This window comes from Cognatundibacterium rivi, assembly GCF_018139565.1.
GTDB lineage: Bacteria > Pseudomonadota > Gammaproteobacteria > Burkholderiales > Burkholderiaceae_D > Undibacterium > Undibacterium rivi.
This window is the reverse complement of record NZ_JAGSPK010000002.1, coordinates 631,503-688,381: the sequence shown is the minus strand read 5'-3', so window position 1 is coordinate 688,381 and position 56,879 is coordinate 631,503. Positions and strand designations below refer to the sequence as shown.

Annotated in this window: 57 protein-coding genes, 2 tRNA genes and 1 other RNA gene (2 of these 60 cut by a window edge); 48 read left to right on the top strand and 12 right to left on the bottom strand. The window is 49.2% G+C overall.

The window, feature by feature from the left end:
* The 8 genes from ubiD to KDM87_RS17875 all read left to right on the top strand — a co-directional run.
* Window positions 1-317 carry the 3' end of a 4-hydroxy-3-polyprenylbenzoate decarboxylase gene (gene ubiD / locus KDM87_RS07530; protein WP_212678703.1) on the top strand. The gene continues 1,168 nt to the left of window position 1, outside the view, so only the last 317 of its 1,485 coding nucleotides appear in the window; its start codon lies beyond the left edge, outside the window; it ends in the stop codon at window positions 315-317.
* A gap of 529 nt (window positions 318-846) precedes the next feature.
* Window positions 847-945, top strand: an RNA gene (gene ffs / locus KDM87_RS07525) — signal recognition particle sRNA small type.
* Between the two features lie 170 nt (window positions 946-1,115).
* Window positions 1,116-1,910, top strand: coding sequence for an ion channel (locus tag KDM87_RS07520; protein ID WP_212678483.1), 795 nt, complete (start codon window positions 1,116-1,118; stop codon window positions 1,908-1,910).
* A 71-nt stretch (window positions 1,911-1,981) separates the two neighbouring features.
* Window positions 1,982-4,234 (top strand): DNA polymerase III subunit gamma/tau, encoded by a 2,253-nt coding sequence (locus KDM87_RS07515; RefSeq protein ID WP_212678482.1) that lies wholly within the window; start codon window positions 1,982-1,984, stop codon window positions 4,232-4,234.
* Between the two features lie 62 nt (window positions 4,235-4,296).
* Window positions 4,297-4,623: a YbaB/EbfC family nucleoid-associated protein gene (locus KDM87_RS07510; protein ID WP_186883567.1), complete on the top strand. Its 327-nt coding sequence runs from the start codon at window positions 4,297-4,299 to the stop codon at window positions 4,621-4,623.
* A 2-nt stretch (window positions 4,624-4,625) separates the two neighbouring features.
* Entirely contained in the window at window positions 4,626-5,222 is a 597-nt protein-coding gene (gene recR, locus KDM87_RS07505; protein ID WP_212678481.1) for a recombination mediator RecR, read from the top strand.
* 79 nt (window positions 5,223-5,301) lie between these two features.
* Window positions 5,302-6,543, top strand: a complete 1,242-nt coding sequence (locus KDM87_RS07500; RefSeq protein ID WP_212678480.1) for a CaiB/BaiF CoA transferase family protein — start codon at window positions 5,302-5,304, stop codon at window positions 6,541-6,543.
* Window positions 6,544-6,555: 12 nt separating this feature from the next.
* Entirely contained in the window at window positions 6,556-6,681 is a 126-nt protein-coding gene (locus tag KDM87_RS17875; protein WP_268977578.1) for a hypothetical protein, read from the top strand.
* A 129-nt stretch (window positions 6,682-6,810) separates the two neighbouring features.
* Here KDM87_RS17875 and KDM87_RS07495 read toward each other — a convergent pair whose 3' ends face one another.
* On the bottom strand, window positions 6,811-7,410 hold the full coding sequence (locus tag KDM87_RS07495) for a MarC family protein (protein WP_212678479.1): 600 nt from the start codon (window positions 7,408-7,410) through the stop codon (window positions 6,811-6,813).
* Between the two features lie 363 nt (window positions 7,411-7,773).
* Between KDM87_RS07495 and KDM87_RS07490 the strand changes: the two genes are divergently transcribed.
* From KDM87_RS07490 to KDM87_RS07415, 16 genes are all read left to right on the top strand, one after another.
* Window positions 7,774-7,962: a DUF1289 domain-containing protein gene (locus KDM87_RS07490; protein WP_186883563.1), complete on the top strand. Its 189-nt coding sequence runs from the start codon at window positions 7,774-7,776 to the stop codon at window positions 7,960-7,962.
* An 81-nt stretch (window positions 7,963-8,043) separates the two neighbouring features.
* On the top strand, window positions 8,044-10,329 hold the full coding sequence (locus tag KDM87_RS07485; RefSeq protein WP_212678478.1) for a xanthine dehydrogenase family protein molybdopterin-binding subunit: 2,286 nt from the start codon (window positions 8,044-8,046) through the stop codon (window positions 10,327-10,329).
* A gap of 257 nt (window positions 10,330-10,586) precedes the next feature.
* The gene (gspG, locus tag KDM87_RS07480) at window positions 10,587-11,057 is read left to right on the top strand and encodes a type II secretion system major pseudopilin GspG (RefSeq protein WP_186883561.1); all 471 of its coding nucleotides are present in this window, start codon (window positions 10,587-10,589) and stop codon (window positions 11,055-11,057) included.
* A gap of 21 nt (window positions 11,058-11,078) precedes the next feature.
* On the top strand, window positions 11,079-11,543 hold the full coding sequence (locus KDM87_RS07475) for a GspH/FimT family pseudopilin (RefSeq protein WP_212678477.1): 465 nt from the start codon (window positions 11,079-11,081) through the stop codon (window positions 11,541-11,543).
* A 1-nt stretch (window position 11,544) separates the two neighbouring features.
* A complete protein-coding gene (gspI, locus tag KDM87_RS07470) occupies window positions 11,545-11,925 on the top strand; it encodes a type II secretion system minor pseudopilin GspI (RefSeq protein ID WP_212678476.1) in 381 nt (126 codons plus the stop codon).
* Window positions 11,915-12,574 carry a PulJ/GspJ family protein gene (locus KDM87_RS07465; protein WP_212678475.1) on the top strand — a complete coding sequence of 220 codons (660 nt, stop codon included), beginning with the start codon at window positions 11,915-11,917 and terminating at the stop codon, window positions 12,572-12,574. The genes gspI and KDM87_RS07465 overlap by 11 nt, the downstream gene beginning before the upstream one ends.
* The gene (gspK, locus tag KDM87_RS07460; RefSeq protein WP_212678474.1) at window positions 12,574-13,596 is read left to right on the top strand and encodes a type II secretion system minor pseudopilin GspK; all 1,023 of its coding nucleotides are present in this window, start codon (window positions 12,574-12,576) and stop codon (window positions 13,594-13,596) included. The genes KDM87_RS07465 and gspK overlap by 1 nt, the downstream gene beginning before the upstream one ends.
* 5 nt (window positions 13,597-13,601) lie before the next feature.
* The gene (gene gspL / locus KDM87_RS07455) at window positions 13,602-14,855 is read left to right on the top strand and encodes a type II secretion system protein GspL (protein ID WP_212678473.1); all 1,254 of its coding nucleotides are present in this window, start codon (window positions 13,602-13,604) and stop codon (window positions 14,853-14,855) included.
* Window positions 14,855-15,355 carry a type II secretion system protein GspM gene (gspM, locus tag KDM87_RS07450; protein WP_212678472.1) on the top strand — a complete coding sequence of 167 codons (501 nt, stop codon included), beginning with the start codon at window positions 14,855-14,857 and terminating at the stop codon, window positions 15,353-15,355. The genes gspL and gspM overlap by 1 nt, the downstream gene beginning before the upstream one ends.
* A 33-nt stretch (window positions 15,356-15,388) precedes the next feature.
* Window positions 15,389-16,147 (top strand): type II secretion system protein N, encoded by a 759-nt coding sequence (gene gspN, locus KDM87_RS07445; protein ID WP_329604908.1) that lies wholly within the window; start codon window positions 15,389-15,391, stop codon window positions 16,145-16,147.
* Between the two features lie 38 nt (window positions 16,148-16,185).
* Window positions 16,186-18,321 (top strand): type II secretion system secretin GspD, encoded by a 2,136-nt coding sequence (gene gspD / locus KDM87_RS07440; RefSeq protein WP_212678470.1) that lies wholly within the window; start codon window positions 16,186-16,188, stop codon window positions 18,319-18,321.
* Between the two features lie 3 nt (window positions 18,322-18,324).
* Entirely contained in the window at window positions 18,325-19,755 is a 1,431-nt protein-coding gene (gspE, locus tag KDM87_RS07435) for a type II secretion system ATPase GspE (protein ID WP_408058705.1), read from the top strand.
* Window positions 19,756-19,760: 5 nt separating this feature from the next.
* Window positions 19,761-20,981 (top strand): type II secretion system inner membrane protein GspF, encoded by a 1,221-nt coding sequence (gene gspF / locus KDM87_RS07430; RefSeq protein WP_212678469.1) that lies wholly within the window; start codon window positions 19,761-19,763, stop codon window positions 20,979-20,981.
* Between the two features lie 11 nt (window positions 20,982-20,992).
* A complete protein-coding gene (locus tag KDM87_RS07425; RefSeq protein ID WP_212678468.1) occupies window positions 20,993-21,592 on the top strand; it encodes a type II secretion system protein N in 600 nt (199 codons plus the stop codon).
* Window positions 21,589-22,404: a uracil-DNA glycosylase family protein gene (locus KDM87_RS07420; RefSeq protein WP_212678467.1), complete on the top strand. Its 816-nt coding sequence runs from the start codon at window positions 21,589-21,591 to the stop codon at window positions 22,402-22,404. The genes KDM87_RS07425 and KDM87_RS07420 overlap by 4 nt, the downstream gene beginning before the upstream one ends.
* A 103-nt stretch (window positions 22,405-22,507) precedes the next feature.
* Complete coding sequence (locus tag KDM87_RS07415) at window positions 22,508-23,740, top strand: HD-GYP domain-containing protein (RefSeq protein ID WP_212678466.1); 1,233 nt, start codon at window positions 22,508-22,510, stop codon at window positions 23,738-23,740.
* Between the two features lie 81 nt (window positions 23,741-23,821).
* On the opposite strand, the gene KDM87_RS07410 is transcribed toward KDM87_RS07415, so the two are convergent.
* The gene (locus KDM87_RS07410; protein ID WP_212678465.1) at window positions 23,822-24,802 is read right to left on the bottom strand and encodes an NADPH:quinone oxidoreductase family protein; all 981 of its coding nucleotides are present in this window, start codon (window positions 24,800-24,802) and stop codon (window positions 23,822-23,824) included.
* Between the two features lie 107 nt (window positions 24,803-24,909).
* On the opposite strand from KDM87_RS07410, the gene surE reads away from it, so the two are divergent.
* From surE to KDM87_RS07305, 21 genes are all read left to right on the top strand, one after another.
* A complete protein-coding gene (gene surE, locus KDM87_RS07405) occupies window positions 24,910-25,647 on the top strand; it encodes a 5'/3'-nucleotidase SurE (RefSeq protein WP_212678464.1) in 738 nt (245 codons plus the stop codon).
* Complete coding sequence (locus KDM87_RS07400) at window positions 25,644-26,486, top strand: protein-L-isoaspartate(D-aspartate) O-methyltransferase (RefSeq protein WP_212678463.1); 843 nt, start codon at window positions 25,644-25,646, stop codon at window positions 26,484-26,486. The genes surE and KDM87_RS07400 overlap by 4 nt, the downstream gene beginning before the upstream one ends.
* A 45-nt stretch (window positions 26,487-26,531) precedes the next feature.
* Window positions 26,532-27,458, top strand: coding sequence for a peptidoglycan DD-metalloendopeptidase family protein (locus KDM87_RS07395; protein ID WP_212678462.1), 927 nt, complete (start codon window positions 26,532-26,534; stop codon window positions 27,456-27,458).
* A 125-nt stretch (window positions 27,459-27,583) separates the two neighbouring features.
* Window positions 27,584-28,633: an RNA polymerase sigma factor RpoS gene (gene rpoS, locus KDM87_RS07390; RefSeq protein ID WP_212678461.1), complete on the top strand. Its 1,050-nt coding sequence runs from the start codon at window positions 27,584-27,586 to the stop codon at window positions 28,631-28,633.
* 129 nt (window positions 28,634-28,762) lie between these two features.
* Window positions 28,763-30,100, top strand: coding sequence for a 23S rRNA (uracil(1939)-C(5))-methyltransferase RlmD (gene rlmD / locus KDM87_RS07385; RefSeq protein WP_212678460.1), 1,338 nt, complete (start codon window positions 28,763-28,765; stop codon window positions 30,098-30,100).
* Window positions 30,101-30,237: 137 nt separating this feature from the next.
* The gene (ndk, locus tag KDM87_RS07380) at window positions 30,238-30,663 is read left to right on the top strand and encodes a nucleoside-diphosphate kinase (RefSeq protein ID WP_176803749.1); all 426 of its coding nucleotides are present in this window, start codon (window positions 30,238-30,240) and stop codon (window positions 30,661-30,663) included.
* An 83-nt stretch (window positions 30,664-30,746) separates the two neighbouring features.
* Window positions 30,747-31,904 (top strand): dual-specificity RNA methyltransferase RlmN, encoded by a 1,158-nt coding sequence (rlmN, locus tag KDM87_RS07375; RefSeq protein WP_212678459.1) that lies wholly within the window; start codon window positions 30,747-30,749, stop codon window positions 31,902-31,904.
* The gene (pilW, locus tag KDM87_RS07370; protein ID WP_329604907.1) at window positions 31,901-32,707 is read left to right on the top strand and encodes a type IV pilus biogenesis/stability protein PilW; all 807 of its coding nucleotides are present in this window, start codon (window positions 31,901-31,903) and stop codon (window positions 32,705-32,707) included. Before rlmN ends, pilW begins: the two co-directional genes overlap by 4 nt.
* The gene (locus tag KDM87_RS07365; RefSeq protein WP_230407670.1) at window positions 32,700-33,701 is read left to right on the top strand and encodes a helix-turn-helix domain-containing protein; all 1,002 of its coding nucleotides are present in this window, start codon (window positions 32,700-32,702) and stop codon (window positions 33,699-33,701) included. Before pilW ends, KDM87_RS07365 begins: the two co-directional genes overlap by 8 nt.
* A gap of 2 nt (window positions 33,702-33,703) precedes the next feature.
* A complete protein-coding gene (gene ispG, locus KDM87_RS07360) occupies window positions 33,704-34,972 on the top strand; it encodes a flavodoxin-dependent (E)-4-hydroxy-3-methylbut-2-enyl-diphosphate synthase (RefSeq protein WP_212678457.1) in 1,269 nt (422 codons plus the stop codon).
* A 16-nt stretch (window positions 34,973-34,988) separates the two neighbouring features.
* The gene (gene hisS / locus KDM87_RS07355; RefSeq protein ID WP_212678456.1) at window positions 34,989-36,350 is read left to right on the top strand and encodes a histidine--tRNA ligase; all 1,362 of its coding nucleotides are present in this window, start codon (window positions 34,989-34,991) and stop codon (window positions 36,348-36,350) included.
* A 12-nt stretch (window positions 36,351-36,362) separates the two neighbouring features.
* Window positions 36,363-37,013: a YfgM family protein gene (locus tag KDM87_RS07350; protein ID WP_212678455.1), complete on the top strand. Its 651-nt coding sequence runs from the start codon at window positions 36,363-36,365 to the stop codon at window positions 37,011-37,013.
* Between the two features lie 11 nt (window positions 37,014-37,024).
* A complete protein-coding gene (bamB, locus tag KDM87_RS07345) occupies window positions 37,025-38,170 on the top strand; it encodes an outer membrane protein assembly factor BamB (RefSeq protein ID WP_212678454.1) in 1,146 nt (381 codons plus the stop codon).
* 6 nt (window positions 38,171-38,176) lie between these two features.
* Window positions 38,177-39,517, top strand: coding sequence for a ribosome biogenesis GTPase Der (der, locus tag KDM87_RS07340; RefSeq protein WP_212678453.1), 1,341 nt, complete (start codon window positions 38,177-38,179; stop codon window positions 39,515-39,517).
* 143 nt (window positions 39,518-39,660) lie between these two features.
* Window positions 39,661-39,897 (top strand): RNA chaperone Hfq, encoded by a 237-nt coding sequence (gene hfq, locus KDM87_RS07335; RefSeq protein ID WP_186883535.1) that lies wholly within the window; start codon window positions 39,661-39,663, stop codon window positions 39,895-39,897.
* A 38-nt stretch (window positions 39,898-39,935) separates the two neighbouring features.
* Window positions 39,936-41,066 carry a GTPase HflX gene (gene hflX / locus KDM87_RS07330; RefSeq protein ID WP_212678700.1) on the top strand — a complete coding sequence of 377 codons (1,131 nt, stop codon included), beginning with the start codon at window positions 39,936-39,938 and terminating at the stop codon, window positions 41,064-41,066.
* Window positions 41,067-41,096: 30 nt separating this feature from the next.
* Window positions 41,097-42,353 (top strand): FtsH protease activity modulator HflK, encoded by a 1,257-nt coding sequence (gene hflK / locus KDM87_RS07325; protein WP_212678452.1) that lies wholly within the window; start codon window positions 41,097-41,099, stop codon window positions 42,351-42,353.
* Window positions 42,353-43,255: a protease modulator HflC gene (hflC, locus tag KDM87_RS07320; protein WP_212678451.1), complete on the top strand. Its 903-nt coding sequence runs from the start codon at window positions 42,353-42,355 to the stop codon at window positions 43,253-43,255. The genes hflK and hflC overlap by 1 nt, the downstream gene beginning before the upstream one ends.
* A gap of 115 nt (window positions 43,256-43,370) precedes the next feature.
* Window positions 43,371-44,522 (top strand): ATP phosphoribosyltransferase regulatory subunit, encoded by a 1,152-nt coding sequence (locus tag KDM87_RS07315; RefSeq protein WP_212678450.1) that lies wholly within the window; start codon window positions 43,371-43,373, stop codon window positions 44,520-44,522.
* Window positions 44,523-44,525: 3 nt separating this feature from the next.
* Window positions 44,526-45,839, top strand: a complete 1,314-nt coding sequence (locus KDM87_RS07310; RefSeq protein ID WP_212678449.1) for an adenylosuccinate synthase — start codon at window positions 44,526-44,528, stop codon at window positions 45,837-45,839.
* Window positions 45,840-45,852: 13 nt separating this feature from the next.
* The gene (locus tag KDM87_RS07305) at window positions 45,853-46,395 is read left to right on the top strand and encodes a phosphoribosyltransferase (RefSeq protein ID WP_212678448.1); all 543 of its coding nucleotides are present in this window, start codon (window positions 45,853-45,855) and stop codon (window positions 46,393-46,395) included.
* A 126-nt stretch (window positions 46,396-46,521) separates the two neighbouring features.
* Here KDM87_RS07305 and KDM87_RS07300 read toward each other — a convergent pair.
* Window positions 46,522-46,606, bottom strand: a tRNA-Leu gene (locus KDM87_RS07300).
* A gap of 156 nt (window positions 46,607-46,762) precedes the next feature.
* A tRNA-Leu gene (locus KDM87_RS07295) sits at window positions 46,763-46,847 on the bottom strand.
* Window positions 46,848-47,003: 156 nt separating this feature from the next.
* Between KDM87_RS07295 and rnr the strand changes: the two genes are divergently transcribed.
* The 3 genes from rnr (at window position 47,004) to cysE (ending at window position 51,081) form a co-directional block, all read left to right on the top strand.
* Window positions 47,004-49,481: a ribonuclease R gene (gene rnr, locus KDM87_RS07290; protein WP_212678447.1), complete on the top strand. Its 2,478-nt coding sequence runs from the start codon at window positions 47,004-47,006 to the stop codon at window positions 49,479-49,481.
* A 20-nt stretch (window positions 49,482-49,501) separates the two neighbouring features.
* A complete protein-coding gene (gene rlmB, locus KDM87_RS07285) occupies window positions 49,502-50,245 on the top strand; it encodes a 23S rRNA (guanosine(2251)-2'-O)-methyltransferase RlmB (protein ID WP_212678446.1) in 744 nt (247 codons plus the stop codon).
* Between the two features lie 95 nt (window positions 50,246-50,340).
* Window positions 50,341-51,081: a serine O-acetyltransferase gene (gene cysE / locus KDM87_RS07280; RefSeq protein WP_212678445.1), complete on the top strand. Its 741-nt coding sequence runs from the start codon at window positions 50,341-50,343 to the stop codon at window positions 51,079-51,081.
* Between the two features lies 1 nt (window position 51,082).
* On the opposite strand, the gene KDM87_RS07275 is transcribed toward cysE, so the two are convergent.
* The 8 genes in view from KDM87_RS07275 to fliL are tightly spaced (at most 16 nt apart) and all read right to left on the bottom strand, a layout consistent with a single transcriptional unit that may run on beyond the window.
* Complete coding sequence (locus KDM87_RS07275) at window positions 51,083-52,612, bottom strand: NAD(P)H-hydrate dehydratase (RefSeq protein WP_212678444.1); 1,530 nt, start codon at window positions 52,610-52,612, stop codon at window positions 51,083-51,085.
* 16 nt (window positions 52,613-52,628) lie between these two features.
* A complete protein-coding gene (gene fliR / locus KDM87_RS07270) occupies window positions 52,629-53,450 on the bottom strand; it encodes a flagellar biosynthetic protein FliR (RefSeq protein WP_212678443.1) in 822 nt (273 codons plus the stop codon).
* A 10-nt stretch (window positions 53,451-53,460) separates the two neighbouring features.
* A complete protein-coding gene (fliQ, locus tag KDM87_RS07265) occupies window positions 53,461-53,730 on the bottom strand; it encodes a flagellar biosynthesis protein FliQ (protein ID WP_186883524.1) in 270 nt (89 codons plus the stop codon).
* A gap of 8 nt (window positions 53,731-53,738) precedes the next feature.
* Complete coding sequence (gene fliP / locus KDM87_RS07260) at window positions 53,739-54,506, bottom strand: flagellar type III secretion system pore protein FliP (protein WP_212678442.1); 768 nt, start codon at window positions 54,504-54,506, stop codon at window positions 53,739-53,741.
* 7 nt (window positions 54,507-54,513) lie between these two features.
* Window positions 54,514-54,948: a flagellar biosynthetic protein FliO gene (gene fliO / locus KDM87_RS07255; RefSeq protein ID WP_212678441.1), complete on the bottom strand. Its 435-nt coding sequence runs from the start codon at window positions 54,946-54,948 to the stop codon at window positions 54,514-54,516.
* Window positions 54,948-55,385: a flagellar motor switch protein FliN gene (fliN, locus tag KDM87_RS07250; protein WP_186883521.1), complete on the bottom strand. Its 438-nt coding sequence runs from the start codon at window positions 55,383-55,385 to the stop codon at window positions 54,948-54,950. The genes fliO and fliN overlap by 1 nt, the downstream gene beginning before the upstream one ends.
* Window positions 55,378-56,382, bottom strand: a complete 1,005-nt coding sequence (fliM, locus tag KDM87_RS07245) for a flagellar motor switch protein FliM (protein ID WP_186883520.1) — start codon at window positions 56,380-56,382, stop codon at window positions 55,378-55,380. Before fliM ends, fliN begins: the two co-directional genes overlap by 8 nt.
* Before the next feature lie 4 nt (window positions 56,383-56,386).
* Window positions 56,387-56,879 carry the 3' portion of a flagellar basal body-associated protein FliL gene (gene fliL / locus KDM87_RS07240; RefSeq protein WP_212678440.1) on the bottom strand. Its footprint extends 11 nt past the window's final position, so 493 of the gene's 504 nt are visible here — the last part of the coding sequence; its start codon lies beyond the right edge, outside the window; the stop codon is at window positions 56,387-56,389.

The following is a 56,879-nucleotide window of genomic DNA, read 5'->3' as shown; positions in this document are numbered from 1 at the left end:
GGAGCTTTCTGCGTCAGTTTATGTATACCAAGTTCATCGTGGTGGTGGATGAGGACGTGAATATTCGTGACTGGAAAGAGGTGATCTGGGCCATTACCACGCGGGTTGATCCGGTGCGCGATACCACGCTGGTCGATAACACACCTATCGATTATCTGGACTTTGCCTCACCAGTCAGTGGGCTGGGCGGGAAAATGGGGATAGATGCGACCAATAAATGGCCAGGCGAAACTGATCGCGAATGGGGAACGACCATCACGATGGCACCAGAAGTCAAACAAAAAGTGGATCAGATCTGGCAACAACTGGGACTGTAGATAAAATCCGGCGCAGGCGATTCGCAAGTCGTTTTATTAGATGGTGTAAACGGATGACTGAGTATTCATGCGCCTGCTGGCTGCATTCTGGCTGATGATGCGCGTGAAACTTAGGTCTTGCCAATCCGGTCTTTGAATGCAGCGCTGCGCCGCCGGAGCTTAGTGTTTTATCTCGTAAAAACGCCGCAACGATCAACAGCTTACTGTTTGATGGTTGCGGCGTTTTCTTGTTGCAGGTGATTAAACGGCGCACTACTTATTTGCCGCCATACTGAAACTCTATTTGTATCAGGTTTTTGCCGTATCAGGCGGCGTTCGCGTAATCTGGTTTGTCATCTTTATCGTCGACGCCGATGTTGAGTATGAATGATGTAATTACATTTATATACTTGTCGCAGCGGTATGGCGAAGCGCGTTAAATCGAGTATGAAATACTGGAATTCGTGGTGTGAATGTGAGTCTTGTACTTATAGAGCATCTCATTTGAAAAATGATGCGGATTAATCCCGCTTCGGCTATAATGCTCGCTGGCGGGCCCCTGCGCATTGCGGCATGGCCAATCTGGTCAGGTCGGGAACGAAGCAGCCACAGTCATTTACCGCAAGTGCCGCAGATCAGGCTCGCCAACCTTCCTCAGTTTTTCCTCCATCTGTTCCCCCCTCTTTTATCTTCACTTTTCGCCAGTACTGTTGCGTTCCGCATCGTTCATTTTGGAATCGTTTTAATTTTAATTGCGCACCAGAATGAAAGCTGAAATCATGGTCGTCTCTGTCTCTCTTTCTGAAATGTGTATTTGAAATGAGTCGTACTCTTTATCCGATGACGCAAAGGTTTATTGCGTGGTTTTCTCGTCCCATTTTGCTGGGCGGATTGTTATTGTCTATTCCTGCCTTTTATTTGTTGCTGGCGGGTGAGACTGATGTGTACCGGAAAATTGGGCACGGGACATACATTTTTTCCGCGCTCATTATCGCTATCGATGTTTATCTGCAGTGGACAAAAAACCGTCATCGTCGCCGTCGTCGCCACGGCAAGCTGATCATGGACGCCATCATTATTGTTGGTTGTGTGCTGAGTGGCTGGCCGACCAGTGGCGAGTGGGGTGTGATTGAGTGGTTGCTGCGACTCTCTCTGTGCACCGTGATTCTGCTGAGAATGGCAACGCTGCTCTTACAGAAATTAAAACCCAGCCATCTGATGCAGGTGATTGGATTGGCTTTGTTAATGCTGAGCACCGCTGGCGCTGGTTTTTACTGGCTGGAGCCCAACGTAAACAGTTATGCCAATGGTGTCTGGCTTGCGTTTACAACGGTAGCAACTGTTGGTTACGGAGATATAGTGCCATCGACCCCTGCATCAAAAATTTTTGCGGTGTTTATTGTGCTGCTCGGTTACGCGATGTTTTCTATCGTCACAGCAAATATCGCAGCGCTGTTTGTGGGGGAAGAGGAAAAACTGTTCGAGCGGGAGTTTCATGCGGATATCCGGGTGCTGACGCGCGAAGTTCAGGCCTTACGTGAGGAGCTGCGTCAGCGGGATAAGATCATGTTGCATTTGCAGGAGCAATTGGATAGACATGAAGGGCGGGAATGATGGCGATCAGTTATTTAAATTTCCTTTGCCGCAGGCACTATGACGTGCAACGAATAGGGTAAAATCGCGGGATGTCCTATCAAGTTCTCGCCCGAAAATATCGTCCCAAAAGCTTTGACACGCTGGTGGGGCAAGAGCACGTGGTCCGTGCTTTAACGCATGCGCTGGAGCAGCAGCGGCTGCATCACGCCTATCTGTTTACCGGAACACGTGGTGTTGGTAAAACCACTTTATCCCGTATTCTTGCAAAATCTTTTAACTGCGAAACCGGCATTACCGCCAATCCTTGCGGTGTCTGTGATGCCTGTGTCGCCATTGATGCCGGCCGCTTTGTTGATTATATAGAGATGGACGCCGCATCTAACCGTGGTGTCGATGAAATGGCATCGCTGTTGGAGCAGGCAATTTATGCGCCGTCGAATGCACGATTTAAAGTGTATATGATCGACGAGGTGCACATGCTGACCAATCACGCGTTTAACGCCATGTTGAAAACGCTGGAAGAGCCGCCTGAACACGTCAAATTTATTCTGGCAACGACAGATCCGCAAAAAATTCCGGTCACGGTCTTGTCGCGCTGCCTGCAATTTAATCTCAAACAAATGCCGCCAGGCCATATTGTCGACCATCTGGAAAATATTCTCGGGCAGGAACACATCGAATTCGAACAGCCTGCGCTGCGTTTGCTGGCGCAAGGCGCACATGGTTCCATGCGGGATGCTTTATCTCTGACAGATCAGGCGATTGCCTATGCTGCTGGTAAAGTGAGTCTTGACGCGGTACAAGGAATGCTCGGTGCGCTGGATCAATCGTATCTGATCCGTTTATTGGATGCGCTGGCTGAAAATAACGGCAAAGCCTTGTTGGATGTGGCAGATGAAATGGCCGCACGCAGCTTGTCGTATAAATCCGCGTTACAGGATCTGGGAACCTTGCTGCACCAGCTCGCTATTGCGCAAATGGTGCCCGCTGCGGTTGCCGATGATTTGCCTGAACGTGAACAGGTGTTGCGTCTGGCGAATGTATTTAACAAAGAAGAAGTACAACTGTTTTACCAGATCGCTGTGCACGGCAGAAATGAACTGGCGCTGGCACCTGATGAATATGCCGGTTTCAGCATGACGCTGTTGCGTATGCTGGCTTTCCGTCCGGTGGATGGTGGTGTACTGACGCAGTCCGGCGGTACCGGTATATCGCCAGCTCCTCGTCCGGGTAATGGGATGCCTTCTGCGCCGGTAAGGGGAACTGTTCCTGCAACACCGGCGGCACCTGCAGCGTCTGTTAAAACGGCGGCGGTAAATGCTGCCTCCGCTCAGCAGAATGTAACGAATCTAATTACACCAGCAGCAGCAAACCTTTCTGCCGCAAGTGTAGCTGCGCCAACGGTGACTGGCGGCGTTCCGGCTGCAAAGCCGATGAGCCCTGCAATGGCAGCCCTGGCAGCTGCGCGCGCGGCTAGCGCAAAAGCCGGATCAACGACAAAACCCGCCGCAGCAAAGCAAGAGCATGATGCTACTGCATTGGTCACGTCTTCAGTTCCTGTTCCTCCTGTTCCTCCTGTTGCTTCTGCATTTCCTGCGCCAGTTTCTGCTGAGGCGATTACCCCCGTTGTAGCTCAGCCAGTTGCGCCCACCGCCGAATCTGCACCGGTGCGGACGCCGACGACTGCCAGAGCCGCGCAGGAAATGGAGCCGGTCGGCATGGATGATATGCCACCACCTTGGGATGATGATGTCTGGCAGGCGTCCACATCTGCCCCTGAGTCTGCGACCAGTCCGATTCCGGCGCGAAATTTTCAACAAGCCAGCGCCGTTGAGTCTGCACCATCAGTCGCCGTTTCAGAAGCGCCAGCTGTCGTGGTTCCTGCAGTGACGACTGTGGCAAACGTTGAACCGGCATCGATGGATCGCACCTTATGGTCAGGTCCGGTTCCCGAACTGGCATGGGATGGCAACTGGCCAGTTCTGGCGGCGAGCCTGCCTGTGCGCGGTGTGGCGCAACAACTGGCGCAGCAAAGTGAATTGATTCATTGCAGGCAAGATGGCAATGCGTTCGTGTTTGAACTGCGCGTTCCATTGTCGACCTTGTTGTCCGCAGGCAGTGTTGATAAGTTATCTGCCGCCTTATCTGAACGTTTCAGTAAAAACGTCAGGGTGGAAAGCAAAATCGGCGCAGTGGAGCTGACTGCCAATGCAAAAGCGGTTGCTGATCGAGAAGTCCGGCAACAACAGGCTGAGCAGGCAATACAAAACGACTCTTTCGTGCAAACCCTGATGCGCGAATTCGGCGCAACAATTGTGACTGGCAGCGTGCGGCCTGTCTGATCTGGTTTGTTCATTCTTTTTTCCTAATTCATTTATTTCCTTACTTTTCAGGAGCAACTCTTATGATGAAAAATCAACTCGCTGGCTTGATGAAACAAGCGCAGGCTATGCAAGACAATATGAAAAAAGCCCAGGATCAACTCGCTCTGATCGAAGTTGAAGGTCAGGCCGGTGCCGGTATGGTGAAGGTGGTCATGACATGTAAAAACGATGTGAAGCGCGTGACTATTGACCCATCCCTGTTCGGCGACGATAAAGATATGCTGGAAGATCTGGTCGCTGCTGCGTTCAATGATGCTGTGCGTAAGGCAGAAGCGACATCGGCTGAAAAAATGTCAGGTCTGACAGCTGGGATGCCTTTGCCTCCTGGCTTCAAAATGCCATTCTGAGCGTGAAAAAAAACGGTAGCCTGGAACATCTGGCGGAGGCCCTGCGCCGCTTGCCAGGCATAGGGCCGAAGTCGGCGCAGCGCATGGCATATCATCTGCTGCAACATGACCGTGAAGCCGCATCCGGGCTCGGTCATGCCTTGCTGAACGCTGTTGATCGTATTCATCACTGCGCTTCCTGTAATACGTTTACCGAGATCGACATCTGCGAAACCTGTCAGGACGCCGAGCGCGACGACAGTATGTTGTGCGTCGTCGAGACGCCATCCGATCAGATGATGATAGAACAGACCCTGACATTCAAGGGAATGTACTTCGTGCTGATGGGGCGTTTGTCGCCACTGGATGGCATTGGTCCGAAAGACATCTATCTGGAAAAATTAATCGCACGCGCGACTAATGGCATAGTGAAAGAAGTGGTGCTGGCGACCAATTTCACCAACGAAGGTGAGGCAACCGCGCACTACATCAGCGAAACCCTGAAAGCACGCGGTCTGAAAGTCAGCCGTCTGGCGCGTGGAGTTCCTGTCGGTGGCGAACTTGAGTATGTTGATGCCGGCACAATTGCCCGCGCCATGCTCGACCGGCGCATTACCTGATGTGAACGCAATGCTTGTAATGCTGATGCAAGTTTTCTCCGGACACTGAAACTGACTTCCTTTTACATTCTTTTACCTCATGACGCAGAATCGTAAGGGTCCTCTGGCAGGTATCAAAGTTCTTGAACTGGGCACCCTGATCGCGGGGCCTTTTTGTGCGCGTATGTTGGCCGAATTCGGGGCTGATGTGATTAAGGTTGAATCGCCGGATGGTGGTGATCCTCTGCGTCAGTGGCGTGTGTTAAAAGACGGCACTTCACTCTGGTGGAGCGTACAGGCACGGAATAAAAAAAGTATCACCCTGAATATGAAAAGCCAGGAGGGGCAGGATATTGCTCGTCGGCTTGCGCTGGATGCCGACATCATTATCGAAAATTATCGTCCCGGCGTGTTGGAAAAGTGGCAGCTGGGCTATGAACAATTGAAGGCGCTGAATCCGGCGACGATCATGGTGCGTTTGTCTGGTTATGGTCAGACCGGTCCGATGAAAGATCAGCCGGGTTTTGGTGCGATCGGTGAGTCTATGGGCGGTTTGCGCTATGTCTCGGGCCACGCTGACCGGCCTCCGGTGCGGGTCGGCATTTCTATCGGCGATTCAGTCGCAGCGCTACATGGCGTGATCGGCGCGATGATGGCTTTGCGCCACCGCGACGTCACAGGTGGTCGCTGGAATGGAAAAACCGGTGAGCACAGTGTCGCAGGACAAGGGCAGATGGTGGATGTCGCCTTGTATGAGTCGGTCTTCAATCTGATGGAATCGCTGGTGCCGGAATTTGATGTAGCCGGTGTTGTTCGCGAACGCACTGGCGGTGCATTACCCGGCATCGTGCCATCGAATACCTATACCACTGGTGATGGCGAAAATATTGTGATTGCCGGTAATGGCGACGCGATTTTTCATCGACTGATGAAGGCGATACAGCGCGACGATCTGGCACATGATCCGGCGTTGGTACGGAATGATGGCCGTGTGCCGCGCACTGCCGAAATTGATGCGGCGATACAGGATTGGTGCGCGACACAAGATATCGATAGCGCCTTGCAAATACTGAAGGCAGCGGATGTGCCAGTCGGCAAAATATACTCGGTGCGCGATATGATGAATGATCCGCAATTTCAGGCGCGCCAGATGTTTGAGCAACACCATTTCGCAGATGGCGAGGGAATTAAATTACCCGCGATTTCACCTAAATTATCAGAAACGCCGGGACAAACCGCGTGGCTGGGTTCTGAGCTTGGCGAACATAATCGCGAGGTATTGTCTGCGCTCGGTTACTCTGAGGCAGACATCGCAGAATTACAAAATAAAAAAATTATTTAAACGGAGACCACAATGAATCGTCAGTTCTGGAAGCAGTTCCTGATTGCCCTGGTATTATTTTTGTTGGGCTATTTCACTTTCAACAGCAAGTTGTTTGCAGCAGAGTTGCTGCCATTCGTGAGCGCTGTCGCAGGGTAAAAGCTTGCCGGAATCCGCGATGGTCTGAGTCAAATCAGCCGGAGACGTCAGCCTGAATTACGATGTTCAGAAATTCAGGCTGATCTGATGCAGTGCTTTGAATCTTCGGTCAGTCTCTTATTCAGTTACCTATAGCGTTTTGATATATTCACGGAACCCAGTCAGCAACATTTCTATCGACATTGCGGCAAGTATCAAGCCCATCAGTCGTTCAAATGCCGTCATGACATGCGCGCCCAACACGCGTTGCATGCGTTCTGCGCTCAGTAAAACGATCAGCCAGACTACCGCCACGGCAGTCAGCGCGCCCAGATGCACCAGCATTTCCTGATTATTGTCAGATGAAAACAGCAGCACCGTCGCTAGCGCGGAAGGTCCAGCCAGCGCCGGAATGGCGAGCGGCACAATGAATGGTTCGTGCTTATCCTCGGTATCGCCGAAAATCCCGCCTTCCTGCGGGAACACCATGCGCAGCGCGATCAGAAACAGAATGACGCCGCCACCGATACGGATGGAAATTTCTGATAATTGCAATGCGGTCAGAAAATTTTTGCCGAAAAACATAAACAACAGCAGCAAAATAAAAGCGATGCCGCACTCGCGTACGATCACGCGCCAGCGTCGTTCCGGTGAAACGTGGGAGAGCGCGCTGACGAAAATCGGCACGTTGCCGAATGGGTCGGTAACGATGACCAGAAGGATCAGGGTTTGAAAAAAATCTTGTGCCATGAATTACATTTTCTATTGAATAGTGAAACCAGAATATTCTGATGGTTGCGACCTGTGTCGCTGCGGTAGTGATGACAGGAACGGGGCTGCGGATGGTCAGTGTTGATCAGCTTGCCGCGACTTTTATGCTGCATCGTAAGCCGAATAGGCTCAATTTTCCTGTGCTTTGACTGTGGCTGTCAATCAAAGCAGCTGCTAGCGGGCAGTTTTGCCGGAAATAGAACTTTCGCACCAGAGCGATACAACATAATTAGCGTTACTATTACTCCCCGGATGGGCGCATGCCTGTCTTTTATTTTTTTGAATGTGCCTGTTTCGTCTTACTGATATAGACAAGCAGAGCTGTGCTGGATGGTATGAATCATGAGTGAAACAAAAGAACGCCCGGATACGCCTTGTGTGGCGGTCTGTTCCACGACTTTCGATGAAATTTGTCGCGGTTGCGGTCGCACTGTTACCGAAGTGGCGGACTGGGTGTTTATGAATGCAGAGCAAAAAGAAGTCGTCTGGCAACGTATTTTGTCGCAAGGATATCCGCGAAGGAATAGTTGAGACGGCAACCGAGGCATATTGATTAATCCTTGAGCACGCTTAATTTTAAAAATAAAAAATACTGAAAACGGAGACCCGGTAATGTCAGACATCAAGAAAACAGGGCGTCGCCGCTTTATTCTGGGCGCGGCGGGTGCGGCTGGGGCGTTGCTGGTCGGCTGGGGACTGATGCCGCCACGCCAGCGTTTGAATGCTGCGCATTCTTTGCCTGTAGTGAATGATGAAGTAGCGCTCAATGGCTGGATAAAAATTGCCAAAGATGGCAGTGTCACTGTTGCCATGCATCGCAGCGAAATGGGGCAGGGCATACATACGGCGCTGCAAATGCTGGTCGCGGAAGAGCTCGATGTCGCGATGGCGCAAGTCAAAACCATGCCAGCACCCATCGATAAAATTTACGGCAATCTTTCTATGCTGGCCGATGGTCTGCCTTTTCATCCTGATGATCACGGCTTGATCAAACAATTCGCGCAATGGATGACTTTGAAAACCGCGCGCGAACTGGGTTTGCAGGTGACGGGTGGTTCTTCCAGCGTCAAGGATGCGTGGTTACCTCTGCGTGAGGCCGGAGCGGCTGCACGTGCGATGTTGATTGCAGCGGCAGCGAAAGAATGGAATGTCCCAGCAGATCAATGCACGACCGCCAATGGTGTGGTGAAACACGCGTCCGGTAAGCAAAAAACTTACGGTGAGCTGGCGGGCAGTGCGGCTGAAACCAAGCCCGGGCAGATACATCTGAAAGCGCCTGCCGAATTTAAACTGATCGGTCATCCTGAACCGCGTACCGATGCTAAAGTCAAAGTGGATGGCAGCGCGCAGTTCGGGATCGATGCGCATCCGGCTGGCATGCTGTTTGCGGCATTGAAATTAAGCCCGGTGATCGGCGGCAAGCTTAAGCGCGTCGATCCGCAGCCGGTGCTTGCGATGCCTGGCGTCACGCATGTGGTGGATTTTTCTGAGGCCGTTGGTGAGGCAGGTGTCGCAGGTGTTGCTGTCGTCGCCAAAAACTATTGGACGGCGAAAACGGCCTTAGCCGCATTGCCGGTCGAGTGGGATGCCGGTGCGCATGCCCGGTTATCAACGGAATCCGTCTTCAAAGACCTGGCTGAAAAACTCGATAGCGAATCTGGCTTCACCTATTACAAACAAGGTGACCCTGAGGCGATGTTGGCGCAGTTTAAGGATGCGACCGCAGGTACTTCCGTTAAAACCATCAAGGCCGAATATCGCGCACCATTTCTTGCGCATGCCACGATGGAGCCGATGAATTGCACGGCGCAACTGAAAGACGGCAAGCTGGATTTATGGGTATCCACGCAGGTGCCAAGCATCGCCGTCGCGGTGGCGGCTAAAGTTGCAGGCATCGCTGCTGAACAGGTGCAGTTGCATATGTGCTTTCTGGGTGGCGGTTTTGGTCGCCGTTTAGAAGTGGATATGGTGGTGCAGGCGGTAGCGATTGCAAAGCAGACGCAGGGTTTGCCGGTGAAGCTGATCTGGAGCCGTGAAGAAGATATGGCGCATGACATGTATCGCCCCGCAGCGCTGGCGCGGTTTACGGCGGCACTTGATGCCAAGGGTAAGTTGCTGGCCTACGAGAACAAATCGGCGTCTGCGTCCATCATGCATCAGGTGCTGAAACGGACGTTTGGTTTGCCGGGGGCGGGGCCGGATAAGACGACGGCCGAAGGTGAGTTTGACATGCCGTATCAAATTGCACATCAGAAAATCGCCCATGTGATTGTGCCCACGCTGGTGCCGGTTGGCTTCTGGCGTTCGGTCGGGCACTCGCATAATGCCTTTTTTAAAGAGAGTTTTATCGATGAGCTGGCGCATGCTGCGGGCGCTGATCCGGTCGATTTCCGGCGCGATTTGCTGGCGAACCGCAAGCGTCATCTGACGGTGCTTGATGCGGCGATGAACAAGGCAGGAAAACCGGCAGCAGGGCGCGCGCATGGCGTCGCTTTGCATCAGTCGTTCGGCAGTGTTGTGGCGGAAGTTGCCGAAGTGTCGGTGCAGGATGGCCAGATTCGCGTACACCGGGTGGTTTGTGCGGTCGATTGCGGCATTGCTGTTAATCCCAATATCATTGCGCAGCAGATGGAATCGGCGGTTATTTTCGGTCTGAGTGCGGCGTTGTATGGCGAAGTGACGATCAAGGACGGCAAGGTAGTGCAGAGTAATTTTCACGATTACCCGGTGTTGCGCATCAACGAAGCGCCGCAGATTGAGGTCGTGATCATTCCGAGCGCAGAGCCGCCTGAGGGCATCGGTGAGCCGGGCGTGCCACCAATCGCGCCTGCAGTGGCGAATGCGGTATTCAAGCTGACAGGCCAGCGATTGCGCAGTTTGCCGCTGAAACTGGCCTGAAGGGCTTAAATATACTGGGGGGAGTATTTAAAAACCCCCTTTGTTTATAAGGACATGAAGGTGTTTTTTAGAAAAACAGGGGGGAGTATAGTAAAAGTTCACTTTTTTTGTTATTTTTAAGTAACAAATAATCATGTTGTCATGTTCCCGCTTTATACTGCTTCGCTTCGGCTTCCTTGCTTGTGCAGAGACACTCTCAGAGCGGATTTGCAGAATAAACCGAATTACCAGAATTAACCGAATTAATAGACAGGCTTATGTTTACTTCTCAATCGATTTCAGTTTTGCCAGCGGCATCTCGTCAATCCCGTCGTTCGCGTGGTTTTACGCTGATCGAAATTATGGTCGTCGTTGTGATTATGGGTATTCTTGCAGCGTTGGTCGTGCCTAAGCTGATGGGGCGTACCGATGATGCGCGTATCTCGGCGGCGAAGCAGGATATTTCCACCCTGATGTCGGCGCTCAAGTTATATCGCCTCGACAATCAACGTTATCCGACGACAGAACAAGGTTTGCAGGCCTTGATTACCAAGCCGACTTCCGGTCCTGCCGCGAACGGTTGGAAAACCGGCGGTTACATTGATAAATTGCCTAAAGACCCATGGGGCAGTCCGTATCAATATCTGTCACCTGGCATTAAAGGTGAAGTCGATGTATTTTCGCTTGGTGCAGATGGTCAGCCGGGTGGCGTTGAAAAAGACGCCGATATCGGCTCCTGGGATTTATAAACTCTGCATCGTTTCCCATTCATGACACTGCGAAGCAGGCAGCGCGGCTTTACACTACTCGAATTGCTGGTAGTGATGGTGATCGCCGGTCTGATGCTGGGCGCGGTCGCGTTTAATGCGATGCCGAGTCCGCGTCAGCGCGTCGAGCAAGATGCGAATCGTATTGCCTTGCTGTTGCAGCTCGCGCGGGATGAAGCCATTCTGCGCAATTTGCCGGTTGCATTTGAAGCGGATCAGTTTGGCTACCGTTTTCAGGTGCGTGAAGACAGGGTCTGGTTGCCGCTGCGCGACGACATGTTGCGTGATCGCGCATTTGAAGTTTCCCCGGTAGAACTGAGTATGGAGCCGCCGAGCAATCAGGCGGCAGCGGTACGGGTTGTGTTTGGCCGCGAGCCTGTCGATAAGCCTTTCATTATCACTTTACGTGTGCCGGATGGCAGCGTACGTATCCGTGCCGATGGCGTCGGACATTTTTCCGTGGAATGAGATGCGCCTGAAATTATCCCGTCACGCTGGTTTTACCCTGCTTGAAGTGCTGGTGGCGCTGGTCATCGTCGGTACTGCGCTGGGCGCGAGCCTGCGTGCGGTTGGCAGCCTGACGCAAAACAGCAATGACCTGCGTATCTCGCTGATGGCGACATGGTCGGCAGAAAACCGCTTGTCGCAAATCCGTCTAGCGCGCGAATGGCCTTCACTGGGTGAACGTACGTTTGAATGTCCGCAGGCTGATTTAAAACTGACTTGCGAAGAGCATGTGATTGCGACGCCGAATCCTTCATTCCGGCGCGTCGAAGTCTTCGTTTATGAAACAGATAAACCTTCGCGCCGCATTATCAAGCTGACTCAGGTGGTGCCGAATGCCTTGTAATCACCGGCCCGCCGCAACACGTGGTTTTACCCTGATTGAATTACTGGTCGCGATTACGATACTTGCGATTGTCGCTGTGCTTGGCTGGCGTGGTCTGGATGGTATCGTGCGCGCGCGTGTTGCGCTGAATGCAGAAATGACGCAGACACGCGGTATTCAACTGGCCTTTGCCCAGATCGAAAATGATTGCGCACATCTGATGGATGCCAACTTGCTGCAAGGACGCAGTGTATTGCGTGCCGCCGGCAGCAAACTGATGCTGATCCGCTCGGTACTTGAAGATAATCAGCCGCTGCGTTTTCAGGTGATTGTGTACAGCGTGATTGATGGCAAACTGGGACGGCGTGAGCTGATGCCGACCCGCGAAATTGCGGCATTGGACAACGATTGGCAAAGTGCTGCGGGTGATACTGATGTGACGCCGGTCATACAGTTGCAGACCGATGTGACTTCACTGGCGATGCGCACCTGGACGCAAGGTGAAACTGGCTGGCGTGTCGACGGCACTGATATACAAAACGCCGCGACCGATGCCGCAGCAAAGAATCCCGCAATCAAGAGTGCGAAACTGGCTGGACTGGAAGTGTCCATGCAAGTACAGGGACGTGAAGCGCCGATGACAAAAGTATTTTTGCTGGGGGCAAGCTGATGCAGATCGCCTTTTATCATCCCCGGCAACGTGGCGTCGCTGTTGTGACTGCGCTGTTGCTGACGACGCTGGCGATCACGATTGTTGCCAGCCTGTTCTGGCAGCAACAGGTGCAGGTGCGTTCGATAGAGAATCAGCGCATGCAGTTGCAAAAAAAATGGATATTACGTGGTGCGATCGACTGGGCGAGACTGATCCTGCGCGAAGATAAAAAGCAGAGCAATGTCGATCATCTGGGGGAACCATGGGCGGTCAGACTCGAAGACACGCGCCTGGATCAGTATGTTGAAAATGGACGCGCAGACACGGATGCCAGCGATGCCAGTTTGTCCGGTCAGGTCATCGATGCGCAGTCTTTATATAACCTGAACAATCTGGCGACAGACGGCATCGTTGATGGCCGCGAAACTGCCGTCTTTGCGCGCCTGTTGACGAATCTGCGTTTCTCTGGTGATCTGGCGCAGCGTACTGCCGATGCGATTGCGCAAAGCCAGCCGAAAGCGGTGGTGCCGAAAGGTGCACCGGACAGCGCCCCTGCCAGTGCACCTGCCAATTCTGGCGGCAATGTAAAAAACACATCGGAAGATGCGCAAGCTGCAGTACAATTCCTGCGGTTTACGCAGGTCGATGATTTGTTGTCAGTGCCAGGCTTTACGCCAGAGATGGTGAATAAATTGCGTTCGTATGTGATTGCTTTGCCTCGTAAATCCGGCATCACGACGATTAATTTGAACACGGCTCCTGCCGAGGTGTTGGCGGCACGCATCGAGGGCATGAGTTTATCGGATGCGGCGATGATGGTTGCCAGTCGCGAGCGGGCTTATATCAGCGGCTTTGCCGATTTTGAGACGCGTTTCCCTGATAAGGCAAAAATGACTTCTAAAAAAGAGGTCGATACCTCAACCAATTATTTTGTGGTGAACGGTAAGGTTAAAATGAACCGCTCGCTGATGGATGTCAGCGCATTGATAGAGCGGGCAGAGGACGCATCGACGACGGTGCTTTGGGTAAGAGACAACTAAATTACATGGCAAGTACACTCACTATTTCTTTACCCTCACGGGTGGCTGCGCAAAGCAGCCCGGACTGGTCTTCGCAGACATTTCCGTTTGCCTTATTTTCGGCAGAAGGCAACATATTGCAGCAAGGTCTGCAAACGCTGACCGAGTTACGCGCCTTGTCGGTCGGTGCCCGCCAGCTGCATTTACTTGTTGCCGCCAGTGATGTCAGTTTGCTCACGATCAAAGTACCACCGATGTCGGCAGCGAAATTCAAAACTGCGTTACCGAATCTGCTCGAAGAACAACTGACTTCCGATCCTGCCGATGTGGCACTGGTGGCGACGCCGGTGGTGAATGGTGAAGCGACCGTTGCCGTGGCAGACCGGGTCTGGCTGGAGACGATGGCAGCGAAGGTCAAAGACTGGCCGGTAAAGAAAATCGCCGCGTTTCCGTCGCAGCTGGCTCTGATGCTGCCGGAGCAGGAAAATCACGCTGCTGCGTTGATTGAAAACCGGGATGGCGTGCTGGCGCTGACGATCAGACAGTCTGCGTTGCAAGGGATGGGGCTCAATCTGGCTGAGGCAGAGCGTGACAGTGCGATTGCCATGCTGAATTTGCTGGCACCGGAAACCAATGTCGATTTGTATGTGGGCGCCAATGAAGTCGAACAATATCAGGCACTGTTGCAGACGCTGGCACTGAGCGAGCGTTTTCAGGTGCGGGCGATCAGCTGGCAAAACAGGGTTGGTGGCATCAGCCTGAAAACGCCGGATCTGATGTCAGACGTCGGCGCGGTTCATAAACCATCTATCGACTGGGCTTTGTGGCGCTGGCCTTTACGTTTGCTGGCAGTGATGGTGATATTCAATATCGCTGCATTAAACGTGGAATGGTTCAGCCTGAAACGCGAAGCCAGAAATTTAAGCGCAGCTTTGATGCAGACGTATAAAAACAGCTTTCCTAAAGAGACGACGATTCCTGATCCTTTAGCGCAAATGCGGCAGAAAGTGGATTTAGCGAAACGTCTGTCCGGTCAGTTTGCACCGAATGATTTTGCTGTGATGGCGGCGCAGTTCACGCAGGTGTGGGAACGCGTGATGGTGGGCAAGCCAGCCGATGTGGTGTCCGTCGAATATAAAGAGCGGGGACTGAATGTTAAAGTGAAATCGCCGGGACAGATTCCGCTGGATCAACTGCGCGGCGCATTGGCTGAGCAGTCTATGCGCATGGAAGCGACACCCGATGGGATATTGCATATCACCATGGGAGGAAAAAACTGATGAAGAAGCAATTGACGCAAGAGTTTGCTCTTTTTTGGGAGCAACGCGACGCGCGCGAACGCCGCATGCTGAGCATTGCCGCAGTGGTGATTTTGCTGGCGCTGGTCTATCAGATTTTTCTTGACCCTGCGTTGACAGGGCGGACGAAATTACTCAAGCAGATCCCGGTTTTGCGTCAGCAGGTCGCCGAGATAACGGCGCTGAGCGCGCAGCAATCCAAACTGGCAGCGGGTTTGTCGCAGATGACAGAACCGGTCAGCCGTGAGAGCGTGGAGGCCTCGCTGGCAGCACGCGGCATCAAGGCGCAAACACTTAGCGTGACGGAGGATATCGTGCGCTTACAAATTCAGACGGTCGCCTATGCGAATGTGATGGAATGGCTGATAGAAGCACAAAAATCGTCGCGTTTGACGGTTGAGGAAGCGCGATTTACCGCCTTGCCGGAACCGGCGCAGGTGAATGTGAGCCTGACATTAAAGCAGCAACGTGGTGGGCTTTGAATGAAGTCGGTAAAGTCAGCAGCGGGGTCTTGGGTGTGGATTTTGACAGGCATTGTCAGCATCACGCTCTCCGTTTTGTTTTTCTTACCTGCCAGCTGGCTCGGCGCTTTACTGGAAAAGCAAACGCAAGGGCGACTCAGTCTCGGTGATGTGCAAGGTTCGTTCTGGCGTGGATCGGCGTTTGTCGGTGTTGCTTCCGGTGCCAGTGGTCCGGTGACGCCTTTGTTTGCGGGGCGCTTTGCCTGGAAAATTTCGCCGCTGATTTTGCTGGCACAAGTCGAAGCGGAGTTGGCGAATCCTGAATCGCTGTCGGCCATCGTGAAGATACAGGGGAATTTTTCGGAGTTGCAGGTGAGTCCGGCGAGTTTGCTGTTGCCGACCGAACGTTTAGAAGGGCTGGGGGCCCCGCTGAATACGATAGGACCGACCGGCAAATTGCGGATGTCGTGGAATAATTTACGCTTTGCCCGGGATGCCGGCAAACTCAATGCTGACGGGCAGTTACAAGTGGAATTGTCGGAAATGGCATCACGGTTGTCGCCAGTGAAACCGCTAGGCAGTTACAACATGGCGTTTGACTTACATGGCGCAAATGCCGACCTGCATCTGAATACCTTAAAAGGACCGATGATGCTGGCTGGCAGCGGTACATTAAATGGCGGTCGTTTCCAGTTCTCAGGCAAAGCCTGGGCAGAGGAAGGGCAGCAGGCAAGATTGGCAAATTTACTGAATTTGCTGGGGCAGCGCCGTAAGGACGGCGATCAGGATGTCATCGCTTTAGAGTTTAAATAGTTCAAATGAAAAAATATCCATTAAAAAACAAGGCAGCTATGATCAGCAATTCCTTACGCAAACCAATGCGTCACTTGTCTGTCATGACGGGGGTGGCAGTATTGAGTGCCGGTTGTCTCATCAGTTCTTCCGTATTGGCGCAAACGCCAGCTTCAAATACGGCAGATTTAAATTTTGTCGGTGCCGATATTGAATCTGTTGTTAAAGCGATCGGACACTACACAGGTTCCACTTTCATCATCGATCCCCGGGTGAAAGGTCAGGTCACATTAGTATCGGAAAAACCGCTGACGAAAGAACAGGCGTTCAAGTTGCTGACATCGACATTGCGTTTGCAAGGATATGCGGTTGTGTATGCGGATGGCTATTACAAAGTGGTGCCGGAATCCGATGCCAAGCTGCAACCTGGCCCAACGCAGTCTGTGCAGAATGAAAAAGGTGAATCGGTCAGAGGCGATCAGGTTGCAACCCAGATTTACCGTCTGAATTACGAGTCAGCTACTAATGTTGTGACGATTTTGCGGCCATTGATTTCGCCGAATAATACGATTAATGCAAATCCGGGCAACAACTCTGTTGTGATCACCGATTACGCTGATAACTTAAAACGCCTGAATAAAATCATTGCGTCTTTAGATGTTCCCGCGACGGTGGATATGGACGTGATTCCTATCAAACATGCGATGGCGAGCGATATCGCCGCCTTGGTGAGCAAGCTCAGTGATAACGGCGCTGCTGCGGAAGGCGGACGTGCTGTCTTGCTGGCTGATCCGCGCACCAATTCCGTTTTGTTGCGAGCACCTTCGGCTGCACGTGCAAATCTGGTCAAGGAGTTGATTGCTAAACTGGATCAGCCAACGGCTTTGCCTGGTAATGTGCATGTGGTGTATCTGAAAAATGCAGAGGCGGTGAAGCTGGCGCAGACTTTACGCTCCATTATTTCTGGCGATACCAGCGCCTTGCCCGCGAGCACGGGTTTGTCGAATACAGGCAGCTCTGCGAATGGAACGAACAGCCCACTGACATCTAATTCGACGACAAGCACCGGTAACACCGGTGTCACCGGTGGTTTGCCACAATCGTCCAGCAGCAGTTCAGCATCAGGTAACTCTAGTGGCGCAGCGGGGTTCATTCAGGCTGATGCGGCAACCAATACATTGATCATTACGGCAAGTGAAGCGGTATATAAAAACTTGCGTTCCGTGATTGATCAGTTAGATGCGCGACGTGCGCAGGTGTATGTCGAGGCGTTGATTGTTGAAATCAGTGCAGATAAAGCGAATGAATTCGGCGTGCAATGGCTGGGGTTGTCTGGCGATAGTAATAGCAATTATCGTGTTGGTGGCGGCACTGCATTTACGACAACTGGAAATAATATACTCAGTCTTGCCACAGCAGCGACGCCGACACCTGGCAATGGTTTGTCTATCGGTGTGTTCAAACAGATCAACGGTAAGCTGGGTTTGGGGGCTGTGGCGCATATCCTCAATAGCGGTGGCAATGCAAATATCTTGTCGATGCCGAATCTGGTTACGCTGGATAACGAAGAAGCAAAAATTGTGGTCGGTAAAAACGTGCCTTTCATTACCGGCCAGTTCACCACGTCAGCTTCGACCGGCACGGCTGGTGTGAATCCTTTCCAGACCATAGAACGTAAGGAAGTCGGACTGAAACTGACCGTCAAACCACAAATTTCCGAAGGCGGCACGGTCAAGCTGGCGATCTATCAGGAAAGTTCAAGTATTGACGATTCTGCGGCGGTGACATCGTCTGGTCTGATTACCAAACAACGTTCCATTTCCACCAATGTGCTGGTTGAGGATGGACAAATTTTGGCGCTGGGCGGCCTGATGGAAGACAGTACTTCTGACTCCGTTGAAAAGGTGACTGGTCTGGCGGATATTCCTGTTATTGGTAATTTGTTTAAGTATCAGACGGCCAAACGTGGCAAAACTAATCTGATGGTATTTTTGCGTCCGACCGTGATACGCAATGCCGAGCAAAGTAATAGTGTTTCTGTTGATCGCTATGACTATATGCGTACGCAAATCGCACCAAATAAGGATGGGGTACCTGCTGCGCAGTTGCCTGAGATGGAAAAAGGCAAGCTGATGTCGACGTCGACTTCTATGCCATCAGATAAGCCGAAGTCCGGTAGTCAGGAAAGCAAGTAAGCCATGATGGAGAATCGCTTATTGCCATACGGGTTTGCGCGGGATTTTTCCGTGTTGGCCAGCCGCGACAATGCTGTCGCAGGGGCACCGGTAGAGTTATCCGTTTCGAATAAAACCAGCCCTGCTGCGATCGCCGAGGTCGGACGTAAATTTGGCACGATCAAGCTGAATATGCTCAGTCATGAAGCGTTGAGCGACCTGATTGCCAAAGCGTATGCAGGCTCCGGCGGCGACGCTGCTGATGTGGTCGGTGAGGTGGAGTCCGACCTTGATCTGGCGAAGCTGATGCTGGATATGCCAGCGATAGAAGACTTGCTGGAATCAGCTGACGATGCGCCTGTGATTCGTATGATTAATGCTCTGCTGACGCAGGCATTGCGCGATGGTGCTTCTGACATTCACATCGAGCCGTTCGAGCAGATTTCAGTGGTGCGTTTTCGTATCGATGGCTCATTGCGCGATGTGGTCCGGCCGCGTAAAGCAATCCATGCTTCCCTGATCTCACGTATCAAGATCATGGCGCAACTGGATATCGCCGAAAAGCGTTTGCCGCAGGATGGTCGCATCACATTGCGGATTGGCGGCAAGCCCGTTGATGTGCGTGTCTCGACTTTGCCGACTGGTCATGGAGAGCGTGCAGTGTTGCGTTTGCTGGATAAGGAAGCCGGGCGTCTCGATCTGAGCAATCTTGGTATGAGTCCGGATGTTCTTGAAAATTTTGATAAGCTGATCGCGCAGCCGCATGGCATCGTCCTGGTTACAGGGCCGACTGGTTCCGGTAAAACGACGACGCTGTACGCTGCTTTATCTCGCGTGAATGCCGGCACGACCAATATTCTGACAGTCGAAGATCCTATCGAATATGAATTGGCGGGTGTCGGGCAAACGCAGGTCAATGCGAAGATAGATATGACGTTTGCCAAAGCCTTGCGCGCTATTTTGCGCCAGGATCCGGATGTGATCATGATCGGTGAGATCCGTGATCTGGAAACAGCGCAGATTGCCGTACAAGCCTCATTGACAGGTCATCTGGTTCTGGCGACTTTGCATACGAATGATTCTTCGGCAGCCGTGACCCGTTTGCTGGATATGGGAATCGAACCTTTCCTGTTGTCTTCGTCATTACTGGGTGTTGTCGCACAACGTCTGGTACGCAAACTTTGTACGCATTGCCGTCGCGAAGAGGGCGGGCAATGGCATGCGACCGGCTGTGAACACTGTGGCCACACAGGTTATCAGGGACGAGTCGGTGTGTATGAACTGTTGCAGACAACGGAAGATATCCGTGCGCAAATTCACCATCAGGCATCGGAAGCGGAAATCCGGCTCGCTGCTCAGCAGAATGGTATGAAAACCATGCGCGAGGATGGTGATCGCTGGGTGAAGAGCGGCGTGACAACGCCTGAAGAATTATTGCGCGTCACTAAGGAATAATTACCGTGCCGGCATTTCGATATGAAGCGATAGATAGTCATGGCACCAGCAGTACCGGCGTGTTAAACGCCGATAGTGCGAGAGCGGCACGCAGCGATTTGCGTGCACAGGGCTTGGTTCCTGTGTCAGTCGAAGCAATACACAATAACGCTGATGGTAGCGCTCGTCAGCGACGCTCTTTTTTCTCCGAGCGTTTATCCAGCGTCGAGCTTGCCTTGTTCACCCGTCAGCTTGCAAGTTTGCTGGACGCAGGATTGCCGCTGGAACAGTCATTAACAGCGTTGCTGGAACAATCTGAACGTAGCTTTATCCGCGACATCATTGCTTCTGTGCGCTCCGAGGTGATGGCGGGAGCCGCCTTATCTGATGCACTGAAACAGCATCCGGATGATTTTGCCGATATTTATTGCGCGCTGGTGGCATCAGGCGAGCAAATTGGCCATCTGGCGCGTGTTTTGTCGCGTCTGGCCGATTACATAGAACGTCGTAACGCGTTGGTGCAGAAAGTGAAACTGGCTTTTACTTATCCGGCGATTGTGACAGTCGTGGCATTTGCGATTGTGATTTTCTTGCTGACGTATGTGGTGCCGCAAATTGTTTCCGTGTTTGCGAACACCAAACAAAAACTGCCATTGCTGACGGTGCTGATGCTGGCAGTGTCAGACTTTGTGCGGGTGTATGGTTGGCTCGTTGCTTTGCTTGGTGTTGCTGCTTTTTCAGTCTGGCGTCTTGCTTTGAAAAACCCCGAAATAAAAATGCGCTGGCATCAGTGGTTGTTGACCGCCCCTGTTTATGGCAAGTTTGAGCGTAGTTTAAACACGTCCAGGTTTGCCAGCACGCTGGCGATTACAACAGGTTCGGGTGTGCCGATTTTACGCGCCCTGCAAACGAGCCGGGAGACCTTGTCGAATGTCGCGATGCGTGCGCAGGTCGAGGATGCGACGGCAAGCGTACGTGAGGGTGTCAGTCTGGCGCGAGCCTTGTCTGCGCATAAGTATTTCCCGCCGATGTTGATTCATATGATACGCGCTGGCGAAGTCACAGGTGAGCTGCCCGCCATGCTGGAACGTGCATCGAATGCGCAGGAGCAGGATCTGGAACGCAGGGCGCTGACGATCGCCGGTTTGCTGGAGCCTGTACTCATACTTGCAATGGGCGCGGTAGTGTTGCTGATCGTGTTGGCAGTGTTGATGCCTATTATTGAAATTAATCAGCTGGTACGCTGACAAGGATAGAAATGAAGCGTTTACCTCTTTTGTGTAGTGTGATTGCATTTGCATTATTGTGCGTGACTGTGAGTTTCTGGGGCTTGCGTATTTTTAATCCACAGAACCGCAGTGTTGCGGCACCAACTCAGCAGAACAGCATCGAGCCCGGTTCTGGGCAATGGGGCAGCCTGTTCGGTGCTGCGCCAGCAAGTCAGATGGCTGCCAGCAATTATCAATTGAAAGGCGTGATCATCGCCAAGCGTTCTGCAGAAAGTCTGGCAATCGTCAGTGCGAATGGCAAACCTGCGCAGTCAGTCGCGATTGAGATGCAGATTGCGCCCGGTGTCGTATTGAAGGAAGTACACGAGCAGTATGTGCTGATTTCAGAAAACGGCGTGATTCGCCGGGTCGACTTACCACAAAATGCGGTCGTGAATATCGCAGCTAATCCGGTTCGTCCTCCACCAACCGAGATAATTGGCATTAATCCTGTGGCACCGGTGGCGTTTCCTGCGCATCAGCCGCAGCCGGTTCCACCAGGTGGACCTGCACCTGTTCCAAGCCCGGTTGTTACTCCTGGGCTCTCTACTGCATCATTGCCTGCCGTGATGCCAGGTGCTGCACAATGAATGTCAGTAGCGGCAATTTGCCAAAACAGATCACGGACTGCATACAACTCGCCCATCCGTCCTGGCATCCTGCGATAATGCGTGGTTTGCAAGCGATGCAGGCAGCAGATACCACTTATTTTTCGCGCTTATGCTCGGCTGAATTTTTACCGACGGAAGGGCGTTTGTTTGCAGCGTTTCAGCAACCCTTAAATGAAGTTCGCTATGTGTTGATCGGTGAGGGGCCTTATCCGCGCGCTGACAGTGCGACTGGTGTTTGTTTTATGGATGGTGCTGTCGACTGTCTTTGGGCTGAGGATGGTTCCGGCTTATCTAAAAAAGTTAATCGCGCGACGTCGCTACGCAACTTTATTAAAATGCTGCTGGTCGCTTCCGGCGATCTCAACCAGGAGTATACGAGTGGTGAAGCGATGAGCGCGGTTGCCACCTCTGCGTTGAATAATGAGGCAAGGTTTATCCGGAAACTCGCCGATTTGCAGCAAAATATGCACAAGCATGGTTTTCTGCTGCTGAATGCGACGCTGGTTTTTCGTGATAGCGTGGCACCGGTTAAGGATGGCAAATCCTGGCAGCCTTTTTTGCAAGCCATTTTTTCCAGTCTATTGGCGCAAAAGTCTTCGGCATCCCTGCCATCCCTTGTTTTGTGGGGGAAAATTGCCGAACAGTTGAAGCGGATTTCGGAAGCAGCGCACTTTCCGCAAATCCTTGCAGAACACCCGTATAACCTGAGTTTTATCAAAAACCACGAGATGCAGGATTTTTTTCGTCCTATGCAATTGCTACATAATTGCTCAAAGGAAAATTTTTGTTAGAAGCATGCGCTTGTTGTGGCGTAGTTCCTGCCTTTGTAGAATAATCTAAGCTTGGGTTTTTACAGGCTTCACGTCGTCAGTTATCGCTTCCACTCGCTTCTTTATGCTAAAAAAAATTAAAACATCCGAATTGAGAGTGGGTATGTTTGTCACTGAGTTATGCGGCTCATGGATAGATACGCCATTCTGGAAAAAATCGTTTCTTCTTTCGGACCCCGCCGAATTGGTGGAGATCCAGAAATCAAAGATACAGGAAGCATGGATAGACACAAGCAAAGGCCTTGACGTTCTTCAAGCCGAGCCTGAAGTAAAGCAAGAACCGGAACCAGTCGTCGAGGCGGTTGTCGTAAAACAGCCAGTTCCACGACAGATAGCACCGGTTTCTATGGCAGAGGAGCTCGACAGAGCTTCTTTGATTGTGAATAAATCGCGTGCGGCAGTTTTTTCTATGTTCAGTGAAGCGCGGATGGGAAAAGCCGTTGATGTCGGTAATGCCCAGGAAATGGTTGAGGAGATTGCTGACTCTGTAATGCGTAATCCCGGTGCCCTGATTGGTCTTGCAAGACTGAAAACCAAGGATGATTACACCTACATGCATTCGGTTGCGGTTTGTGCGTTGATGGTCGCTTTGGGCAAGCAATTAGGTTTAAGTGATGCAGATACCCGTGAGGCAGGGTTGGCAGGTTTGCTGCATGATATCGGTAAGATGGGTATTGACCCTGATATTCTGAATAAACCAGGTAAGTTGACTGATGCGGAATTCGTCTCCGTCAAAGAGCATCCTGCTGCTGGATACAAAATGCTGCTGGAAGCAAATGGCGTGAGTCAGGTTGCGCTGGATGTGTGTTTGCATCATCACGAAAAAATGGATGGTAGCGGCTACCCGGATCGTCTGAAAGGCGAGGAAATCAGCCTGTTTGCGCGGATGGGAGCGGTATGTGATGTGTATGATGCGATCACCTCAGACCGCCCATATAAACAAGGTTGGTGTCCTGCAGAATCTTTACGGAAAATGGCCGAGTGGAGTAAGGGGCATTTCGATGAAAAAGTATTTCAGGCATTTGTAAAGAGCATCGGCATCTATCCGGTTGGTACTTTGGTGCGGATGGAGTCCGGGCGACTCGGCGTCGTTGTTGAACAACAGATCGGTAAGTCTTTGTTATCTCCCAAAGTCAGGGTGTTTTTCTCCGTCAAATCTATGGGTTATATCGTTCCTGAGTTGCTGGATTTGGCTGGTCCGGGCTTGCAGGATAAAATTGTCGCAAGAGAAGATGCATCGAAGTGGGGGTTAAAAGACATCAATCGCTATTGGCTTGGTGACGCAGCTCCACATTGACTTGCACTGTTTTGCCTGGTCAGATGTAAAAAAAACTCCACGACATCTGCGTGGAGTTTTTTTTCAATAACGCGTGATGCATTATCTTTCTGGTTGTATCACGACTTTACCGGTCACTTTGCGGGCTGCGATATCGTTCAATGCGCTGGCCGTTTCGTTCAATGCATATCGGGCGGAAATGTGGGGCTTGATTTTGCCCTCTCTCAGCCAGCCTATCATTTCACTCATTGCCGCCATATTGGCTTTGGGCTCGCGCTTGGCAAATTCACCCCAAAACACACCGACCAGCGATGCACCTTTTAACAGTGCAAGATTCAGCGGTAATTTCGGAATCTCACCATTCGCAAAACCGACGACCAGATAGCGTCCGCGCCAAGCGATGGAGCGGAATGCAGGTTCAGCGTAGATGCCGCCAACCGGGTCATATATCACGTCAGGCCCTTTGCCATCGGTCGCGCTTTTGATCGCTTCACGTAAATCAGTGTTGCTGTAATTGATCGTCATATCGGCGCCATGTTGGCGGCAGATGTCGAGCTTTTCATCCGTTGAAGCTGCCGCAATCACCTTGGCACCGATCGCTTTTCCGATTTCAATCGCGGCCAGACCAACGCCACCCGCAGCACCAAGTACCAACATGGTTTCACCTGCTTTCAGTTGCGCTCTGTCAACCACTGCATGATGTGATGTGCCATAGGTCAGTGTGATTGCCGCGGCTGTATCAAAATCCATTCCTTCTGGCATAGGAATGACAGCATTGGCGGGCGCTAAAACTTGTTGAGCAAACGCCCCTTGACCGATAAAGGCAATTACTTTGTCACCAGTCTTGATATGCTTTACGCCCTCACCGACAGCGTAAACAATTCCGGACAACTCGCTGCCCGGCGTAAACGGTAGTTCAGGTTTGAACTGATATTTGTTTTGTATGATGAGGAAGTCCGGAAAATTAACGCCTGTGGCTTTGACGGCAATTGCCACCTCTCCGGCGCCGGGTATTAGATCCGGGAGTTCGATTATTTCCAGGGTATCCGGGGTGCCCCAGGTTTTACATACAACGGCTTTCATATAAGTCTCCAATTTTAAAATAGTACGACCGTTTAATTTTTTTGATTATGCCGTAAAAATTGATGACAGGAGGAATTTGTTTTTCCGCATCAGGTAGAATGTGGCTTATGAAAATCTTAATTAGTAATGATGATGGTTATCTTGCTCCTGGCATCGTTGCTCTGGCAGAAGCGCTTGTGTCTTTTGCTGAGATTACGGTTGTTGCGCCAGACAGCAACCGTTCCGGTACTTCGAATGCTTTAACGCTGGACAGACCTTTGTCCGTGCAGCGGGCAGCAAACGGCTTTTATTTTGTGAACGGTACTCCCTCTGATTGTGTGCATATTGCGTTGACGGCGATTATGACTGAGCGCCCTGATCTGATTGTTTCAGGCGTCAATCAGGGGCAAAACATGGGTGACGATACCTTGTATTCCGGTACCGTGGCAGCGGCTACCGAGGGATACTTATTTGGTATTCCAGCAATTGCGTTTTCTCAGGTGCATAAGGGTTGGCAGCATCTGGATACTGCGGCAACAGTAGCGGCTGAATTGGTTCGGCGTGGGTTTCCTGAGTTGCCTTCACCTTATTTGCTGAACGTTAATATCCCTAATTTACCCCGTACCGAAATAAAAGGAATACGTCGGGCGCGCCTCGGGAAGCGACACAGTTCTGAGCCCGTTATTCCGATGAGAGACCCGCATGGACGTGATATTTACTGGATAGGGCCACCCGGAGCGGTTTTGGATGGTGGAGAAGGAACTGATTTTGATGTGACGTCGAGAAATTATGTTTCTGTCACGCCGCTACAAGTTGATTTGACCAATACGCGACAATTGGACATGCTGGCCATGAACATTCAATGACAACGAAAGAAAAGCGTTTTCCTCTCTCCTTATCGTCGGTTGTTGATCAACGTGAAGCCGGACGTGGCGATCACTTTGGTCGCAGTGCATCAACGCAGACGGCAACGCAAAACGCCAGGCAAGGTGCCAATCTGGCTATCCGCGTAAGTCCTGCTGTCAACAGTGAAAAGAAACAAGCTGAACAATCTGCTCCGTTTGCCAGTCCATTGGTGTCTGATGGGGTCCGACGCGCAATGGTTGCAAGGGTGGCGCAGCAGGGAGTCAGTGATGCTCTGGTTTTAGCAGCATTGCAAGCGATTCCCCGGCACATGTTTCTGGACTCTGGTCTTGCCAGTCAGGCCTACGTTGACGCTTCGCTTCCTATTGGTCACCACCAGACTATTTCGCAGCCATACATTGTTGGCCGGATGTTGGAGATTTTGCGGAATGGAGCAGCTCTTGATAAGGTTCTGGAAATAGGAACGGGATGTGGTTATCAGGCAGCGGTGCTGTCATTAATAGCGAAAGATGTTTATTCTGTTGAGCGTATCAAAGCCTTGCACGAATTGGCGAAGAATAACTTGCGGCCAATGCGTATTGCAAATATACGTTTGCACTATGGCGATGGAATGCTGGGTATGCCTCAGGTCGCCCCGTTTGACGGTATCATATTGGCTGCAGCCGGTATGGAGGTGCCTCATGCCTTGTTGATGCAACTGAAAATCGGCGGGCGTTTGATCGCGCCAGTCGGTGATCGGCATCAGGTTTTGCAACTCATCGAGCGTGTTTCAGTACATGACTGGAACAGTACTATGGTAGAAAATTGTCACTTCGTTCCTTTGCGTTCCGGAGTCATTTGAGATCGTGTCACAAGATCGTAATTCACCTGTAAATTTGTAATGAGAATGAACAAAATAAAAAGCCTGAAAAATTTATTGGCGTTGGGATGCGTCGCTTCGCTTCTGGCAGCGTGTAGCTCGACGCCGAATAAAGCTCCGGTGGTTGAGCGCGGTATGTCCTCATCAAACGAGGTGTATGTGCCTCCGCCAACTCCTAAGCAGGTGGTTAAACCAGTTGATTCTGCGCGAGGGAACTATGTGGTCAAGCGCGGAGATACTTTGTACCGAATCGCTTTAGATCATGGGCAGAGTTACAGTGATCTGGTGGTTTGGAATAATCTGAAAAATCCGAATGACATCAAGGTGGATCAGGTGTTGCGGGTTGCGCCTCCTGAAGTCAATGGCGCGCAGCCAGTGGCGATCGCATCCTCGTCCTCAATTGAAGTGAAGCCGCTGTCTTCAGGTCCGAGTGGGGCCAAGGTGTCGCCTAAAGGAGATAAGCGTCCATATTCAGAAAGCAATCTCGCCGAGCTTCAGAAGCCAGACGGTAGTGGTGTCGCACCGGTTAAAACTGAAGTTGCAGTCGTTAAGCCACAAGAAAAATCGACAGAGAGTGCTGCAGATGTTGATGCGGTTGACTGGATGTGGCCGGTTGATGGCAAGCTGTTAGCCGGGTTTGATGATAAGAATAAAGGCCTCGATATTGCTGGGCGTATGGGGCAGGATATTTTCGCAGCTGGTGCTGGTAAGGTGATGTATGCCGGTAGCGGTATCCGTGGCTATGGAAATTTAGTGATTGTGAAGCATAACAACAGTCTGTTGTCAGCGTATGCACATAACAAGACAATTCTTGTTAAAGAGGGGCAGTCCATCACTAAAGGGCAAAAAATAGCTGAGATGGGGAACTCTGACAGCGATGGCGTTAAGTTGCACTTTGAAATACGCTTGCAAGGAAAGCCGGTTGATCCATCGCGTTATTTACCTGCGCGCTAGATTTATTTAATCTGGGTTTATTGGTTATTTTTTAAAAGCGTGTAGTTGTTGATGTTTTTTTGTTGAGGTTGTTCATTTCTTAAAGTTGTCTGTTTCGTATATATATTTTATTCAGATGGAAATCTATGCAAAAAAATACGATCGACCGCAAGTTAAATGTCGCCGCACACGAAGACGCTGAAGTCATTCCCGATGAGTATCTGGATAATGCTGGGGCCGGCATTGTTTTGGATGTCGAAGTGAGCGACGATGTTGATGAGCCCAATGGGCGCGAAGTCGATCCCATTTCTTTAATCGTTGCACCTATCGATGAGCTCAAGACTGTATTAGCCAGTGAATTATCTACTGACACTACCCAGTATTACCTGAATCAAATAGGCACTCGCCCCTTATTTAACTCCGCGGAAGAATTGCATTTTGCGACGCTGGCAAAACAAGGAGATTTCGACGCCAGACAGAAAATGATAGAGCACAACCTCAGGCTGGTTGTCTCGATTGCCAAGCACTATATTAATCGCGGCGTTGCCCTGCTCGATATGATAGAGGAAGGAAATCTCGGTTTAATGCATGCAATTGACAAATTCGAGCCTGAGCGTGGTTTTCGTTTCTCTACCTACGCAACCTGGTGGATACGTCAAAGTATAGAGCGGGCAATTATGAATCAGGCGCGAACCATCCGCTTACCGGTGCACGTGGTTCGCGAGCTGAATCAGATTCTTCGGGCAAAGTATCACCTGGAGTCGCGTCAGCGTGATGGACGCGAGGCAAAAGCTGAGGATATCGGATTGCTGGTTGATCGTCCTGCGGATGAAGTACAAGATATTCTTGCGTTGTCTGAACATGCAACTTCTCTTGATATGCCTTTGGATAATGACCCGCAATCGAGCTTAATGGATTTGTTGCCGGGTGATAGTGATACTGCGCCTGATGCTCTGGCTGAACATCATGAGATGACCATCCTTGTCAGAGACTGGTTGTCACGGCTGTCTGATAAGCAGCGGATAGTCGTTATCCGGCGTTTTGGGTTGGATAATGATGATCCTGCCACTCTGGAAGCTCTGGCAGATGAAATGGGTATCACGAGGGAGCGCGTTCGTCAGATTCAGCAAGAAGCCTTGATTAAGTTGAAGCGCTCGTTTGCATCGCGTGGACTGGGACGGGATTCTTTGCTGTGACTGGATTCGTTCCGGATATTCTGCACTTTAGTTGTTTATTGCTAGGGTAGAGTCTCCCACTTCTTTTATAATTCCGCTTTTGAAATCGATCATTGATATGGCGCAGCTGTTTTTCGCGCCGACATTCCCATGAATAAAATTGAAATACGTGCTTTTGATATGGACGCGCGTGGCGTCGGGCATTTGCAAAACGAAGATGGTACGCAAGGTAAAGTAATTTTTGTCGAAGGTGCGTTGCCAGGTGAAACAGTTACCTTCAGTAGTTATAAAAAGAAGCCAAGCTGGGAGGTGGCGACACTGACGGACGTTGTTCATGCATCTTCTCAGCGCATTCAGCCTAAGTGCGAGTTTTTTGGTACTTGCGGCGGATGCTCCATGCAGCATCTGGAGCCGGATGCACAGGTGGCGATGAAACAACGTATTCTGGAAGATAATCTCTGGCATATCGGAAAAGTAAAAGCTGAGACAATGCTGCGCCCAATTTATGGACCCACCTGGGGATATCGTTACCGAGCCAGATTATCGGTTCGTCACGTCATTAAAAAAGATAAGGTGCTGGTTGGTTTTCATGAGAAAAAATCTCGCTATGTGGCGGATATGGAAACCTGTCAGATATTGCCACCGCATGTTTCTGCAATGTTGGTGCCGTTGCGCTCATTGATTGCGTCGCTGTCGATTATTGAATCCTTGCCGCAAATTGAATTGGCGATAGGTGAGGGTGTTACTGCAATGGTGCTGCGCATCATGGAGTCGCTGACTCCGGACGATGAGGTGAAGTTAAAAGCATTTGCAGATGAGCATAGTGTTCAATGGTGGTTGCAGACGAAAGGGCCTGATACTGCTGTGCCTTATTATCCGGTTGAAAGTAATTTGCATTATTTGCTGCCGGAATTCGGCGTTAAGATGCCATTTAAGCCGACGGATTTTACTCAGGTGAATCATCATATTAATCGCGTATTGGTAGCGCGCGCCTTGCGTTTGCTGGATGTGCAGAAAGATGAGCGTATAGCGGATCTTTTTTGCGGATTGGGCAATTTCACGCTTCCGATAGCAACGATGGCAAGAGAGGTGGTTGGCATTGAAGGTAGTACTGCGCTGACTGAGCGGGCTCTTGAAAATGCGGTGCATAATGGCTTGGCGGAGAAAACCTCATTCAGTACGCGGAATTTGTTTGAGGTGACGGCGGATGATTTGATTGCCTTGGGCAAGTTCGATCGCTTCCTGATTGATCCGCCGCGTGATGGTGCGATGGCTCTTTGTCAGGCCTTGATTGATTTGTCAGAAAAAAAACCTGAATTAAAACCGAAACGACTTGTCTACGTCTCATGCAGCCCATCCACGCTGGCTCGGGACGCAGGTATGCTGGTAAGAAATGCAGGATACAAGCTGAGTTATGCTGGCGTGGTGAACATGTTTCCGCATACTTCGCATGTGGAATCGATGGCGGTATTTGATCTGATTGACTAAGCGGATCGCGATGGAGTGAGGCATTTGGCTTTAGCTTACTCTAAAGACATGTTCTGCGAAGTGTTTCATGCTAAAATCGAAGGTTAGATGAATTCTTGAGTTTTTGTCTTAACCCTTTCTTTTTATTGGAGTTTTTGATGGCTATCGAACGTACATTGTCTATTATTAAACCTGACGCAGTTGCAAAAAACGTGATTGGTCAAATTGTCAGCCGTTTTGAAAACGCAGGTCTGAAAGTTGTTGCTGCTCGCCTGACACAATTGTCCCGCGCTGAAGCAGAGGGCTTTTATGCTGTTCACGCAGCACGTCCATTCTTCAAAGATCTGGTTGATTTCATGATCTCCGGTCCTGTATTTGTGCAAGTGTTGGAAGGCGAAGGCGCGATTCTGAAAAACCGCGATCTGATGGGTGCAACTGATCCTAAGAAAGCAGAAAAAGGTACTATTCGTGCTGATTTCGCTGAATCTATCGATGCAAACGCAGTGCACGGTTCTGATGCTGCTGAAACTGCTGCAGTTGAAATCGCTTATTTCTTCCCAGCATTAAACGTGTATTCACGTTAATTTGAAGTAGATTGATTAGTAGTTAGAAATTATCTCCCTGCACCGCAAAATGTTGTGGTGTAGGGTGTAAGAAAGAAAAACGCATGACGGCACTCATTAATTTATTGGATTTAGATCCTGCGCAGCTCACTGCATATTGCGGCGAGTTGGGTGAGAAGCCGTTCCGTGCAAAGCAGTTGCAACGCTGGATTCATCAATTTGGCGCGAGTACTTTTGATGAGATGACTGATCTTGCAAAGTCTTTGCGCGAAAAGTTGGCAACCAGAGCGGTTATAGCTGCTCCCTCTGTAATTAGTGATCACACTTCTTCTGATGGTACCCGTAAGTGGTTGGTTGATGTAGGGCAGGGGAATGCTGTTGAAACAGTGTTTATTCCTGAAGAAAATCGTGGAACCTTGTGTATCTCTACGCAAGCGGGATGTGCGGTGAATTGCCGCTTTTGTTCCACTGGTAAGCAAGGATTTAATCGTAATCTGACTGTTGGAGAAATTATCGGTCAGTTATGGATGGCAGAGTTTGAATTAAGGAAGACGAAAGGCGTGATTCCTGGTCCCAAAGGTGAGCGCCAAATTACCAACGTTGTGATGATGGGGATGGGCGAGCCGCTGTTAAACTTCGAACCCACGGTCGCCGCGTTGCGTTTAATGTTGGATGACAATGCGTATGGTTTGTCCCGTCGACGTGTTACGGTGTCGACCAGTGGTGTTGTTCCTATGATGGATAAGTTGTCGCAGGAGTGCCCGGTCGCATTGGCAGTTTCTTTGCATGCCTCGAATGATGTGCTGCGCGACAGTTTGATACCGTTAAATAAAAAATACCCGTTAAACGAGTTGATGGCGGCGTGTAAGCGTTATCTGGAATTTGCGCCAAGAGATTTCATTACCTTTGAATATTGTATGTTGGATGGTGTTAATGATTCGGATCAGCATGCACGTGAGTTGATTCAACTGGTGAGAAATGTGCCTTGTAAGTTTAACCTGATTCCGTTTAATCCATTTCCGGAGTCGGGTCTGAAGCGTTCCGCCAATCCAAGGATTAAAGCTTTTGCACAAGTGTTGATGGACGCTGGTATCGTCACAACGACACGTAAAACGCGGGGCGATGATATTGATGCAGCATGTGGTCAGTTAGCAGGTGATGTGAAGGATAGGACGCGTGTGCAGGAGCGCATGCAAAAAATGGCAGAATATCAAAAGAAATTTGGCGAAAATTTTGGCAAGATCGTGGAGATCACACAGTGAAAATTTTTGAATTTAGCTCTCGCGCAAAGCAGGTATTGCTCCTTTCTCTGGTTTTGTCTGTTTCTGCTTGTGCGTCCAGGCATTTGGATGCGCGTGTCGATGAGTCCGCTGTTTCAGCGGAAAAGCTTGAACTGCAAAAGCGCGCGTCTATCAGAATGCAATTGGCAGTCGGCTATTATCAGCAAGGACAGCACAAAGTTGCGCTGGAAGAGATCAGGCAAGCGTTATTGATTTATCCGGATATGGTTGATGCCTACGCTGTTCGCGCCGTTATTTTTATGGATATCGGTGAAAAGCAATTAGCGGAAGATAATTTTTTGCAGGCACTGAAACTATCCCCAGGGAATGTCGACGTGGAGAATAATTATGGCTGGTTTCTTTGTCAGAATGGTCGCGAAAAGCAGGGCTTGGCTTATCTTGATCGCGTTATAAATAATCCAGCATACGCCAATTTAGGTAAAACTTATAACAATGCGGGTCTTTGTAGCCTGAGGATGAAGGACGTGCCTCGCGCTGAAAAGTATTTCGTCGAGGGCTTTAAGCAAGATCCGGCAAATCCAGGTATTAACGCAAACCTTGCCAAAATTCTGTATGACCGTGGCGAATATAGTCAGGCTCGTTTTTATATCAACCGAGTAATTAAGTTTGACGTATTAACTGCGGATGTTTTGTGGCTTGCCATAAAAATTGAAAAACGACTCGGCGACGAGGCTGCTATGACTGGTTATGCGACGCAATTGCGCCGACGTCATCCGGGTTCACGTGAATTTGGCCTTTTGCAGCGGGGATCTTTTGATGAGTGATGTGGGGTTGAATCCGGCGTCAGAGGTATTGCTTTCTGCAGGAGAGTCTAAGCCAGCGCTAAGTGTTGTTCAGACTGCTGGTGGTTTGCTGTCTGCAGCCCGCACTTTGGCTGGATTGAGTGTTGAGCAGGTGGCGGGGCAACTTAAATTGTCGCCTCGGCAGATTATTGCGTTAGAAAATAATGCTTTTGAACAGTTGCCAAAGTTGGTGATTGTGCGGGGATTTGTACGTTCCTACGCAAAGCTGCTTAAACTGGATCCTGCTGAGCTTATTGCTTGCTTGCCTGATGATCAAACTGGGCAAGCGCTAGATGCTGGGCTGCAACCCACTCTGGCAACCCCTTTTCAGGAATCGCGCTCGCCATTTTTGGGGAGAAGCGAAAACAATAATCGCAGATATCTGATGGCAGCCGCCTTTTTTGCGGTGGCTGCATTGCTATTTGTGTCGTATCAATATGTGGAGCAATCTTCTTATGTGAAGGCTTTTTTCGCAAAACCATCTGTTCAGACTGATGCTCTGTCTGTTTCTGCAAGTTCTGCAGAGGCTGTTACGGCATCTATGCCCGTTGTTGAAAAAGCCAGCCCTGTTTCTGCGCCGTCTTCTGCGGTTGCTGAGATTGCCAATAGTGCGAATGCTGAGCGCAGTGAACCGCCTAAAACCTTAGTTGAAGTAACCTCTGCCAGTCATCCAATTGCTGCAGTAGTTTCATCCAATGCAGCTGAAAATGCACCTTTGGTTCAGCCTGTTAATGCTGGTAATGATAAGTTGCGGCTGAAGTTTCGCCAGGATTCATGGGTGCAGGTTAAAAAAGAAAATGGCACAGTTCTCACTTCGCATTTGGCAAAAGCGGGTAGTGAAGAAGTGTTTGATGTGAAAGAAACCTTGCAACTGAGACTGGGTAACGCTGCGGGAGTTGATGCGTCGCTGCGCGGTAATGCAATGGATATCACTACAGGCAAAGACTCGAATGTCGTTAATTTGATTGTCAAGTAAGTATGGAGTCTCTTTTGTCTGAAATTTTGTCTGGCCCACGCCAGAGACGTCTTAGTCGTGCGGCAAGCGTAGTCTACGGAAAGCGCAAAGTTGTGATCGGCGGTGATGCGCCGGTTGTTGTGCAATCAATGACAAATACAGATACTGCCGATGTAATTGCAACCGCAATTCAGATCAAGGATCTGGCACGGGCAGGTTCTGAGTTGGTGCGTATTACTGTCAATAATCCTGAGGCGGCGGCGGCTGTTCCGGCAATTCGCGAGCAACTCGACAAAATGGATGTTGATGTTCCGCTGGTTGGTGATTTTCATTATAACGGTCATACCTTGCTGCAGGATTTTCCTGAGTGTGCGCAAGCCTTGTCGAAGTACCGGATTAATCCGGGTAATGTAGGGCAAGGGGCAAAGCGCGAATCTCAGTTTGCTCAGATGATAGAGCTGGCCTGCCGTTATGATAAGCCCGTTCGTATTGGTGTTAATTGGGGTAGTCTGGATCAAACCCTGTTAGCAAGAATTATGGATGAGAATGCTCGTCGTTCCGTGCCTTGGACTGCGCAGTCTGTCATGTATGAAGCGTTGATTACATCTGCGATAGAAAATGCGCAGCGTGCAGAGGAACTGGGGTTGGCTGGGGATAAAATTATCTTATCGTGCAAAGTTTCTGGTGTGCAGGATTTGATTGCGGTGTACCGGGAACTTTCGACGCGCTGCGAATATCCTTTGCACTTGGGTTTAACTGAGGCGGGAATGGGGAGCAAAGGGATCGTTGCTTCCACCGCTGCGCTCTCGGTATTGTTGCAAGAGGGGATTGGCGACACGATACGTATATCGTTGACTCCCGAGCCTGGCGGTGACCGTTGTCGTGAGGTGATTGTAGGTCAGGAAATTTTGCAGACCATGGGGTTGCGGAAATTTACGCCGATGGTGATTGCTTGTCCTGGTTGTGGTCGCACGACTTCCACGGTATTTCAGGAATTGGCAGACGATATTCAGACTTTCTTGCGTGAGCAGATGCCTGTCTGGAAGAAGCAGTACCCTGGCGTTGAGAGTATGAATGTTGCTGTCATGGGATGTATCGTGAATGGCCCTGGTGAGTCAAAACACGCAAATATCGGTATTAGCCTTCCGGGTACAGGTGAGTCGCCAGCTGCACCAGTGTTTATTGATGGTGTAAAAGCGATGACATTGCGTGGAGATAGAATTGCTGAAGAATTTCAGGCAATTGTGCTGAACTATGTCGCAAAGCGTTATGCACCAACAGTAGTTGAATAATTGAACTGAGTTTCTTATGTCAGAAAATAAAAAAATAGAAAAAATAGTTGGTGTTAAGGGAATGAATGATTTGCTCCCTGATGATTCTGCGCTCTGGGAACTATTCGAAAATACGGTTCACTCGGTCTTGAAGAGCTATGGTTTTCAGCAGGTTCGTACACCGATAGTTGAGCCTACTCCGCTGTTTGCCCGTGGACTCGGTGAGGTGACCGATATCGTCGAAAAAGAAATGTATTCATTTGAAGACTCGATGAATGGCGATAAGTTGACTTTGCGTCCAGAAGGAACAGCGGGAGTCGTGCGTGCAGCAATTGAGCACAATCTTGTTTATGATGGCCCGAAGCGCCTTTGGTATGCGGGCCCTATGTTCCGCCATGAAAAGCCTCAGCGAGGACGCTATCGTCAGTTTCATCAGGTAGGTGCTGAGGCCTTGGGTTTTAGTGGGCCAGATATTGACGCTGAATTGATTATGCTGTGTCAGCGGCTCTGGGATGATCTCGGTTTGCAGAATGTGTGCCTTGAGTTAAATTCGATCGGTGATGCAAACGAGCGAAATTTGCACCGTGCAGCGTTAATCAGTTATTTTGAGAATCACTCTGATATTCTCGATGCGGAAGCGAAGCGTCGCTTGCATAGCAATCCACTGCGGATACTTGATACAAAAAATCCTGCGATGCAAGAAATGGTCAATGCTGCGCCAAAACTGTTGGATTATCTCGGCGCTGAGTCGCTGGCTCACTTTGATGGAGTACAAAAAATACTGCGTCACAACAGTATTCCGTTCACGATTAATCCGCGTCTTGTGAGAGGTATGGATTATTACAATCGCACTGTTTTTGAGTGGGTGACAGACGAGTTAGGGTCACAGGGAACAGTGTGTGCTGGTGGACGCTATGATACTTTATTCTCAACTTTTGGTGGAAAGCCAACGCCTGCTTGTGGTTTTGCAATGGGGATTGAACGACTGATTGAATTGATGAAGGTTGCTGGTGATGTTCATCAGCCTTCCTTGTGTGATGTTTATCTGGTTCACCAGACTGACGAGGGGCAAATGCAGTCTTTGGTTCTTGGTGAGCGATTACGCGATGCCGGGCTTGATGTTGTGCTACATTGCGCAACCGCGACCGGGGTTGGTAGTTTTAAATCGCAAATGAAGAAGGCAGACGCCAGTGGTTGCGCATACGCGGTGATTATTGGTGAAGACGAGGTTGCCAATAATAATGTCAGTATAAAATCCATGCGATCCGATATTGCTGAAAATAATCAAATCAGTGTTCCGTTTGATGCTGCGGTAGATTATCTGGTTGATCAGATCGCAGGCACTGGTGATGACAGCTCTTGCTGCGATGACCCGAATCATATTCATATTAACCATTAATCTTATAAAAACATGGCATACGATCTCGAAGAACAAGAGCAACTCGCAACACTGAAAGCAACATGGAAGCAATATGGTAATTTGATTACCTGGGTTTTGATCATCGCGCTTGCTGCCTATGCAGGTTGGATGCAATGGAATAACTATCAAACGAATCAGGCGGGGCAAGCCTCGCAGTTATATGAAGAGTTGCAGAAGTCTGTAACAGCAAAAGATGCGGCAAAGATTCAGCGCGCTGTGGGTGACTTAAAAGAGAAGTTTCCTGCGACGTCATACGCTTCGATGGCCGCATTGGTGTCAGCTAAAACATCGTTTGATGCAAATGATTTGAAGTCTGCTAAAAGTCAGCTTCAGTGGGTAATTGATTCTGGTAGAGGCGACGAGTACAAGGCTTTAGCGAAGATACGTCTGGCTGGTATTTTGTTGGATGAAAAATTATTTGATGAAGCGTTGAAACAGTTGTCAGGTGAATTTCCAGCTGAGCTGCAAGCAGATGTTGCTGACAGAAAAGGCGATATTTTCGTTGCGCAGGCTAAATTGGACGACGCTAGAAAGTCCTACCAGGTTGCATTGGACAAGGCGACAGAAAAAAATTCAGTAAAACAATTAATTCAAATTAAATTGGATGCGATTGGTGGATCTGTTGAGTCAGTAAGCAAATAACAGGAGTGTTTATGCATTTTTCTGCCAAAATAATTTCGGCGGCTGCATTGTGTGTTTTGGCAGGATGTTCTTCGTGGAATCCATTCTCCTCAAAATCTGAAAAAAATGTACCGGCAGCATTGTTAGAGATAAAACCGACTCTTTCTGTTAAACAGTTATGGTCCGTTCAGGTCGGTTCGGCTCAAAACTACGTGTTCTCGCCGGCAATTGTTGGGCAGCAGCTCTATGTTGCTGCCGCTGATGGAACCTTGCTGAAGATTGATGCGGCCAGTGGACGTGCAGACTGGCGTATTAACGCTGGCGTGCGTTTGACGGGCGGTGTCGGAGCGAATGCCAGAACGGTCGTCGTTGCAGGTGATAAGGGGGGTTTGTTTGCTTTCGATAATGAAGGCAAGCTGCGTTGGAAAAATCAGGATTCCACAGAAATTTTATCAGCCCCGGCATTATCTGATAGTTTAGTTGTTGTTCGTAGCATTGATAATAAAATTAGCGCATATGACGTTGAAACCGGCGCCCGTAAATGGGTGGTTGAGCGTACTTTGCCCGCTTTAACGTTACGTGCGTTCCCAGGTTTGGTCGTTGCAGGTGATCAGGTGATCATCGCTTTGCCAGGTGGGCGTATGGCAGCTTTATCTCTCGCCAATGGCAGCTTGCGCTGGGAAGCCGTGGTTGGAGAGCCAAAAGGTGCGACTGAACTTGAGCGTGTTGCGGATGTTTCAGGATTTCCTGCGATCATTGGGCGTGATGTTTGCGCCAGTGCTTATCAGGGGCGGGTCGGTTGCTTCGATCTGAATACAGGCGCTGTTCGTTGGGTAAAGAAATTATCCAGTGAGGTTGGTGTCGGTGTCGATGAGCGCTTTGTCTTTGCTGCAGATGTTGGTGGTGCTCTGACTGCTTATAATCGTGAATCAGGTTCTAGTGCTTGGAAAAATGATAAGCTTGCCAATCGTCGCTTATCAACGCCTGTTTCTTTTGGTCGCTCTGTTGTCGTGGGTGATTTGGCAGGTTACGTGCATTTTCTCTCAAGAGAAGATGGTTCTTTCATCGGTAGGTTACCTACTGATGGTAGTCAGATTTTAGCTGCGCCTGTCGTGGTCGGTTCAAATTTGATTGTTCAAACAAAATCAGGATTAGTGGTTGCGATCGCAACCGAGTAATATTAAATGAAGCCGGTTATTGCACTTATAGGTCGACCAAATGTCGGCAAATCCACGCTGTTCAATCGGCTTACCCGTTCACGTGATGCGTTGGTAGCTGATTTACCAGGGCTCACTCGTGATCGTCATTATGGCGAGGGACGTATTGGTGAGCGACCTTTTCTGGTTATTGATACTGGTGGCTTTGAGCCAGTAGCGAAAGAAGGTATCTTGCATGAGATGGCAAAACAGACCAAGCAAGCAGTTGCTGAAGCTGATGTCATTATTTTTATCGTTGACGGACGTCAGGGCTTGACGCCGCACGACAAAACGATCACAGATTTTTTACGTAAGTCTGGTCGCTCGGTGATGTTGGTTGTCAATAAAGCCGAAGGTATGAAGTATTCTTCAGTAACAGCAGATTTTTATGAGCTAGGACTTGGTGATCCGTATGTGATCTCTGCTGCCCATGGAGATGGTGTCGCTGATCTGGTAGAAGAGTCGCTCGATATTGCGTTTGCACAGCGACCACCAGAATCGGAACCTGCTGAGGATGCGGTTAAAGGTATCCGGATTGCTATTGTCGGGCGCCCGAATGTCGGCAAGTCAACTTTGGTGAACACCTTGCTTGGTGAAGATCGTGTGATTGCCTTTGACATGCCTGGTACAACTCGGGATTCAATTGAGATTCCGTTTGAGAGGGATGGTAAGCATTATTCCTTAATCGATACTGCTGGTATTCGCCGACGCGGTAAGGTTTTTGAAGCGATTGAGAAATTTTCAGTGGTCAAAACCCTGCAATCTGTTTCTGAAGCGAACGTCGTTCTTTTATTGCTGGATGCGCAGCAGGATATTTCTGAGCAAGACGCGCATATCGCCGGATTTATTCTCGAGTCAGGCCGAGCCTTGGTTGTTGGTGTAAATAAATGGGATGGCTTACAAAGCGATCGGCGAGATGAAATTAAAATGGACATCGAGCGGAAGTTGAACTTCCTCACCTTTGCAAAATTCCATTTTATTTCAGCCCTGAAATCGACAGGCATCGGCCCGTTAATGAAATCGATAGATTCTGCTTACGCTGCTGCGATGGCGAATTTATCAACGCCAAAATTGACTCGTGCTTTGATTGAGGCGGTTGAGCATCAGCAACCTAAGCGCAAAGGTTCGATCAGGCCAAAATTGCGTTATGCTCATCAGGGTGGACAAAATCCACCTATCATTGTAATTCACGGTAACGCGCTCGATGCAGTTGGTGATGTGTATAAGCGTTATTTGGAGAAGCATTTCAGGGAAACGTTCTCATTGGTGGGAACTCCTTTGAGAATAGAGATGCGATCCGGTAAAAATCCGTTTGATAAAACGAAGTAATTGGTTTGCACTGGTTCGCATGGCGCAATAATTTTTGCGAATTGAATAAAAAAGCATTACAGATAGCTGTAATTTCGGATGGATTGCTTGAAAAATACAAGATAATCCCAAACTCCTGATCACAACAACACAATGGAGCTGTCATGAGCAACAAAGGGCAACTGTTACAAGACCCGTTTCTGAACGCGCTGCGTAAAGAACATATCCCAGTATCTATTTACCTGGTAAATGGTATTAAGTTACAGGGACATATTGAATCTTTCGATCAATATGTCGTGTTGCTGAGAAATACCGTAACGCAAATGGTATATAAACACGCTATCTCCACTGTTGTGCCTGCGCGTGCCGTGAGTATTAATTCTGAAGCTGAGGCCGAGTAATTTTTGGCCCCTGAAAATTTGGATACATGTCTTTAAATATGCGCGCCGCTTTGGTCGGTGTTGATTTCGGTAAAGATGGTTTTGCCGATAGTCTCGAAGAGCTTTCACTACTGGCACAGTCTGCCGGAGCGGATGTTGTAACGACAATCACCTGCAAAAAATCAGGGCCGGATGCTGCATTGTTTATCGGCTCTGGCAAGGCTGATGAGGTGATTGCAGCTGTTGCTGATTCCGAGCTTGATTTGGTCATTTTTAATCACGCTTTATCTCCGGCTCAACAAAGAAATCTTGAGCGTCGCCTCAAAACTCGCGTGATTGATCGTACTAGCCTCATTCTTGATATTTTTGCCCAAAGAGCGAAGAGTCACGAGGGGAAGGTTCAAGTCGAGTTGGCGCAGCTGCAGCATCTTGCGACGCGCTTAATCCGTGGCTGGACTCACCTTGAGCGGCAAAAAGGTGGTATCGGTTTGCGTGGGCCGGGTGAGACTCAGTTAGAGACGGATAGGCGTCTTCTGGGTGAGCGCGTCAAAATGCTGAAGGCTAAGCTGGATAAGCTGCGTCAGCAGCGCGAAACTCAGCGGCGCTCACGTGATCGCAGTAAAACTTTTTCAGTTTCATTGGTCGGTTACACAAATGCTGGTAAGTCGACATTGTTTAATGCTCTTACGAAGGCTGGCGCCTACGCGGCAAATCAATTATTTGCGACACTTGATACGACATCTAGACGCCTCTATCTTGGCGACGCTGGAAGTGTCGTTATCTCAGATACGGTTGGATTTATCCGTGAATTACCGCATCAACTGGTGGCGGCATTCCGGGCAACGCTTGAAGAGACTATTCACGCTGATTTGCTTGTGCACGTGGTCGATGCAAATAGCCCAGTCAGGACAGAGCAGATTTTTCAGGTCAATCAGGTGTTGAAGGAGATTGGTGCCGATCATATTCCTCAGTTGATTGTGTTTAATAAGATTGATCTGGCGGGTCTGGAACCATCAGTTGCCCTGAATGAATATGGTAAAATTGACCGGATTTTTTTGAGTGCCCGTACCGGCGTCGGACTAAGTCTGTTACGCGACACAATCGCTGATTTCGCTTCTGTTAAAGCGCAACAAATGTCAGATGAAAAATTGACTTCTCAATTCGATGACGTTCGTTTTAATCTCCAGTAGTTCGAATATTACTCATTGGATATCTAAAGAATGATTGGTTCATTTCTAAAAAAAATTGGTGTTACGTTATCGCTGAATGATCCTCAGTGGGGACGTGGATCAAAAAATAGTCAGGATGGCAAGAAGTCTCCCGAAACCCCGCCTGACCTCGATCAGGTCTGGAAAGATTTGAATCAGCGTTTATCTCGTTTCTTAGGGCAAAAAAACGGTGGAGGTGATGGTGGTGGGTTTAATCCTGATTCATCCACTACTCGCTTTGGCATCGGTGCGATTGCTTTTGTCTTCATTTTTGTCTGGCTGGTGAGCGGTATTTTTATTGTCCAGGAAGGGCAGAATGCTGTTGTTACCACCTTTGGGAAGTATAGTCACGTGAATGGCGCAGGTATGAATTGGCGTTGGCCTTATCCGATTCAGAATCATGAAATTGTGAATGTGTCACAGGTTCGCACTATCGAAGTTGGCTATCGTTCAAATGTGAAAAATAAGCAGGCGCATGAATCTTTAATGCTGACTGATGACGAGAATATTGTCGACATTCAGTTTGCAGTTCAGTACAAATTAAAAAGCGCGGCTGAGTGGCTTTATAACAATCGGGATCAGGATGAGATGATTCGCCAGGTCGCGGAAACTGCGATTCGAGAAATTGTTGGTAAAAGCAAGATGGATTTTGTCCTTTATGAGGGGCGGGAAAAAGTTGCGATGGATGTTGGTGCGCTGATGCAGCAAATACTGACCCGTTATAAGGCTGGTGTTCAGATCGCGAATATCACAATGCAAGGCGTTCAGCCACCGGAACAGGTGCAGGCAGCATTCGATGATGCAGTGAAAGCTGGGCAGGACAAAGAGCGGCAAAAAAATGAAGGCCAGGCCTATGCAAATGACGTGATTCCAAAAGCTCGGGGTGAAGCATCCCGTACCTTGCAAGAGGCGGAAGGCTATAAGTCGCGAATTGTGGCGAATGCTGAGGGGAATGCCTCTCGTTTTAAGCAGGTGCTGAGTGAGTATCAGAAGGCACCAGCAGTCACGAGGGATAGGATGTATCTGGAAACAATGCAGCAGATCTTTACCAGTACGAGTAAAGTTTTGATGGATACAAAACAAAGCAATAACATGATTTATCTGCCGATTGATAAAATGATTTCACAGGAAGCAAATAGCGTTAAACCCGCTGTTGTACAGCCTGTTGCTCCAACGACTGCAGAACAAATTCCATCTGTGGAGATGCGTTACAGTAAAGATGGGCGTGCCAGAGATACTCGTGATTCACGCGACAGAGAGGTGCGCTGATGAATAAGCTGATTTCGTTTTTTTTGGCTGTAATTGCGGCACTTTTAGTCGCTTATTCGACAATTTTTATTGTCGATCAGAAGTCGCATGCAATTGTGTTCGCATTTGGGGAAGTTAAGTCGGTCATTAGCGAACCTGGCTTGCATTTCAAATTGCCACCACCATTCCAAAATGTTTTGTTGCTTGATAAGCGAATTCTGACGATTGATTCAGCTGAGGCGGATCGCTTCATTACGGCAGAAAAGAAAAACATTCTTGTCGATTCCTATGTTAAGTGGCAAATTACCGAACCGAAGTTATATTACGTGAGCTTCAGCGGTGATGAGCGCAGGGCAAAAGATCGCCTGTCCCAGATAGTAAAAGCGGCACTGAACGACGAAATTACAAAACGGACTGTGCGCGAAGTGATTTCAGGCGAGCGCGGCAAAGTAATGGAGGCGATTAAAAGCAAAGTGACTGAAGAAGCGAAGCAAATTGGTGTCGATATTATCGATGTTCGTTTGAAGCGGGTTGATTATGTTGAGCAGATTAATAATTCTGTTTATGACCGCATGAAGTCAGAACGTTTGCGTGTTGCGAATGAACTTCGTTCTACTGGTTCGGCTGAATCTGAAAAAATCAGGGCTGATGCAGACCGTCAGAGGGTTGTGATACTCGCTGAGGCTTACCGTGAAGCTGAGAAAATGCGCGGTGAAGGTGACGCAGAGGCGTCGCGAATTTATGCGCAGGCATTTGGGCAAAATCCTGAGTTTTATAAATTCTACAGAAGTCTGGAGGCTTACCGCGCCAGCTTCAAAACTAAGAGTGACGTTGTTGTCGTTGATCCTAGTTCTGAATTTTTCAAATATTTTAAAGCTCCCGGCAGTTCTGTTAATGGTGGCTCCGCAGCAAAATCTAAGTAATACTTATATATTTTGATCAAACAGCGATCTACGCCAGCTTTGGCGCAGGTCGCTGTTTGCCGGATGAGCGCAATATAGTTCATTCTCTCGTTTTCTTAATTTTTGATTGTTTTTCATGCCGAATTGGCTCTTACCTGAAAATATTGCTGATGTCTTGCCCTCTGAGGCTCGCAAGATTGAAGACTTGCGTCGTGTTTTTCTAGATCATTTCCGTTTGTATGGTTATGAATTAGTGATGCCTCCTTTGCTGGAATACATCGAATCACTCTTGACTGGTGCTGGTCAGGATATGAATTTACGTACTTTCAAGCTGGTTGATCAGATGTCAGGTCGCACGATGGGTGTGCGTGCAGACATGACTACTCAGGTCGCACGTATTGATGCCCATCTTTTGAACCGGAGTTCTGTGACTCGTCTGTGCTACGCTGGTAATGTCTTGCACACGAAACCTTCAGGTTTGCATGCAACGCGTGAGCCGATTCAGATCGGTGCTGAAATTTACGGACATGCAGGACTCGAGGCGGATGCAGAAATTCAGGAACTGGTGATTGCGTGTCTAAGGCTGGCTGGCATTGAGCAAGTGCGCCTGGATTTGTGTCACGTGGGTGTGTTGCGTGCAATACTCGAAACAGATCCACTTGCGAAGCAACAAGAGAATATTTTGTTTTCTTTGCTAGAGTCCAAAGACATTCCGAGTATAAAAAATGTCAGCGAAGGCTTTTCTCCCGAGGTCAGGCGCGCTTTGCAGGTCTTGCCGACTTTGTATGGTGACGTGTCTGTCATTGGTCGGGCAAGGAAAGAGCTGCCTAATCTGGGTGGTGTTATGTCTGCCTTATCTGAGCTTGAGTATCTTGCTAATCTGGTTGGCAACGACAAGGTAACGATAGATCTGGCAGATCTGCGGGGGTACCACTACCACAGTGGCGTTATGTTCAGTGCGTTCGTTCCAGGTTTGCCAAATGCGGTTGCACGTGGTGGGCGTTACGATCACGTGGGTGAGGCTTTTGGTCGATCCAGGCCTGCAACAGGTTTTTCTTTGGATTTACGCGAATTGGCGCGTCTGATGCCTGTGGCCGAGAGAAAAGGGGCGATCCGTGCCCCCTGGAGTCGTGACGCAGGTTTGTTGTCAAAAATTGCAGCGTTACGTAGTGAGGGGGAGGTGGTGATTCAAAATCTCCCTGGGCATGAGAATGAACAAGATGAATTTGACTGCAATCGCGTGGTCGTATTCGATGGTGAACAATGGATTCTTCAAAATGTAGGTTGAGTAATGTCAAACAATAAAATTGCAAAAAATGTCGTTGTCATTGGTACCCAGTGGGGCGACGAGGGTAAAGGAAAGATTGTTGACTGGCTAACGGATCATGCCCAAGGTGTGGTTCGCTTCCAAGGTGGTCACAACGCAGGTCATACGCTAGTGATCGGCGGACAAAAGACTGCTTTGCAATTAATTCCTTCTGGAATTATGCGCGAGGGTACCGCTTGTTATATCGGTAATGGTGTAGTTTTATCTGTTCCGGATCTGTTGCGCGAGATTGATAAAATGCAGGCAAACGGCGTAGAGGTTGTTTCCCGGCTCAAGATCTCCGAGGCGTGCCCAGTCATTCTGCCTTACCATGCCGCGTTGGATGCTGCTCGTGAGGCCGCTCGTGGCGCTGCCAAAATTGGCACGACGGGCAAAGGCATTGGCCCTGCGTACGAGGATAAGGTTGCACGCCGCGCAATTCGTGTTGCAGATTTATTAAATGCAGAACGTTTTGCTGAGAAGTTGAAGGAAAATCTGGATTATCACAACTTCGTGTTAACGAATTATCTCAAGGCGCCAGCGGTTGATTATCAAAAGACTTTGGATGATACGTTGGCTTTAGTACCGCGTATTCGCCCTATGGTTACTGATGTTTCCAGTGCTTTGTATGCAGCGCATAAAGCTGGCGCAAGCCTCCTGTTTGAGGGCGCGCAGGGCAGCTTGCTGGATGTTGATCATGGCACTTATCCTTTCGTGACTTCAAGTAATTGCGTGGCAGGCAATGCTGCGGCAGGTACGGGCGTTGGCCCCAATATGCTGCATTACATTCTTGGAATCACTAAGGCGTATACGACACGTGTTGGCTCTGGTCCATTCCCTTCCGAATTACCGACGGATCAGGGTGTTGGTAAGCATCTGGCAAGTGTTGGGCATGAGTTTGGCACAGTAACTGGGCGTGCGCGTCGTTGTGGTTGGTTTGATGCGGCACTGTTGAAACGATCTGTTCAAATTAACGGCGTTTCCGGCATGTGTTTGACCAAGCTTGATGTGTTGGATGGTGTGGAAACTTTGAAGCTTTGTACGGGTTATAAACTGGGTGGAAAAATTGTTGATATTTTCCCGGTTGGTGCGGAAGAGGCGGCGATGTGCGAGGCCATCTACGAGGAAATGCCTGGTTGGTCTGAATCAACTGTAGGTGCGAAGAGTATGGAAGCTTTGCCCGAAAATGCTCGCAATTACATCAAGCGCATAGAGGCTCTCGTCGGAGTGCCAGTTGATATGGTCTCGACCGGTCCCGACCGTGAGGAGACTATCGTCTTGCGCCATCCGTTTATTTAAAGGAAAAATAAAAATGAATACACCTGCTTCTACGGATAAGGATCTGTGGGTTTCTTGGGATGCTTACCATCGTTCAATTGAGCAGTTGGCGCTTAAAGTGCATGAATCTGGCTGGAAGTTTGACCAGGTCTTGTGCCTTGCCCGCGGAGGTTTGCGACCAGGCGATATTTTTTCCCGAATTTTCGACGTTCCTTTGGCAATTCTTTCGACAAGCTCTTATCGTGAGGATGCCGGTACTGTTCAGGGTTCTCTGGATATAGGCAAATACATTTCGATGACCAAGGGAACTTTACAAGGCCGTGTTTTGGTTGTCGACGATCTGGTTGATTCCGGTGTGACGCTTGAGCGCGTTTTGCATCACTTGCGTGAAAATTTCCCAGCGGTAACGGATGTGAAGTCTGCGGTGATCTGGTACAAAGCCTGTTCTTCTGTTGCGCCTGATTTTCACCTTGACTATCTGGCGACAAATCCATGGATTCATCAACCATTTGAAGAGTACGACAGTATCCGGCCACATCAGTTAAATGCCTGGCTGAAAAAAGGCGAGACGGCTTAATTGTGTGAAATAAAAACGGGAGTCAGTTACTCCCGTTTTTATTTGCTTGATTGCTGCACTTAGTTTGAAGATTTATTTTGAGCAAGAAAAAAGCCCGTTGATAAAATCAACGGGCTTTCAATAACTTGGTGCCCACGGAGGGACTCGAACCCCCACACCTTGCGGCACATGGACCTGAACCATGCGCGTCTACCAATTCCGCCACGTGGGCGACAGAAGGCGTAATTATAGAGTAATCAGGATTAATTTGCTACGCTTTTAGTCGTAAATTTGAATTACTTTTTTCGAGGGGGATGTGAGATGAGCGAGTTTTGGAATTGTGAAATAGAAAAAGCCCGTTGATAAAATCAACGGGCTTTCAATAATTTGGTGCCCACGGAGGGACTCGAACCCCCACACCTTGCGGCACATGGACCTGAACCATGCGCGTCTACCAATTCCGCCACGTGGGCGACAGAAGGCACTTATTATAGATTGTTTCGGTATTATGTCAAGACGTGAGCCTGATCAGATTAGAATAGTTAGCTAAATAACGTGCGCTCCGGTAAACTGTAACGATGTCTTGTATATTCGGGGCAAGATTTAACTTTTAGAGAAATTCACAACATTTGAATAAGCATTTATACACAATTCCGAGTCGCGAAGATATTTTAGGTGTTCTGCGTACAACTAAAGTAAAGCTGACGGCGAATGCTATTGCAGCCAAGTTAGGCGTAAAAACCGAGGAGCTTGATGGTATGACGCGACGATTAAACGCGATGGAACGCGACGGTCAGATTACATCAGATAAGTCTGGACATTTCGTGCTGGCGAATCAGGATAATTTTATTTCGGGGAAGGTCAGCAGTCATCGGGATGGCTACGGCTTCTTGATTCCCGAGGATGGCAGTGAAGATTTGTTCTTGCCTGAACGGGAAATGCAGAAGGTACTACATGGCGATCGTGTGACGGCAAGAGTCACAGGTACTGATAGACGTGGGCGTCTTGAAGGCAGCATTGTTGAAATACTGGAACGTGCAAATACACATGTCATCGGACGTTTATTAAACGAAAATGGCGTCTGGATTGTCGCGCCGGAAGACAAGCGTTATAGCCAGGATATTTTACTTGCGGGCTCTCCCGGCAAAGCGAAAGCCGGACAGGTTGTCAGTATAGAGTTGACTGAGCAGCCAACTCGCTATGCGCAAGCGGTTGGCAAAATTGTTGAGATTCTGGGAGATATTGACGACCCCGGAATGGAAATAGAAATTGCCGTCAGAAAATTTGGTGTTCCTCACGAGTTTTCGGACGCAGCAAAAAAAATGGCGTCAAAATTGCCGTCTGAGGTGTTGGCTAAGGATTTAGAAAACAGGGTAGACCTGCGCGATATTCCTTTGGTCACGATTGATGGTGAAGATGCCCGAGATTTTGATGACGCGGTTTACTGTGAGCCCGTAAAGATCGGGCGTAGCAATGGACATCGCCTGATTGTCGCTATTGCTGACGTCAGCCACTATGTAACGCCGAATGACGCGCTGGATGAGGATGCGTTGTTGCGTAGTACATCCGTTTATTTCCCTCGTCGCGTTATTCCCATGCTGCCGGAAAAACTGTCTAACGGTCTGTGCTCACTGAATCCGGACGTAGATCGTTTGACCTTGGTTTGCGATATGGTGATAACACAAGATGGCGATATTAAGGCCTATCAGTTTTATCCCGCGGTAATTCATTCGGCTGCGCGTTTTACTTACACTGAAGTGGCTGAGATTCTTGGAAATACGAAAGGAACAGCGGCTGCCAAGCGTATGTCGCTGGTGCCGCACCTGAGCAATTTGTACGCAGTTTTTCAGTCATTATTGAAAGCCCGTCAAGCGCGCGGCGCGATTGATTTTGAAACTACAGAAACGTACATCATCTGTAATGCTGCGGGTAAGATAGAGAGAATCGTTCCTCGCACAAGAAATGACGCACACAAGTTGATCGAAGAATGTATGTTGGCTGCCAATGTATGTGCTGCGAATTTACTCGAAACCTACAAGCATCCTGGCACGTACCGCATTCATGCCGGCCCGACTAAAGAGAAGTTAACGCAAGTCAGAAATTTTCTGAAACAAGTTGGCTTATTTCTTGGCGGTGGAGATAGCCCGTCGGCATCTGATTATGCTGCCTTGATGGAAAAGGTAAAAGGACGTCCGGACGCACAGTTGTTGCAGACCATGCTACTGCGCTCTATGCAGCAAGCGGTTTATAGCCCAGACAATATAGGTCATTTTGGTTTGTCCTACGAGGCCTATGCGCATTTCACCAGTCCTATCCGACGTTATCCTGATTTGCTGACACACAGAGCGATCAAAGCGGTTTTACAAGGAAAGGTTTATGAGCCCAAGGGCATCAATCTGAGCTTGTTAAATACGACGATTTCAAATGCTGCGCGTAAGCAGCAGGTTGCGGATAAAGCAGCGGGTAAAAAGAAGCCGGAGAAAGATCTCACGATCTGGGACGCTTTGGGGACTCATTGTTCTGCAAATGAACGCCGTGCTGATGAAGCATCCAGAGATGTTGAAGCATGGTTGAAGTGCTACTTTATAAAAAATAAGCTGGGCGAAGAATTTATCGGAACGATTACCGGGGTTACGCAGTTCGGTATTTTTGTTCAGTTAGACGATATCTTTATTGAGGGCCTGGTTCATATCACCGAGCTTGGTGCTGATTATTTCCAGTTTGATGAAGCCAGACATGAGCTGCGTGGCGAACGCACTGGAAAGCGTTACCAACTGACCGATAAGGTCAAAGTGCAGGTTAGTCGCGTAGATCTTGACGCACGTAAAATTGACTTGAGCCTGGTTCAAAATGTTGCCGCTAATGCTGCCGTTAGCCGCGGTTCCGGATCGGATAAGGCAAAAAGAAGCGCTTCGTCGTCTTCCGCGCCTGTGGGGAAGGGAGCGTCAGGCGTAAGACGAGGGGCAGTCAATGAGTCTATGGAATTGGAGCGTGCGTCTTCAGGGGCTCGTTCTTCTAAATCATCCAAAAAATCTCCGGCCTCGAGTAAAAGTAAAGTGCCATCAAATGGTAAGTCTGCAGGAAAAGCAGCGAAAAGAAGACGTTAAGTTAATGAGTAAAGAGCAATATGAAAAGTAAAATGATTTTTGGTTTCCACGCGGTGACTTCCCGTATTCGTCACGAAGCGTCGTCGGTGGAAGAGATTTATGTTGATTCCGGGCGTAGTGACCGGCGTATGCAGGAACTCTTGCATGCGGCAAAATCTGCAGGTATCCGGGTTATTCCTGCGGATGATCAACGCTTATCGAACATCGTTGGCACCCGTCGCCATCAAGGTGTCGTCGCGAAAGCAGGGGAGCTATCTCTGGCGCGCAATCTTGATGAGTTATTGGATGCGATTGATGGTCCACCATTGTTGTTGGTGCTGGACGGCATTACTGATCCGCATAATCTTGGCGCCTGTTTGCGGGTTGCCGATGGCGTTGGTGCGCATGCTGTTATTGCACCCAAAGACCGGGCCGTAGGATTGAATGCGACAGCGGCAAAAGTTGCCAGTGGTGCGGCTGAAACTGTGCCGTATATCACGGTTACCAACCTCGCACGCACATTGAGAGAGTTGAAAGAGCGGGATATTTTGCTGGTGGGGACATCTGATGATGTCGATCAAACGATTTATGACGTGAATTTTACCGGCGGCAGTGCGCTGGTGATGGGCTCTGAAGGTGAGGGGATACGCAGGTTGACCAGAGAAACCTGCGACGTTCTTGTTAGCGTGCCCATGTTCGGTTCGGTTGAGAGCTTGAATGTGTCAGTGGCTTCAGGTGTTTGTTTGTACGAGGCGAGACGCCAACGCTTAATCAAAGCTGTTTAAAACGAAAATTGATCTTTAACGATATTTCAGTGCGCTTCGGCGCACTTTTTCTGAATAAGCTACTATCCTAGTCCGTCTATTTTTTGCACTTCCACATGTTCAGCCATTTTCGTGAAGATATTGCCAGCATTATTAAGAAAGATCCGGCCGCCCGGAATGCGTGGGAGGTAATGACATGCTACCCGGGGTTTCAGGCGATCGTTATGCATCGCTGGGCAAACTGGTGCTGGGTTCGCGGACTGAAGTGGTTGGGGCGTTTTATTTCTTATATCGCCCGCGTGATTACCGGTATCGAAATTCATCCGGGTTCAACAATCGGCCGTAGAGTATTTATCGATCATGGTTTTGGTGTTGTTATTGGTGAAACTGCAGAGGTCGGTGATGACTGCACGATTTATCAAGGTGTCACTTTAGGTGGAACATCTCTATCGCGTGGCGCAAAGCGGCATCCTACTCTCGAGCCTGGTGTTATTGTCGGTGCTGGTGCGAAGGTGTTAGGGAGCTTTACCATAGGTGCTGGCGCGAAAATTGGTTCTAACTCTGTTGTGCTGAAACCGGTTCCTGCGGGTGCAACTGCAGTCGGTAATCCTGCGCATATCGTCAAAAAAGAACCCAGTGCGACAGACCCAGTTGGTGACAGTCTGTTTTCAGCGTATGGTGTTACGCAGAGCAGTGATGATCCTGTATCAAAGGTATTACATAAGTTGATTGATCACGCTGTATCGCAGCAAGAGCAAATTGAAAAATTGACTGCTGCGATTTCTTGCGCTGGGATTGTTTGTGAGCAGGCGACAGAAAAATTAAATCCAGAACAAATAAATAGCCTGGTTGAGTAATTTATACCTGGCTACGGTACGATCGTACCAATGAGTTGAGTCCCGCTCTGATTTCAACCGGCAATTCGCTCGCACATATGCCGATAGGCCCGACCCTCTTGTTAACCAGAGTGTCGGCGGCATTGCCATGTAGCCACGTTGCCAGTTGAGCTGTATGAAAATAATCGTATCCTTGCGCTAACAAAGCACCGCAAAGGCCAGCCAGGACGTCGCCAGTGCCGCCAGTCGCAAGTCCTGGATTGCCACTTGTGTTGATGCGTATCGAGCCATCAGGGTGACCGATGACGCTGCCAGCGCCTTTCAGTATCACGATCGCGTTGAATTTAGTGGATAACTGGTTCGCTGCTGATAAGCGGTTGCTTTGAATTTCTTTCGTGCTTACTCCTAGCAGCCGCGCTGCTTCCAATGGATGCGGTGTCAGAATCTTTGCTGTTATTTTGTTGCTGAGTTTGATTTGCAGTTCAACATCCGATGCGATTAAATTGAGTGCATCTGCATCAAGCACCAATGGTGCATCTGAATCTAATATTCTATGCAGAATCTCTTTGGCTGTTTGAGAGTTTCCCATACCGGGACCCGCAACAATAACCCCCGTCGCATACTGAATGTCGTTTGCATTCCTGCACATGATTTCCGGATAGGGTGCATCGTAACTTATCGTGGAATGGACGAATCCGATAAAAACCTTACCAGCACCTGCAAACAATGCGCTTCGTGCCGCGAGTATCCCAGCACCTGACATGCCGTCGGCTCCGCCGATAATGCTAACCTCACCGTAGCTTCCTTTATGACTATTCTGCCTGCGGTCTGGCACAACGAATTCGAAACTTTCCGGACAATTTAAAAGGCATTTGCTTATTGGATAGAGGTGCTCAGGAATATCTAAATTACCAATCACGACACTGCCCGCGTAGTCCTTACCATCGGCAGTGTGTAATCCCGGTTTGTTGCCGATAAAGGTCAGCGTATGGTTTGCCCGGAGCGCGATTTTGTACTCACCGATTACGATGCCGGTATCTGTGTTTAATCCGCTGGGAGTATCGAGAGCCAATACGGGAATATTTTTTTCGCTGGATATTGTGTTGAGTTTGACGACGATATCGGCATAGATGCCGGTGATTTCCCGGGTCAGTCCAATACCGAATAGTCCATCAATAATCAGGCTCCAATCGGTTTCCTGTATCGTCAGAAAATCTGCCGACGTAATAATTTGCACATTCTTGGCAACAGCGTGCTCGAAGCAAGACTGAGCTTCAGGTGAATATTTCTCGGGAGTTGCACAAAGTAAGAGGCTGACACTGAATCCGTTTTCTGCCAAATTGGTGGCAGTTTCACACGCGTCGCCACCATTATTACCCGGGCCAGCTACGATCAGGATCGGTGCACTGACTTTCCCTAATAACGACATGGCAAAATGAGCTGCAGCTTTGCCCGCTTTTTGCATCAGCGATGTTCCCGGATTTTGTTTTTTTGCCAGAGTTTCCAGTTGCCTGATTTGTTTTGAGGAAAAAAGTGTTAAGTAGTCAGGCATTGGTTTATCCGTCACATTATTTACTGGAGGGAGGTTGCAATTGTGGCGTTGAAGTTGATGCTGCTGGGGCGCCTAAGGATTGTATTGTTTCTAAGCCATGTTGAAATAAGTTTTCAATCGGCAGCAGTAGGTAAGGCAATATCAAACCCACCATCAGGAACCCGACAGCTATCGTAATTGGAAAGCCGATACCAAACAAATTGAGCTGAGGGGCAGCGCGGGTCAGTATCCCCAGAGCAACGTTAATCACCAATAGTGCTGCAACAATTGGCAATGCCAGGCGGAGTCCGGTGATAAAAATCTGCTCACCCCAGATAACCAGTTTATGGACATTAAATCCGCTCTGTAGCGTTGTCGTTATGGGGATCGTTTTGAAGCTTTCAATCAATGAGCTGAGCAGTGCAAGATGCGCATTCGATGTCAGGAAAATCAAGGTTGTCAGCAACACCAGAAATTGCGCAATGGCAGAAGAGCGCCCCTGACTCAACGGATCAAAAAAAGTGGCGAAACCCAGACCCATTGTTAAACCAGATACCTCACCAGCAACTTCGACAGCGGCAAAAACGATACGTATAACGAACCCCATGCCTAAACCGATAACAAGTTGCTGAGCGAGGATCACCATCCCCGTCAGTGAGACTGGATCAACGTCAGGGTGTACAGGAATCGTTGGCGCGACAATGAGGGCAATCATGACTCCCAGTGCAATCTTAATTTGTACCGGAACCGTGTTATTGCCAAAAGGAGGGGTGATGGCAATCATCCCCAGAATTCTTGTCAGAGGCCAGATGAACGATGTGATGAGGCTGATTAACTCATTGCTGCCAACGGAAAGCATAGCTGCGATACTACCCAGCCATCGTTGCAATGCTGGTGAATGCTTGTCTCATATAATCAGTCAGTATGGTTAACATCCACGGGCCGGCAATAATTAATGTGACGAATATTCCGACCAGTTTCGGAATAAAAGAAAGCGTGGTTTCATTAATCTGGGTTGCCGCTTGAAAGATACTGACTAACAGGCCGATGACCAATGCCACCAGCAGCATTGGAGCTGAAACGAGTAAAGTTACTTCAATTGCCTGTCTGCCAAGCATCATTACGCTATCGGGAGTCATATTCTTCCTTAGTAAAAGCTTTGCGCCAGAGAGCCTATGATTAACTGCCAGCCATCCACTAAAACAAACAGCATAAGTTTGAACGGTAATGACACGATGGAAGGCGACACCATCATCATACCCATAGACATCAGGACACTGGCGACGACCATATCAATAATCAGAAATGGAATGAAAATAGCAAAGCTGATTTGGAATGCTGTTTTCAATTCACTGGTAATGAAAGCTGGAATCAATACCCGCAAAGATACTTCTTCAGGGCCTTGCAATTGAGGGGTATTCGATAATTTGACATATAACGCTAGATCGGCCTGGCGGGTTTGTTTCATCATGAATTGCTTGAGAGGTGCCGCTCCCTTATCCATTGCTTCCATCATGGAAATTTTGTTTTCCGCAAAAGGTGTATAGGCTTCCGCATAGATTTTGTCGAGCACCGGCCCCATCACAAATAAAGTTAAAAACAAAGATAGTCCTACCATGACCTGATTAGGCGGTGCAGACTGTGTTCCCAATGCCTGGCGCAGTAAGGACAAGACGATGATGATGCGCGTAAAACTCGTCATCATCAGCAGCGCTGCAGGGATAAAGCTGAGCGCAGTCAGGAACAAAAGTGTTTGTATGCTCAGGGAGTAATTTTGCCCACCGCCCGGAGCAGGAGTGCTCGTAATTGCCTGTAAAGCGCCGTTAGACTGAGCCAGAGCGATATCTGGGAATATGAGCGAAATCAGAACGATAATCTGACAGCAATAAAAAAGTGAAGTGCGCAGGATTTTCATGCGGAATTTACGTATTTGTATCAGTTGGCGTAGCCACACGTTTTTCGATTGTTCGTTGCAACCAATCCTGAAAAGAGCTGTGATTTGCCGGTGTCACTTGCAATAAGGATTCCTGTTTTGGGAGTGTCGCCAAATTAGTGATATTGGAGACGGTGACACCGAGTACCAGCCATTGATCTCCGACCTCAATCACCATCACTCGTTCACGATTTCCTACATTCAGACCACCCAGAATCTTCATTGGAATCTTGTTTGCGGAGGTTACCGGGCCAATCCGCTTAAAAGCCCAGGCAGCGAAAAACATTAAACCGAGAACAAAAAGCAGAGCCAGGGTGATTTGCAACAAGCCTGCTCCTGGCGTCAGCGAGGCAGCATCTGTGGCGAGGGCATGTTCAGACACAGCCAGCAAAAATAACAATAAGAATTTGCTGTGAGGTTTCATTATTTATTCAGTTTGCGAATTCGTTCTGCTGGGGTCACGATGTCAGTCAGACGAATACCAAATTTATCATTAACAACCACAACTTCGCCTTGAGCGATCAGGCAGCCGTTCACCAGTACATCCATTGGCTCACCTGCCAGACCATCAAGTTCCACGACGGAGCCCTGCGCCAGTTGCAGCAAATTTTTAATCGCGATCTTGGTTCTTCCCAATTCAACCGTCAGCTGCACAGGGATATCGAGAATGAAGTCAATATCGTTGTGTGTTTCAGTCGAACTTCCTTTTGCGCTGAATTCTTTAAATATCGCAGGATTTGCCGGTGGTTCGGATTTTTGGCTTGCTGCCGCAGCTGCCGCGGCGGCATCGGCCTTTTCCTGCTCTGCAATTGCTGCACCCCAATCGTCTTCGCTGATCGGGCTATCTGTATTTTCATCCATGGTTCTCTCCTTGTGCTGCTACTTCTTGTACGCTGGAACTGATCAGCTTTTCCACGCGTAATGCATATTGTCCATTGAATACACCGTATTTGCATTCCATTACCGGGGTGCCATCAACCTTGGCAGAGATCACCTCCGGGATATTTAAAGGAATGATGTCTCCAGTTTTCATATTCAGAATGTCGCCTAGTGTGACACGGGTTGTGCCTAAGTCAGCAACTATTTCCACTTCCGCAATCTGAATTTGCTGCGTCATCAGGCGAACCCAGCGCTTGTCCACTTCCAGAGTTTCACCTTGCAGGCTACTCGTCAGAATATCCCTGATAGGTTCAATCGTGGAGTAGGGCATGCAAATATGCATTTCACCGCTGACTGGCCCCAATTCTATGGTAAAGGTTGTCGATACCACTACCTCGTTTGGTGTCGCAATATTGGCAAACTGGGTATTCATTTCAGAACGAATATATTCGAACTCAACTGGATAGACTGGCTCCCACGATTTTGCGTAGGTTTCAAAAATAATTTCCAGAATGCGTTGAATAATTCTTTGCTCAGTCTGCGTGAAATCACGTCCTTCAACTCGAGTGTGGAAGCGACCGTCACCACCGAATAAATTGTCGACCAAAAGAAACACCAGGCCAGGGTCGAGCACCACCAACGAAGTTCCCCTGAGTGGTTTCATGTGCACCAGATTCAGATTGGTCGGTACAACCAGATTACGGATGAATTCACTGTATTTGGAAACTCTGACGGTACCGACGGATACCTCTGCGCTACGGCGCAAAAAATTAAATAATCCTATGCGTAAAAGACGTGCAAATCTTTCGTTGATAATTTCCAGCGTCGGCATACGGCCACGAACAATGCGCTCTTGCGTCGCAAGGTTATAGGGCCGTACACCCGACGTGTCTTCTTGAGACTGAGAGTCATCTTGATCTCCCGTGACGCCTTTTAACAGAGCATCGACTTCTTCCTGGGAGAGGAAATTATCTGACATAGTGCTATTGAACTACAAATTTAGTAAAGAAAACGCCCGTTACTTTTTGCGGTTCACCTTTCGCAGTAAAAGGTTGATTAACTTTTTCAATGATTTCGTCTACCAGTTTATCTTTACCCTCAGTAGAGAGGACGTCATTGGCATCTTTGCTCGACAATAGTAAAAGCAGGCGACTGCGTACCTGGGGCATATTTGCTTTGATCAGGGATGACTGATCTTCACCTTCAACCTGAAGCGTCATCGCGATTTGTAAATATTTATCGCCACTGTCCGATTGTAGGTTCACCGTAAAATCGTCCAATGGCAGAAAAACTGGAGCTTTTGCTGGTTCTGCTTTGTGCTCTTTTTCTTTTGACGCAGATTTTTTCGATAAAAAGAAGGCTGCACCACCGCCGACGCCACCGAGAACAAGGACCGCGGCCGCAATGATAATAATTAATTTTTTCTTTGATTTTGCTGGAGCAGCTTCGCCGGTTTCGGGAGCTGCATTAGCAGGT

Excerpts from the sequence above, each read along its gene's own strand:
- rpoS (WP_212678461.1), top strand. The coding sequence starts at position 27,584 with ATGCAAAAAAATACGATCGACCGCAAGTTAAATGTCGCCGCACACGAA.
- fliP (WP_212678442.1), bottom strand. The coding sequence starts at position 54,506 with ATGAAAATCCTGCGCACTTCACTTTTTTATTGCTGTCAGATTATCGTT.
- gspG (WP_186883561.1), top strand. The coding sequence starts at position 10,587 with ATGTTTACTTCTCAATCGATTTCAGTTTTGCCAGCGGCATCTCGTCAA.
- KDM87_RS07485 (WP_212678478.1), top strand. The coding sequence starts at position 8,044 with ATGTCAGACATCAAGAAAACAGGGCGTCGCCGCTTTATTCTGGGCGCG.
- KDM87_RS07500 (WP_212678480.1), top strand. The coding sequence starts at position 5,302 with ATGACGCAGAATCGTAAGGGTCCTCTGGCAGGTATCAAAGTTCTTGAA.
- fliM (WP_186883520.1), bottom strand. The coding sequence starts at position 56,382 with ATGTCAGATAATTTCCTCTCCCAGGAAGAAGTCGATGCTCTGTTAAAA.
- KDM87_RS07400 (WP_212678463.1), top strand. The coding sequence starts at position 25,644 with ATGACAACGAAAGAAAAGCGTTTTCCTCTCTCCTTATCGTCGGTTGTT.
- hfq (WP_186883535.1), top strand. The coding sequence starts at position 39,661 with ATGAGCAACAAAGGGCAACTGTTACAAGACCCGTTTCTGAACGCGCTG.
- der (WP_212678453.1), top strand. The coding sequence starts at position 38,177 with ATGAAGCCGGTTATTGCACTTATAGGTCGACCAAATGTCGGCAAATCC.
- rlmN (WP_212678459.1), top strand. The coding sequence starts at position 30,747 with ATGACGGCACTCATTAATTTATTGGATTTAGATCCTGCGCAGCTCACT.
- KDM87_RS07410 (WP_212678465.1), bottom strand. The coding sequence starts at position 24,802 with ATGAAAGCCGTTGTATGTAAAACCTGGGGCACCCCGGATACCCTGGAA.
- rlmB (WP_212678446.1), top strand. The coding sequence starts at position 49,502 with ATGAAAAGTAAAATGATTTTTGGTTTCCACGCGGTGACTTCCCGTATT.
- rlmD (WP_212678460.1), top strand. The coding sequence starts at position 28,763 with ATGAATAAAATTGAAATACGTGCTTTTGATATGGACGCGCGTGGCGTC.
- gspM (WP_212678472.1), top strand. The coding sequence starts at position 14,855 with ATGAAGAAGCAATTGACGCAAGAGTTTGCTCTTTTTTGGGAGCAACGC.
- ndk (WP_176803749.1), top strand. The coding sequence starts at position 30,238 with ATGGCTATCGAACGTACATTGTCTATTATTAAACCTGACGCAGTTGCA.
- hisS (WP_212678456.1), top strand. The coding sequence starts at position 34,989 with ATGTCAGAAAATAAAAAAATAGAAAAAATAGTTGGTGTTAAGGGAATG.
- KDM87_RS07475 (WP_212678477.1), top strand. The coding sequence starts at position 11,079 with ATGACACTGCGAAGCAGGCAGCGCGGCTTTACACTACTCGAATTGCTG.
- KDM87_RS07520 (WP_212678483.1), top strand. The coding sequence starts at position 1,116 with ATGAGTCGTACTCTTTATCCGATGACGCAAAGGTTTATTGCGTGGTTT.
- KDM87_RS07310 (WP_212678449.1), top strand. The coding sequence starts at position 44,526 with ATGTCAAACAATAAAATTGCAAAAAATGTCGTTGTCATTGGTACCCAG.
- hflC (WP_212678451.1), top strand. The coding sequence starts at position 42,353 with ATGAATAAGCTGATTTCGTTTTTTTTGGCTGTAATTGCGGCACTTTTA.
- fliN (WP_186883521.1), bottom strand. The coding sequence starts at position 55,385 with ATGGATGAAAATACAGATAGCCCGATCAGCGAAGACGATTGGGGTGCA.
- KDM87_RS07515 (WP_212678482.1), top strand. The coding sequence starts at position 1,982 with ATGTCCTATCAAGTTCTCGCCCGAAAATATCGTCCCAAAAGCTTTGAC.
- hflK (WP_212678452.1), top strand. The coding sequence starts at position 41,097 with ATGATTGGTTCATTTCTAAAAAAAATTGGTGTTACGTTATCGCTGAAT.
- KDM87_RS07305 (WP_212678448.1), top strand. The coding sequence starts at position 45,853 with ATGAATACACCTGCTTCTACGGATAAGGATCTGTGGGTTTCTTGGGAT.
- KDM87_RS07275 (WP_212678444.1), bottom strand. The coding sequence starts at position 52,612 with ATGCCTGACTACTTAACACTTTTTTCCTCAAAACAAATCAGGCAACTG.
- KDM87_RS07415 (WP_212678466.1), top strand. The coding sequence starts at position 22,508 with ATGCTAAAAAAAATTAAAACATCCGAATTGAGAGTGGGTATGTTTGTC.
- gspD (WP_212678470.1), top strand. The coding sequence starts at position 16,186 with ATGATCAGCAATTCCTTACGCAAACCAATGCGTCACTTGTCTGTCATG.
- KDM87_RS07425 (WP_212678468.1), top strand. The coding sequence starts at position 20,993 with ATGAAGCGTTTACCTCTTTTGTGTAGTGTGATTGCATTTGCATTATTG.
- bamB (WP_212678454.1), top strand. The coding sequence starts at position 37,025 with ATGCATTTTTCTGCCAAAATAATTTCGGCGGCTGCATTGTGTGTTTTG.
- hflX (WP_212678700.1), top strand. The coding sequence starts at position 39,936 with ATGCGCGCCGCTTTGGTCGGTGTTGATTTCGGTAAAGATGGTTTTGCC.
- KDM87_RS07495 (WP_212678479.1), bottom strand. The coding sequence starts at position 7,410 with ATGGCACAAGATTTTTTTCAAACCCTGATCCTTCTGGTCATCGTTACC.
- KDM87_RS07395 (WP_212678462.1), top strand. The coding sequence starts at position 26,532 with ATGAACAAAATAAAAAGCCTGAAAAATTTATTGGCGTTGGGATGCGTC.
- fliQ (WP_186883524.1), bottom strand. The coding sequence starts at position 53,730 with ATGACTCCCGATAGCGTAATGATGCTTGGCAGACAGGCAATTGAAGTA.
- gspE (WP_408058705.1), top strand. The coding sequence starts at position 18,325 with ATGATGGAGAATCGCTTATTGCCATACGGGTTTGCGCGGGATTTTTCC.
- fliO (WP_212678441.1), bottom strand. The coding sequence starts at position 54,948 with ATGAAACCTCACAGCAAATTCTTATTGTTATTTTTGCTGGCTGTGTCT.
- KDM87_RS07465 (WP_212678475.1), top strand. The coding sequence starts at position 11,915 with ATGCCTTGTAATCACCGGCCCGCCGCAACACGTGGTTTTACCCTGATT.
- surE (WP_212678464.1), top strand. The coding sequence starts at position 24,910 with ATGAAAATCTTAATTAGTAATGATGATGGTTATCTTGCTCCTGGCATC.
- KDM87_RS07315 (WP_212678450.1), top strand. The coding sequence starts at position 43,371 with ATGCCGAATTGGCTCTTACCTGAAAATATTGCTGATGTCTTGCCCTCT.
- KDM87_RS07510 (WP_186883567.1), top strand. The coding sequence starts at position 4,297 with ATGATGAAAAATCAACTCGCTGGCTTGATGAAACAAGCGCAGGCTATG.
- gspK (WP_212678474.1), top strand. The coding sequence starts at position 12,574 with ATGCAGATCGCCTTTTATCATCCCCGGCAACGTGGCGTCGCTGTTGTG.
- gspI (WP_212678476.1), top strand. The coding sequence starts at position 11,545 with ATGCGCCTGAAATTATCCCGTCACGCTGGTTTTACCCTGCTTGAAGTG.
- cysE (WP_212678445.1), top strand. The coding sequence starts at position 50,341 with ATGTTCAGCCATTTTCGTGAAGATATTGCCAGCATTATTAAGAAAGAT.
- KDM87_RS07420 (WP_212678467.1), top strand. The coding sequence starts at position 21,589 with ATGAATGTCAGTAGCGGCAATTTGCCAAAACAGATCACGGACTGCATA.
- ispG (WP_212678457.1), top strand. The coding sequence starts at position 33,704 with ATGGAGTCTCTTTTGTCTGAAATTTTGTCTGGCCCACGCCAGAGACGT.
- KDM87_RS07490 (WP_186883563.1), top strand. The coding sequence starts at position 7,774 with ATGAGTGAAACAAAAGAACGCCCGGATACGCCTTGTGTGGCGGTCTGT.
- KDM87_RS07365 (WP_230407670.1), top strand. The coding sequence starts at position 32,700 with ATGAGTGATGTGGGGTTGAATCCGGCGTCAGAGGTATTGCTTTCTGCA.
- gspL (WP_212678473.1), top strand. The coding sequence starts at position 13,602 with ATGGCAAGTACACTCACTATTTCTTTACCCTCACGGGTGGCTGCGCAA.
- KDM87_RS17875 (WP_268977578.1), top strand. The coding sequence starts at position 6,556 with ATGAATCGTCAGTTCTGGAAGCAGTTCCTGATTGCCCTGGTATTATTT.
- KDM87_RS07350 (WP_212678455.1), top strand. The coding sequence starts at position 36,363 with ATGGCATACGATCTCGAAGAACAAGAGCAACTCGCAACACTGAAAGCA.
- fliR (WP_212678443.1), bottom strand. The coding sequence starts at position 53,450 with ATGCTTTCCGTTGGCAGCAATGAGTTAATCAGCCTCATCACATCGTTC.